This window comes from Salipiger aestuarii (genome assembly GCF_003259905.1).
In the GTDB taxonomy this organism is placed as follows: Bacteria; Pseudomonadota; Alphaproteobacteria; order Rhodobacterales; family Rhodobacteraceae; genus Salipiger; species Salipiger aestuarii.
In genome coordinates this window covers 53,843-109,301 of sequence record NZ_QLMG01000001.1, presented here as the reverse complement: position 1 = coordinate 109,301, position 55,459 = coordinate 53,843, and the positions used below count along the sequence as shown (strand labels likewise).

The 55,459-nt window shown below is 66.5% G+C and carries 58 protein-coding genes (2 of these 58 cut by a window edge); 26 read left to right on the top strand and 32 right to left on the bottom strand.

What is annotated here, in order from left to right; genetic code table 11:
• Positions 1-246, bottom strand: the 5' portion of a protein-coding gene (locus tag ATI53_RS00595) for a lytic murein transglycosylase (RefSeq protein ID WP_009506295.1). 933 nt of this gene lie to the left of the window's left edge; only the first 246 of its 1,179 coding nucleotides appear in the window; its start codon is at positions 244-246; its stop codon lies off the left edge, out of view.
• Between the two features lie 179 nt (positions 247-425).
• On the opposite strand from ATI53_RS00595, the gene ATI53_RS00590 reads away from it, so the two are divergent.
• The gene (locus ATI53_RS00590) at positions 426-791 is read left to right on the top strand and encodes a response regulator transcription factor (RefSeq protein ID WP_009506296.1); all 366 of its coding nucleotides are present in this window, start codon (positions 426-428) and stop codon (positions 789-791) included.
• Between the two features lie 2 nt (positions 792-793).
• Here ATI53_RS00590 and ATI53_RS00585 read toward each other — a convergent pair whose 3' ends face one another.
• From ATI53_RS00585 to betI, 7 genes are all read right to left on the bottom strand, one after another.
• Complete coding sequence (locus tag ATI53_RS00585; protein WP_009506297.1) at positions 794-1,780, bottom strand: glutathione S-transferase family protein; 987 nt, start codon at positions 1,778-1,780, stop codon at positions 794-796.
• Positions 1,781-1,881: 101 nt separating this feature from the next.
• Complete coding sequence (locus ATI53_RS00580) at positions 1,882-2,511, bottom strand: response regulator transcription factor (protein WP_009506298.1); 630 nt, start codon at positions 2,509-2,511, stop codon at positions 1,882-1,884.
• A gap of 81 nt (positions 2,512-2,592) precedes the next feature.
• Entirely contained in the window at positions 2,593-4,920 is a 2,328-nt protein-coding gene (locus ATI53_RS00575; RefSeq protein WP_034453278.1) for a cache domain-containing protein, read from the bottom strand.
• Between the two features lie 86 nt (positions 4,921-5,006).
• Positions 5,007-6,665, bottom strand: a complete 1,659-nt coding sequence (betA, locus tag ATI53_RS00570) for a choline dehydrogenase (RefSeq protein WP_111549455.1) — start codon at positions 6,663-6,665, stop codon at positions 5,007-5,009.
• Entirely contained in the window at positions 6,665-8,119 is a 1,455-nt protein-coding gene (betB, locus tag ATI53_RS00565; protein ID WP_009506301.1) for a betaine-aldehyde dehydrogenase, read from the bottom strand. Before betB ends, betA begins: the two co-directional genes overlap by 1 nt.
• Before the next feature lie 11 nt (positions 8,120-8,130).
• Positions 8,131-9,636 (bottom strand): choline-sulfatase, encoded by a 1,506-nt coding sequence (betC, locus tag ATI53_RS00560; protein ID WP_009506302.1) that lies wholly within the window; start codon positions 9,634-9,636, stop codon positions 8,131-8,133.
• Positions 9,633-10,205 carry a transcriptional regulator BetI gene (betI, locus tag ATI53_RS00555; RefSeq protein ID WP_009506303.1) on the bottom strand — a complete coding sequence of 191 codons (573 nt, stop codon included), beginning with the start codon at positions 10,203-10,205 and terminating at the stop codon, positions 9,633-9,635. The genes betC and betI overlap by 4 nt, the downstream gene beginning before the upstream one ends.
• Before the next feature lie 104 nt (positions 10,206-10,309).
• On the opposite strand from betI, the gene choX reads away from it, so the two are divergent.
• From choX to choV, 3 genes are all read left to right on the top strand, one after another.
• Entirely contained in the window at positions 10,310-11,221 is a 912-nt protein-coding gene (gene choX / locus ATI53_RS00550; protein WP_009506304.1) for a choline ABC transporter substrate-binding protein, read from the top strand.
• A gap of 127 nt (positions 11,222-11,348) precedes the next feature.
• Positions 11,349-12,185, top strand: a complete 837-nt coding sequence (gene choW, locus ATI53_RS00545) for a choline ABC transporter permease subunit (protein ID WP_009506305.1) — start codon at positions 11,349-11,351, stop codon at positions 12,183-12,185.
• Entirely contained in the window at positions 12,182-13,213 is a 1,032-nt protein-coding gene (choV, locus tag ATI53_RS00540) for a choline ABC transporter ATP-binding protein (protein ID WP_009506307.1), read from the top strand. Before choW ends, choV begins: the two co-directional genes overlap by 4 nt.
• 234 nt (positions 13,214-13,447) lie before the next feature.
• On the opposite strand, the gene ATI53_RS00535 is transcribed toward choV, so the two are convergent.
• Positions 13,448-13,816 carry a response regulator gene (locus ATI53_RS00535; RefSeq protein ID WP_009506308.1) on the bottom strand — a complete coding sequence of 123 codons (369 nt, stop codon included), beginning with the start codon at positions 13,814-13,816 and terminating at the stop codon, positions 13,448-13,450.
• Between the two features lie 138 nt (positions 13,817-13,954).
• Here ATI53_RS00535 and ATI53_RS00530 point away from each other — a divergent pair, with 138 nt between their 5' ends.
• On the top strand, positions 13,955-16,303 hold the full coding sequence (locus ATI53_RS00530; protein ID WP_170134503.1) for a hybrid sensor histidine kinase/response regulator: 2,349 nt from the start codon (positions 13,955-13,957) through the stop codon (positions 16,301-16,303).
• Here ATI53_RS00530 and ATI53_RS00525 read toward each other — a convergent pair.
• The 7 genes from ATI53_RS00525 to ATI53_RS00495 are packed head-to-tail and all read right to left on the bottom strand — an operon-like array spanning position 16,300 to position 23,848.
• Positions 16,300-17,331 (bottom strand): glycosyltransferase family 4 protein, encoded by a 1,032-nt coding sequence (locus ATI53_RS00525; RefSeq protein WP_111549453.1) that lies wholly within the window; start codon positions 17,329-17,331, stop codon positions 16,300-16,302. The genes ATI53_RS00530 and ATI53_RS00525 overlap by 4 nt on opposite strands.
• Positions 17,328-18,869, bottom strand: a complete 1,542-nt coding sequence (locus tag ATI53_RS00520; protein ID WP_111549557.1) for an ABC transporter permease — start codon at positions 18,867-18,869, stop codon at positions 17,328-17,330. Before ATI53_RS00520 ends, ATI53_RS00525 begins: the two co-directional genes overlap by 4 nt.
• Positions 18,866-19,615, bottom strand: a complete 750-nt coding sequence (locus ATI53_RS00515) for an ABC transporter ATP-binding protein (protein ID WP_111549452.1) — start codon at positions 19,613-19,615, stop codon at positions 18,866-18,868. The genes ATI53_RS00520 and ATI53_RS00515 overlap by 4 nt, the downstream gene beginning before the upstream one ends.
• Positions 19,612-20,619, bottom strand: a complete 1,008-nt coding sequence (locus ATI53_RS00510; RefSeq protein WP_009506315.1) for an ABC transporter substrate-binding protein — start codon at positions 20,617-20,619, stop codon at positions 19,612-19,614. Before ATI53_RS00510 ends, ATI53_RS00515 begins: the two co-directional genes overlap by 4 nt.
• A 33-nt stretch (positions 20,620-20,652) precedes the next feature.
• Positions 20,653-21,525: a lysylphosphatidylglycerol synthase transmembrane domain-containing protein gene (locus ATI53_RS00505; RefSeq protein WP_009506316.1), complete on the bottom strand. Its 873-nt coding sequence runs from the start codon at positions 21,523-21,525 to the stop codon at positions 20,653-20,655.
• A complete protein-coding gene (locus tag ATI53_RS23130; protein ID WP_170134501.1) occupies positions 21,522-23,129 on the bottom strand; it encodes an alkaline phosphatase family protein in 1,608 nt (535 codons plus the stop codon). The genes ATI53_RS00505 and ATI53_RS23130 overlap by 4 nt, the downstream gene beginning before the upstream one ends.
• Positions 23,126-23,848: a CDP-alcohol phosphatidyltransferase family protein gene (locus tag ATI53_RS00495; RefSeq protein ID WP_009506318.1), complete on the bottom strand. Its 723-nt coding sequence runs from the start codon at positions 23,846-23,848 to the stop codon at positions 23,126-23,128. Before ATI53_RS00495 ends, ATI53_RS23130 begins: the two co-directional genes overlap by 4 nt.
• Before the next feature lie 100 nt (positions 23,849-23,948).
• Here ATI53_RS00495 and ATI53_RS00490 point away from each other — a divergent pair, with 100 nt between their 5' ends.
• The gene (locus ATI53_RS00490) at positions 23,949-24,488 is read left to right on the top strand and encodes a cytochrome b (protein WP_009506319.1); all 540 of its coding nucleotides are present in this window, start codon (positions 23,949-23,951) and stop codon (positions 24,486-24,488) included.
• On the opposite strand, the gene ATI53_RS00485 is transcribed toward ATI53_RS00490, so the two are convergent.
• Positions 24,463-25,194 (bottom strand): endonuclease/exonuclease/phosphatase family protein, encoded by a 732-nt coding sequence (locus tag ATI53_RS00485; protein ID WP_034453307.1) that lies wholly within the window; start codon positions 25,192-25,194, stop codon positions 24,463-24,465. The two genes, ATI53_RS00490 and ATI53_RS00485, sit on opposite strands and share 26 nt — an antisense overlap.
• Positions 25,195-25,483: 289 nt before the next feature.
• Between ATI53_RS00485 and ATI53_RS00480 the strand changes: the two genes are divergently transcribed.
• The gene (locus ATI53_RS00480; protein WP_111549451.1) at positions 25,484-28,939 is read left to right on the top strand and encodes a calcium-binding protein; all 3,456 of its coding nucleotides are present in this window, start codon (positions 25,484-25,486) and stop codon (positions 28,937-28,939) included.
• A gap of 57 nt (positions 28,940-28,996) precedes the next feature.
• On the opposite strand, the gene ATI53_RS00475 is transcribed toward ATI53_RS00480, so the two are convergent.
• The gene (locus ATI53_RS00475; protein ID WP_009506323.1) at positions 28,997-29,464 is read right to left on the bottom strand and encodes a CYTH domain-containing protein; all 468 of its coding nucleotides are present in this window, start codon (positions 29,462-29,464) and stop codon (positions 28,997-28,999) included.
• 9 nt (positions 29,465-29,473) lie between these two features.
• Positions 29,474-30,172 carry a fumarylacetoacetate hydrolase family protein gene (locus tag ATI53_RS00470; protein WP_009506324.1) on the bottom strand — a complete coding sequence of 233 codons (699 nt, stop codon included), beginning with the start codon at positions 30,170-30,172 and terminating at the stop codon, positions 29,474-29,476.
• Positions 30,173-30,368: 196 nt separating this feature from the next.
• Between ATI53_RS00470 and ATI53_RS00465 the strand changes: the two genes are divergently transcribed.
• The 4 genes from ATI53_RS00465 (at position 30,369) to ATI53_RS00450 (ending at position 34,551) form a co-directional block, all read left to right on the top strand.
• Entirely contained in the window at positions 30,369-31,610 is a 1,242-nt protein-coding gene (locus ATI53_RS00465; protein WP_034453311.1) for an NAD(P)/FAD-dependent oxidoreductase, read from the top strand.
• Between the two features lie 47 nt (positions 31,611-31,657).
• Entirely contained in the window at positions 31,658-32,629 is a 972-nt protein-coding gene (locus ATI53_RS00460; protein WP_009506326.1) for a TRAP transporter substrate-binding protein, read from the top strand.
• 88 nt (positions 32,630-32,717) lie between these two features.
• Positions 32,718-33,239, top strand: a complete 522-nt coding sequence (locus ATI53_RS00455) for a TRAP transporter small permease (protein WP_034453288.1) — start codon at positions 32,718-32,720, stop codon at positions 33,237-33,239.
• 1 nt (position 33,240) lies between these two features.
• Positions 33,241-34,551 (top strand): TRAP transporter large permease, encoded by a 1,311-nt coding sequence (locus ATI53_RS00450; RefSeq protein WP_009506328.1) that lies wholly within the window; start codon positions 33,241-33,243, stop codon positions 34,549-34,551.
• Positions 34,552-34,626: 75 nt separating this feature from the next.
• Here the strand turns inward: ATI53_RS00450 and ATI53_RS23765 are convergent, their stop codons facing one another.
• On the bottom strand, positions 34,627-34,803 hold the full coding sequence (locus ATI53_RS23765; protein WP_223865873.1) for a type 2 periplasmic-binding domain-containing protein: 177 nt from the start codon (positions 34,801-34,803) through the stop codon (positions 34,627-34,629).
• 764 nt (positions 34,804-35,567) lie between these two features.
• Between ATI53_RS23765 and ATI53_RS23125 the strand changes: the two genes are divergently transcribed.
• From ATI53_RS23125 to ATI53_RS00400, 10 genes are all read left to right on the top strand, one after another.
• Complete coding sequence (locus tag ATI53_RS23125) at positions 35,568-35,717, top strand: hypothetical protein (RefSeq protein WP_009506331.1); 150 nt, start codon at positions 35,568-35,570, stop codon at positions 35,715-35,717.
• A 17-nt stretch (positions 35,718-35,734) separates the two neighbouring features.
• Positions 35,735-35,938 (top strand): hypothetical protein, encoded by a 204-nt coding sequence (locus tag ATI53_RS00445; RefSeq protein WP_111549450.1) that lies wholly within the window; start codon positions 35,735-35,737, stop codon positions 35,936-35,938.
• Between the two features lie 462 nt (positions 35,939-36,400).
• On the top strand, positions 36,401-36,907 hold the full coding sequence (locus tag ATI53_RS24620) for a hypothetical protein (RefSeq protein ID WP_511223358.1): 507 nt from the start codon (positions 36,401-36,403) through the stop codon (positions 36,905-36,907).
• Positions 36,904-37,605 (top strand): ribulose-phosphate 3-epimerase, encoded by a 702-nt coding sequence (rpe, locus tag ATI53_RS00430; protein ID WP_009506335.1) that lies wholly within the window; start codon positions 36,904-36,906, stop codon positions 37,603-37,605. Before ATI53_RS24620 ends, rpe begins: the two co-directional genes overlap by 4 nt.
• A gap of 3 nt (positions 37,606-37,608) precedes the next feature.
• Positions 37,609-38,163, top strand: coding sequence for a thioredoxin family protein (locus ATI53_RS00425; RefSeq protein ID WP_009506336.1), 555 nt, complete (start codon positions 37,609-37,611; stop codon positions 38,161-38,163).
• A gap of 24 nt (positions 38,164-38,187) precedes the next feature.
• The gene (gph, locus tag ATI53_RS00420; protein WP_009506337.1) at positions 38,188-38,853 is read left to right on the top strand and encodes a phosphoglycolate phosphatase; all 666 of its coding nucleotides are present in this window, start codon (positions 38,188-38,190) and stop codon (positions 38,851-38,853) included.
• Positions 38,854-38,975: 122 nt separating this feature from the next.
• Entirely contained in the window at positions 38,976-39,305 is a 330-nt protein-coding gene (locus ATI53_RS00415; protein ID WP_146609861.1) for a hypothetical protein, read from the top strand.
• Between the two features lie 152 nt (positions 39,306-39,457).
• Positions 39,458-40,660: an ABC transporter substrate-binding protein gene (locus ATI53_RS00410; protein ID WP_009506340.1), complete on the top strand. Its 1,203-nt coding sequence runs from the start codon at positions 39,458-39,460 to the stop codon at positions 40,658-40,660.
• Between the two features lie 4 nt (positions 40,661-40,664).
• Positions 40,665-42,347 carry an ABC transporter permease gene (locus tag ATI53_RS00405; protein WP_111549448.1) on the top strand — a complete coding sequence of 561 codons (1,683 nt, stop codon included), beginning with the start codon at positions 40,665-40,667 and terminating at the stop codon, positions 42,345-42,347.
• Positions 42,340-42,978: an ATP-binding cassette domain-containing protein gene (locus ATI53_RS00400; protein WP_009504393.1), complete on the top strand. Its 639-nt coding sequence runs from the start codon at positions 42,340-42,342 to the stop codon at positions 42,976-42,978. The genes ATI53_RS00405 and ATI53_RS00400 overlap by 8 nt, the downstream gene beginning before the upstream one ends.
• Before the next feature lie 16 nt (positions 42,979-42,994).
• On the opposite strand, the gene ATI53_RS00395 is transcribed toward ATI53_RS00400, so the two are convergent.
• Entirely contained in the window at positions 42,995-43,465 is a 471-nt protein-coding gene (locus tag ATI53_RS00395) for an SRPBCC family protein (RefSeq protein ID WP_009504394.1), read from the bottom strand.
• A 62-nt stretch (positions 43,466-43,527) separates the two neighbouring features.
• Positions 43,528-44,493, bottom strand: coding sequence for an NAD(+) diphosphatase (gene nudC, locus ATI53_RS00390; RefSeq protein WP_111549447.1), 966 nt, complete (start codon positions 44,491-44,493; stop codon positions 43,528-43,530).
• A gap of 211 nt (positions 44,494-44,704) precedes the next feature.
• Here nudC and ATI53_RS00385 point away from each other — a divergent pair, with 211 nt between their 5' ends.
• The 4 genes from ATI53_RS00385 (at position 44,705) to ATI53_RS00370 (ending at position 48,669) form a co-directional block, all read left to right on the top strand.
• On the top strand, positions 44,705-46,681 hold the full coding sequence (locus tag ATI53_RS00385) for a bifunctional 2',3'-cyclic-nucleotide 2'-phosphodiesterase/3'-nucleotidase (RefSeq protein WP_111549446.1): 1,977 nt from the start codon (positions 44,705-44,707) through the stop codon (positions 46,679-46,681).
• Positions 46,682-46,768: 87 nt separating this feature from the next.
• Positions 46,769-47,839, top strand: coding sequence for a phenylalanine--tRNA ligase subunit alpha (pheS, locus tag ATI53_RS00380; RefSeq protein ID WP_111549445.1), 1,071 nt, complete (start codon positions 46,769-46,771; stop codon positions 47,837-47,839).
• 60 nt (positions 47,840-47,899) lie between these two features.
• Positions 47,900-48,391: a hypothetical protein gene (locus ATI53_RS22870; RefSeq protein WP_146609860.1), complete on the top strand. Its 492-nt coding sequence runs from the start codon at positions 47,900-47,902 to the stop codon at positions 48,389-48,391.
• Positions 48,388-48,669, top strand: a complete 282-nt coding sequence (locus tag ATI53_RS00370) for a YrhK family protein (protein WP_111549443.1) — start codon at positions 48,388-48,390, stop codon at positions 48,667-48,669. The genes ATI53_RS22870 and ATI53_RS00370 overlap by 4 nt, the downstream gene beginning before the upstream one ends.
• Here ATI53_RS00370 and ruvB read toward each other — a convergent pair.
• Genes ruvB through ruvC form a run of 4 tightly spaced genes read right to left on the bottom strand, consistent with a single transcriptional unit; the run spans position 48,666 to position 51,764 of the window.
• Complete coding sequence (gene ruvB, locus ATI53_RS00365) at positions 48,666-49,691, bottom strand: Holliday junction branch migration DNA helicase RuvB (protein ID WP_009504400.1); 1,026 nt, start codon at positions 49,689-49,691, stop codon at positions 48,666-48,668. The two genes, ATI53_RS00370 and ruvB, sit on opposite strands and share 4 nt — an antisense overlap.
• A gap of 1 nt (position 49,692) precedes the next feature.
• Positions 49,693-50,574, bottom strand: a complete 882-nt coding sequence (locus tag ATI53_RS00360; protein WP_009504401.1) for a GIY-YIG nuclease family protein — start codon at positions 50,572-50,574, stop codon at positions 49,693-49,695.
• Between the two features lie 4 nt (positions 50,575-50,578).
• On the bottom strand, positions 50,579-51,250 hold the full coding sequence (gene ruvA / locus ATI53_RS00355) for a Holliday junction branch migration protein RuvA (RefSeq protein WP_009504402.1): 672 nt from the start codon (positions 51,248-51,250) through the stop codon (positions 50,579-50,581).
• 22 nt (positions 51,251-51,272) lie between these two features.
• Positions 51,273-51,764 (bottom strand): crossover junction endodeoxyribonuclease RuvC, encoded by a 492-nt coding sequence (ruvC, locus tag ATI53_RS00350; protein ID WP_034452385.1) that lies wholly within the window; start codon positions 51,762-51,764, stop codon positions 51,273-51,275.
• 331 nt (positions 51,765-52,095) lie between these two features.
• On the opposite strand from ruvC, the gene ATI53_RS00345 reads away from it, so the two are divergent.
• The gene (locus ATI53_RS00345) at positions 52,096-52,386 is read left to right on the top strand and encodes a DUF1127 domain-containing protein (RefSeq protein WP_009504404.1); all 291 of its coding nucleotides are present in this window, start codon (positions 52,096-52,098) and stop codon (positions 52,384-52,386) included.
• Between the two features lie 120 nt (positions 52,387-52,506).
• Here ATI53_RS00345 and ATI53_RS00340 read toward each other — a convergent pair whose 3' ends face one another.
• The 6 genes from ATI53_RS00340 to pyk form a co-directional block, all read right to left on the bottom strand.
• Positions 52,507-52,851 carry a hypothetical protein gene (locus tag ATI53_RS00340; protein ID WP_009504405.1) on the bottom strand — a complete coding sequence of 115 codons (345 nt, stop codon included), beginning with the start codon at positions 52,849-52,851 and terminating at the stop codon, positions 52,507-52,509.
• 86 nt (positions 52,852-52,937) lie between these two features.
• On the bottom strand, positions 52,938-53,834 hold the full coding sequence (locus ATI53_RS00335) for a 50S ribosomal protein L11 methyltransferase (protein ID WP_111549442.1): 897 nt from the start codon (positions 53,832-53,834) through the stop codon (positions 52,938-52,940).
• A 186-nt stretch (positions 53,835-54,020) separates the two neighbouring features.
• The gene (gene rplT, locus ATI53_RS00330; RefSeq protein ID WP_009504407.1) at positions 54,021-54,386 is read right to left on the bottom strand and encodes a 50S ribosomal protein L20; all 366 of its coding nucleotides are present in this window, start codon (positions 54,384-54,386) and stop codon (positions 54,021-54,023) included.
• An 18-nt stretch (positions 54,387-54,404) separates the two neighbouring features.
• Entirely contained in the window at positions 54,405-54,605 is a 201-nt protein-coding gene (rpmI, locus tag ATI53_RS00325; protein WP_009504408.1) for a 50S ribosomal protein L35, read from the bottom strand.
• 128 nt (positions 54,606-54,733) lie between these two features.
• Positions 54,734-54,958 carry a hypothetical protein gene (locus tag ATI53_RS00320; protein ID WP_009504409.1) on the bottom strand — a complete coding sequence of 75 codons (225 nt, stop codon included), beginning with the start codon at positions 54,956-54,958 and terminating at the stop codon, positions 54,734-54,736.
• A gap of 171 nt (positions 54,959-55,129) precedes the next feature.
• Positions 55,130-55,459, bottom strand: partial view of a pyruvate kinase gene (gene pyk / locus ATI53_RS00315; RefSeq protein ID WP_009504410.1) — the final stretch only. Its footprint extends 1,116 nt past the window's final position; only the last 330 of its 1,446 coding nucleotides appear in the window; the start codon falls outside the window, past its right edge; it ends in the stop codon at positions 55,130-55,132.

Below are 55,459 nucleotides of genomic sequence, written 5' to 3'. Positions count from 1 at the left end.
CTTGCGCGAAAATTCGATGAACGGGGTTTGAAAGATCCCTTGCCCCCGGTCCCGCCGCAGCACCGCCGGATCCTGACGCGCGCCCGACAGGAACTGGCGCACCACTGCCGCATCATGCCCCGACGTGATGGCCTCGTCGCGCAGACCCGCGACAAACGCCTCGAAACTGCCGCCACAGGTTGCCTGCTGCGCGGACGCTGGAAGCGCGCCACAGACCAGCGCAACCGATAGAAGAACTTCCCGCATTTCATCCTCGTTTCCGGCCTTGGTGCGACACTAGCAACCATCCCGGCGAACGCAACCGGCGGGTCCCCGCTCACGTTTTCGTTTTGTTCACTTTTGCTACCCAGTTATTAAAGATTTGTTTAGAACTGAGGCAGAATAACGATGCATCACGGGTGAGCGTCGAGAAGGAGTTGTCAAAAGTGCGGATTCTGATCGTGGAAAGCAGCGAAGAACTGTCGAACATCTGGCGCTTGCACCTCAAGCGCGCGGGCGCCGAGGTTCATGTGGCGCACACCCAGGATCAAGCCACCGATCTGCTGCTCAGACTCGACCCGCAGGTGATCGTTCTGGACCTCGTGCTCGAAGAGGGCAGCGCGCTTGCAGTGGCGGATTTCGCAAGCTATCGGCGCCCCGACGCGCGGGTCATTTTCGTGACCAACACGTCATTCTTTTCGGACGGTTCGATCTTTCGCCATTGCGCCAATGCCTGCGCCTACCTGCCCGCCGCGACCAAACCTTCGGACCTTGCGGCGATGGTCGAACACTACGGACAGGCGGCGGTCTAGGGTCAGGCCACGGGCAGCGCATCGCGCCCATGTGGCGCGGCCAGATCCAGATCCGGCCCCACGGGAATGATCCGGCTGGGGTTTATCATGTCGTGACTGTAGTAATAATGGCGGCAGATGTGGTCGAAATCGACCGTTTCCGCCACGCCGGGCCACTGGTACAATTCGCGCGTATAGGCCCACAGCTGCGGGTAGTCGACGATGCGGCGACGGTTGCATTTGAAGTGGCACTCGTAAACCTTGTCAAACCGGATCAGCGTGGTGAACAGCCGCCAATCCGCTTCGGTGATGCGCGCGCCGACAAGATAACGCTGCCGCGACAAGCGGTCCTCGATCCAGTCGAACGTGTCGAACAGCGGACCGACCGCCGCGTCATAGGCGTCTTGCGAGGTGGCGAACCCGGCCTTGTAGACGCCGTTGTTGACGGTGTCATAGATGCGGGCGTTGACGGTTTCGATCTGCGCGCGCAACGCTTCGGGGGCGTAGTCATCGGTGTTGCCGGTGATCCCGTCAAAGGCGGAATTGAACATGCGGATGATCTCGGCGCTTTCGTTCGACACGATGGTCTGTTCTTTGGTATCCCACAGCACGGGCACCGTCACCCGACCGGACATTCCGGGATCGACCCGCAGATACACGTCGCGCAGATGCGCCTGCCCGGCAACACGGTCGCCGGTGGCGCCGGGAAAACCGGTGCCAAAGCTCCAGCCTTCGGCCAGCATCTCGGGATGCACGACGCTGACGCCGACGATGTCCTTCAACCCCTTGAGCGCGCGAAAGATCAGTGCGCGATGCGCCCAGGGACAGGCGTAGCTGACATACAGATGATAGCGCCCCGCCTCGGCCGCAAAACCCCTGTCGCCGCCTGGCCCCGTGCTGCCGTCCGGCGTGATCCAGTTGCGAAACCCGGTGGTCCAGCGATCGAAACTGCCGTCTTTCCGGGTGTAGTCCCAGCGGTCGCACCACTGGCCGTCCCTGAGATAGCCCATAATGGCCTCCATGCATTTGCACACAAACTAGGCGACGCGCGGCGCGAGGCAATTCCCGCCCCGCGCGCAGACACCCCGCATGGGCGCACAGCGCGCCGCGCTCAGTCCCGGCCGGCCTTCAGCTTTGACACAAGATCGACAAGTTCGACCAGCGAGCGAATTTTAAGCTTTTCCAGAATGCGGGCCCGGTGGTGATCCACGGTGCGCGGGCTGATGCCCAGCGCATTGCCGATTTCCTTGCTGGACACCTCGGCGGGGTTGTCGACCATGCGTTCGACGATCTCTTCCTCGCGCGCGGTGAGGCGCGAGAACCGCGCGCCAAGATCGCGCCGCCGCAGCAGCGCCGCCTGTTTTTCCAGCGCGATCTGCTGCGCCATTTCGATCCGGGCAACCAGCGCCGACTGGCGAAACGGCTTTTCAAGGAAATCGACGGCCCCCGCGCGGATCGCCTGTACCGACTCCGGCACACCGCCGTGCCCGGTGACGAAAACCACCGCAAGCGGGCGATCCTGCCGGTTCAGCACGGCCTGCAATTCCAGCCCGTTCATCCCCGGCATGCCGTAATCGAGCACAAGGCAGGCTGCCGTTTCACCGTCATACGCATCCAGAAAGGCCTGCGCCGAGGCATAGGCGCTGACGGAAAACCCGCGCTGCCCCAGCGCGCGGGTCAACGACGTGCGTATGTCCTGGTCGTCATCCACGATGAAGACCGCAGGCGAGCCCTGTGCCATGTGCTGAAAATCGCTACCTGTCCCCACGGCGCGGACCTTACACGCCAAGCCCCGCGAATGTCACCGAAAAACTGAATGTTGTCAGACAGTATGGTCCGGTTTGGCGGGGCTGGCCTGAAGCGTGAAGCAAAACATCGCCCCGTTCGGCGTGCGGCGCTGGTGCCACAGACGCCCGCCATTGGCCTGACAGATCGACCGGCAGATCGACAGGCCAAGCCCCATTCCGGCGGCCTTCGTGGTTTCGAATTCCGTAAAGAGGTTGACGCCTTGCGCCACCCCCGGCCCGGTGTCGGACACCGCGACACAGACCTGCGCACCCTCGCGCCGGGCCTCGACGATCACCCGGCGATCGGCACCACCGCCCTCCGCCACCGCCTCGATGGCGTTGCGCATCAGGTTCACCAGCACCTGCGCGATTTGCAGGCGGTTGGCGTTGACGGTTGGCAAATCGCCAAGATCGGCGACCACCTCGACCCCGGCGGCGCGCGATTCCGCGCTGAGCAGCCGGCTGGTCTGGGCGACAAGCTCGGACAGGTCGAAATCGGTCTGGATGCCCTCGTCGCGGCGGATGAAACTGCGCAGCGCCTTGATGATCTCGCCCGCGCGCAGGGCCTGTTCGGCGATCTCGTCCAGCGTTTCGCGCAAGCCGTGATCGGCGCCCGGCATCTGTTCCACCGCAAACAGCGCGCTGTCGGCGTTCTGGGCGATGGCGGTCAGCGGCTGGTTCAGTTCGTGCGCAAGCCCTGCCGCCACCTGCCCCATCGTGTTGTCGCGCGACAGGTTCGACAGATCCTTGCTGAGTTCGGCCACCTGGTCTTCGGTGTGGCGGGCCTGGGTGATGTCTTCCATGGCCAGCACGACGTGCATCGGCTTGCCTTCCTGGTTGAAGATCAGGATGGCGTTCACCAGGACCCAGATCCCCTCGCCGTCGCGGCGCTGGCAGCGCATTTCCTGATTCACTTCACGCGGGGCGCCGCTCTGGTCCGCATCGAACAGGAACACCGGCGGTTCCTTGGGGTCGCCCAGTTCGGCAAAGGACATGCGGGCCAGTTCGGCCGCGGTGTATCCGGTGATCTCGCAGAATTTCTCGTTGACGCGCAGAAAGCGCCCCGTCGTGGCGTCGATCTGCGCCATCCCGCGTGAGGTCAGCTGAAACGTGCGCCCGTATTCCAGTTCGGTTTCACGACGCGCGGCGATCTGCTGCATCAGCGCCCGGTTGGCGTTTTCAAGTTCCTGATAGGTGGCGGGCAGCGGTTCGGACGGATCAAGTTCGCCCTGCGCCACCAGCGCCGAGCGCACGGCAAAGGCCCGCACAGGTTTGTGGATGAAATTGGCCAGCGCCAGCCCGCACAACCCGGTGATTGCCGCCACCAGTGCGGCGATCCAGATGTTGGTCTGGCGGTTCTGCTTGATCGCCGCGGTGAAATCGCTTTCGGGTGCGTAGGCGGCGATGGTCCAGGGCAGCTTGTCGCTGATCGGCGGCATGACCACGGCCACATAGGTTTCGCCACCGTAATTGAACTGCGACAGGGTTTCGGTCTGCACGGGGATGCGCCCGTCGGCCATCAGCTGGGCAAAGGCGGCCCGTGCAATGGGGTCGTCGATATGTTCGATGTCGACAAAGCGCAGCGTACCGTCGGCGCCTTCGGTCTTGAACAGGTCCTGATCGGGATGCGCGATCACGTCGCCGTTGGAGTGGATAATCAGCGCATGCCCGGTCGACCCGATGCGCAGGTTGGCGAGGAAATCCGAAATATCGCTGATCTCGATATCCACGCCGACGATACCGCGCACCCCGTCCGACCCCTCCAGCACCGGCGAGGCCAGCGTGATCCCCGGCTGGCGCGACGAGAAAAAGATATAGGGGTCGGTCCAGATCGTCGTCAGCTCGCGGCGCGCGCGGATGTACCATGGGCGGTCGCGCGGCTCGTAGGTGTCGGCCCGGTCGAACCGCCGTTCGACGACGTCGAAATCGTTGTTGCGCCAGATCAGTTCGGTGCTGCGGCTGTCGCCGTCCCGCCGGATGATCTTGGTCCGGAACGGCCCCGGCCCGTCCGAGCGCATGACATAGACGAATTCGCCGTCCTCGCTGCCGTAATAGACCCCGGCAAATTGCGGCGCCAGTTGCAGCTGCTGGTAAAGCAGCTGTTCCATCAGCTCGGGCACGTCGCTGGCGATCACCCGGTCCTGGGCCAGCCGCGCGGACAGCTCCGCCGCACCGCGCGCCGGGCCCAGAAAACCGCGCGAATGGGCAATCGTGTTGGACCCCACATCGCTGAGCAATTCGCGGGCGTGATCCAGCAGCGCGCGTTCCGAGGTCACATAGGACGAGAACACCACCGCAAGCACCGCAAGAAACTGCAACCCCGCAAGGCCGACAGCCAGCATTGCCCCAAGTGATGTGCGCATTCCGCCCCCCCCCCTGCGGCGGGACGCTCGTTGTCCGCCGCAGGGCGTTTATAGCCCTATCCCCTGCCTGGGCGCAGCCCCGGATTTCACCTTTGCGACGTCTGCCAGTCGGGATTGATCCAGGGTGCACGGTTGTCGGGCGACAGCGGCGCGCGGCCAAGGATGTGATCGGCGGCCTTTTCGCCGGTCATGATCGACGGCGCGTTGAGGTTGCCGTTGGTGATGCGCGGGAAAACCGAGCTGTCGGCAAGGCGCAGGTTCCGCACCCCGATGACCCGGCATTCGGGATCGACCACCGCCGTGGGATCATCCTTGCGGCCCATGCGGGCGGTCCCGCAGGGGTGATAGGCGGATTCCACATGGTCCTTGATGAACGCGTTCAGGTCATCATCGGATTGCGCATCGATGCCCGGCTGGATTTCCTTGCGGTAATAGGGCGCGAACGCCTGCTGCCCGAAAATCTCGCGCGTGAGGCGGATGCAGCGCCGGAAATCGGCCCAGTCCTGTTCGTGGCCCATGTAGTTGAACAGGATCTTCGGCGCGTCTGCCGGGTCGCTGCTGCGCAGCGTAAGCGTGCCGCGCGAGGGGCTGCGCATCGGCCCCGTATGGGCCTGAAAACCGTGCCCTTCGGCGCTTGCCCGCCCGTCATAGCGCACCGCGATGGGCAGGAAATGATACTGGATGTCGGGATATTCGACCCCTGCCCGACTGCGGATGAACGCGGCGCTTTCGAACTGGTTCGATGCCCCCGGCCCGGTGCGATTAAGCAACCAGCGCGCCCCGACATAGGCCTTGCCCCGCAGGTTCCAGTATTTGTACAGGCTCACCGGCTGGCTTGCCGCCGCCTGGATATACAGCTCCAGATGGTCCTGAAGGTTCTTGCCGACGCCCGCGCGGTCGGCGACCACGTCGATGCCATGCTGCGCCAGTTCCGCCCCCGGCCCGATGCCCGAAAGCATCAGCAGCTTGGGCGAATTGAGCGAGGACGCCGCCAGGATCACCTCGGCCAGCGCGCCGATCACCTCGATCTTGCCTCCCCGTTCGACCTCGACGCCGGTGGCGCGGCCGTTCTCGATGATGATCCGGCGGGCAAAGGCGCGGATCAGATTGCAGTTTTCACGTTTCAGCGCCGGGCGCAGGTACGCCTTGGCGGCGGAAAACCGCGCGCCCTTCCAGACCGTCATGTCGAAGGGGCCAAAGCCCTCTTGTTGCTCGCCATTGTAATCGTCGGTAACGGGATAGCCCGCCTGACGGCCCGCCTCGACAAAGGCGCGGGTCAGCGGGTTCAGGCGCGGGCCGCGCGTCACATGCAGCGGGCCTTGCGTGCCGCGCCATGCGGCGTCGCCGCCATGCCCGCCGTCATGCCAGTTTTCCATGCGCCGATAATAGGGCAGCACGTCGGCGTAACCCCAGCCATCCGCGCCCTGATCGCGCCAGTGATCGAAATCGCGGGCATGGCCGCGCACATAGATCATCCCGTTGATCGAAGACGACCCGCCGATCACCTTGCCGCGGGGCGTCACCAACCGGCGACCGCCAAGATGCGGCTCGGGCTCGGTCTGGTAGCCCCAGTCGTAGCGTTTCATGTTCATCGGATAGGACAGGGCGCCCGGCATCTGGATGAACGGCCCCGCGTCGGACCCGCCGTGTTCGATGACCAGCACCTGTTTTCCCGCCTCGGCAAGGCGCCAGGCGATGGCGCAGCCAGCGGACCCCGCGCCGACGATGACGTATTCGGCCTGCATCAGAACGCTGCCTCGACATCGCCCATGCGGACATAGACGGATTTGAGCTGGCTCCAGTGATCCAGTGCGGCCTTGGAATTCTCGCGCCCCACGCCCGAGGCTTTGACGCCGCCGAACGGCGCCTCGACCGGCGCGTCATTGTAGGAGTTGATGAAACAGCTTCCGGCGCGCAGCTGGCCGATGACGCGGTGGCCGCGCGACAGATCGCGGGTGAACACCCCGGCGGACAGGCCGTATTCGGTGGCATTGGCGCGGGCGATGGCCTCGGCCTCGGTGTCGAAATCCAGCACCGCCATGACGGGGCCAAAGATTTCCTCGCGCGCGATGGTCATGTCATCGGTGACATCGGCAAAGACCGTGGGTTCCAGGTAAAACCCGTCGCGGTCGACGCGCCCGCCGCCGCTGACAAGCCGCGCACCCTCGGCCTTTCCCTTTTCGATGTAGCCCTGCACAATCTGCATCTGCCGGTCCGACACCATCGGGCCGAAGCTGGTCGCCTCGTCCAGCGGATCGCCGATCACGGCGTTCTTCAGGCGTTCGGCAAGGCGCGCAAGGAACGCCTCCTTGATGCCCTTTTGCACAAAGACCCGCGTGCCGTTGGAACAGACCTGCCCCGAGGAATAGAAGTTGCCGTTGATCGCCCCGCCGACCGCGTTGTCGAGATCGGCATCGTCGAAGATCACCAGCGGCGACTTGCCGCCAAGCTCCATGGTGACGTGCTTCATCTGTTCCGCCGCCGCAGCATAAACCTTGCGCCCGGTCGGCACCGATCCGGTCAGAGACACCTTGGCCACGCGCGGATCGGTGACCAGCGCCGCGCCGACCGCGCCCATGCCCTGCACCACGTTGAACAGCCCTGCGGGGGCGCCTGCCTCGGTCAGGATCTCGGCGATTTTCAGCGCGCAAAGCGGCGTGGTTTCCGACGGTTTGAACACCATCGCATTGCCGCAGGCCAGCGCGGGCGCGGCCTTCCAGCAGGCGATTTGGGTGGGGTAGTTCCAGGCGCCGATGCCGACGCACACGCCCAGCGCCTCGCGGATGGTATAGACCCAGTCATCGCCCAGCGGGATATGCTCGCCGGTCAGGCCATTCGCCACGCCGCCGAAATATTCCAGCGCATCGGCGCCGCTGGTCGCATCCGCCACCAGCGTTTCCTGCAAGGGCTTGCCGGTGTCGCGCGTTTCCAGCACCGACAGTTCGCGGTTGCGCGCGCGCATGATCTGCGCGGCGCGGGTCAGAACGCGGCCGCGTTCGCGCGGGGTCACCCTGGCCCATTGCTTTTGCGCGATCTCGGCGGCGGCGAGCGCGGCGTCGATCACGGCGGGGGTGGCGGCGTGCAGGGTCGCGATGACCTCGCCCGTGGCGGGGTAGATCACCGGGATCGGGGTGCCGGTGTTGTCTTCGACATAGGCACCGTCGATATAGTGGCTGGCGCTCGGCTGGGGGTCGTACATCGTTTTTCCAATCATTCGCCGCGCGGGAAGCGGGCGTTGTCCTCGACCACGTTCAGATCCATGTGGTTGCGCATGAAACGTTCCGACGCTTGTTGCAGGGGCTGGTAATCCCACGGGTAATAGTCCCCGTTGCGCAGGGCCTCGTAGACCACCCATCGCCTGGCCTGGCTTTTGCGGACCTCGGCGTCAAAGCGTTCCAGATCCCAGCGGGCATCGGCGGCGGCGCGCAGCTTTTCCAGCGGTTCGCCATGGGCGCTATCGCCAACCAGGTTGGTCAATTCATGCGGATCGGCTTCGAGATCGAACAGCTGTTCGGGGTCAAGCGAACAGCGGGTGTATTTGTACCTGCCGTCCCGCAGCGCGACGAGCGGCGCACAGGATGCCTCGGCCGCGTATTCCATCGCCACCATTCCACGCGTGCCGCCCCTGGCGACCGGGATCAGCGGTTCGCCAGCGGTCCAAGGCATGACCTCGGCCATGTCGATGCCGGCCAGATCGCACAGCGTCGGGCAGACGTCGATGTTGGACACCGGCGTGAGATTCACCCCCGGTTCCAGCCCCGGCGCGCAGATCATCATCGGCACCCGCGACGCGCCTTCAAGGAAGGTCATCTTGAACCACAGGCCCCGCTCGCCCAGCATGTCGCCGTGGTCGGACACAAACAGGATCGCCGCCTCTTGCCGGGTGCTTTCCAGAATATCCAGCATCTCGCCCACCTTTTCATCGAGGTAGGAAATGTTGGCGAAATAGGCCCGGCGCGAGCGTTTGATGTTGTCTTCGGTGATGTCGAAGGCGCGCCAGTCATTGGCGTCGAGAATGCGTTTGGCGTGGGGGTCGTGGTCGTTATAGGCCATCGCGGGGATGTCGGGCAGCAGATGCGCGCAATCCTCGTACATGTCCCAGAACTTGCGCCGGGCCACATAGGGGTCGTGTGGATGGGTGAAGCTGACGGTCAGGCACCACGGGCGCGTATCGTACGCGCGTGCGAGGTCGTACAGTTTCGCCTTGGCGCAATTGCCGACCTCGTCGTCGTATTCCATCTGGTTGGAAATCTCGGCGACGCCCGACCCGGTGACCGAGCCCATGTTGTGATACCACCAGTCGATGCGTTCGCCCGGTTTGCGGTAATCCGGCGTCCAGCCGAAATCGGCGGGGTAGATATCGGTGGTGAGGCGTTCCTCGAACCCGTGCAACTGGTCGGGACCGACGAAATGCATCTTGCCCGACAGGCAGGTGTGATAGCCCGCGCGGCGCAGGTGGTGGGCATAGGTCGGCAGGTCCGACGGAAATTCGGCCGCGTTGTCATAGACCCCCGTCACCGATGGCAATTGCCCCGACATAAACGACGCACGACCCGGCGCGCAGAGCGGACTTGCGGTATAACAATTGGGGAATCGCACGGATCGCGCGGCGAGTCGCTTCAGATTCGGGGCGTGCAGCCAGTCGGCAGGCCCGTCGGGAAACAACGTCCCGTTGAGCTGATCCACCATGATGACAAGGATATTCGGTTGCGTCATTTGAGGGCCCGCAGTTCATGATCGAGGGTGGCCAGCACCTGCGCGGCGGCGCTCGTGCCGGTGGTGTCGTCGGGGTTGACGGCGAAGCGCAGGTAGATGCCGTCGATCAGCCCGCCCAGCCGCGTGGCGATTCCGGGGGCGGCATCCCCGGCAAGCGCGCGCAGGTTGTAGACGAGGTTGCTTTCCAGCCGCCGGTGATAGACCGACAACAGCCGTTTCGCCTCGGGCGATTGCTGCGCCAGAACGTAGAAATTCAACCACGCCGCAATGACTTCGGCGCGAAAGTTGGTGGGGCTGAAACTGGCGCGGATGATCGCGTCTAGCCGGTCGCGCGGCCCATCCGAGGCCACCAGCGCGCCGCGCACCTCGGCGCCGTAAATCGCCAGCACATGGCGCATCGCCGCCAGAAACAGCGTGTCCTTGTCACCGAAGTAATGAAAGGCAAGCGCGGCGGACACGCCGGCCCGCTTGGCGATTCGCCCGACGGTCACATTCAGGCTGCCGGTGGCTCCGATCTCTTCGATTGCCGCTTCGACAAGCTGTTGCTTGCGTTGTGGTTGAGCCGACATGCGCGTATCCTCAAAGGTGCAAGAAAAGGGTTGCAATATGGGAGTAGCCGTGAGTTGATTGATTGGTCAATCAAAAAATGAAGACATCAAGAAAGGGAGACCCCATGAAACTTGTCACAACCGTTTCCGCCCTCGCGCTGAGCACCACCGCCGCCTTTGCCGATTGCGACAGCGTCACCATGTCCGATGTGGGCTGGACCGACATCACCACCACCACCGCGGCCGCCAAGCATGTTCTGGAGGCGCTGGGATACGACGTGGATGTCAAGGTCCTGTCGGTGCCCGTGACCTTCGCGTCGCTGGAAAGCGATGATGTGGACGTGTTCCTCGGCAACTGGATGCCGGCGCAGAACGGCGCGATCACACCCTACCTCGACAGCGGCGAGATCGAATCGATCAACACCAACCTGGAAGGCACCAAATATACCCTCGCCACCACCCAGGCGGCCTGGGACGCGGGCCTGCAAAGCTACGCCGACATCGCCAGGTTCGAAGACGAGCTTGACGGCAAGATCTACGGCATCGAGCCGGGCAACGAGGGCAACGCCTACCTCGTGTCGCTGATCGACGAGAACAAGCATGGGCTTGAGAATTTCGAAGTCGTCGAAAGCTCGGAACAGGGCATGCTTGCGCAGGCGCGCCGCCTTGTGGACGACGGCGAATTCATCGTGTTCCTGGGTTGGGAGCCGCACCCGATGAACGCCAATTTCGACCTGCAGTACCTGCCCGGCGGCGAAGATTTCTTCGGCGGCGAAGGCGTGGTCAACACCGTGACCCGCAAGGGGTTCGCCGAGGAATGCCCCAACCTGGGCAAGCTGTTCGGCCAGATGGATTTCTCGCTGCCGATGGAAAACCTTATCATGGGGCAGATCCTTGACGATGGCGCCGATCCCGAAGACGCCACGCTGGACTGGATCAGGGCCAACCCCGATGCCGTGACGGCCTGGGTCGACGGCGTGACCACGGTGGATGGCGAAGACGGCACCGCCGCTGTCAAATCCGAACTGGGCCTTTAAGGCGCATCCCCCGCCAAAGCCGCTTTGGCGGGGGTTTTCATGACAGGTCCGGGCAACTGGCCGGGCCTGTTTCAGTATCAGAACCGGCCCCGGCAAAGAGGGCCGCATACACAGGGGACCGCGACCATTGGAATGGCTGACTGATCACAAAATCCCGGTGGGCAAGGCGGCAAGCGCCGTCTTCGACTGGATCCGCGACAACGGGGAATTCTTTCTGGATGCGCTGTCGGTGCTGATGGAAACGCTGATCGACGCGATCCTCTTTGTCCTGCAGGAACCCCCCGAGCTGATCGTCATCGCGGTCTTTGTCGCGATCACCTACGCGCTTCAGCGCAGCTGGAAGGTGGCGCTTTTCGTGGCGCTCGGCTTCCTGTTCATCCTCAATCAGGACTACTGGGAAGAAACCACCGAAAGCCTGACGCTGGTGCTGTCGGCCTGCGTGGTCTGCATGGCCATCGGGGTGCCCATCGGCATCGCCACCGCGCACCGCCCCCGGCTTTACGCCTATGTCCGTCCGGTTCTGGATCTGATGCAGACGCTGCCCACGTTTGTCTATCTGATACCGGCGATCGTGTTTTTCGGCATCGGCATGGTGCCGGGCCTGATCGCCACGGTGATCTTTGTGCTGCCCGCGCCGATCCGGCTGACCTATCTGGGCGTGTCGTCCACCCCTGCCGGCCTGCTGGAAGCGGCGCGCGCCTTTGGCGCGACGCCGTCGCAGACGCTGTGGAAGGTCGAACTGCCCTATGCGGTCCCGCAGATCATGGCGGGGCTGAACCAGACCATCATGCTGTCGCTGTCCATGGTCGTTGTGGCCGCCCTTGTGGGCGCCGACGGGCTGGGCGTGCCGGTGGTGCGCGCGCTGAATTCGGTGAATACCGCCCTGGGGTTCGAATCCGGCTTTGTCATCGTGGTGGTCGCCATCATGCTCGACCGCATCCTGAACATCGGAGTCCGCAAATGAGCACCGTCGTCAAGATCGACAACGTCTCCATCGTCTTTGGGGACAAGCCGAAATCCGCCCTGCCCCTGATGGACGACGGCCGGCACCGCGCCGAAATCCAGGAAGCCACCGGCCAGGTGCTGGGCGTGCACAACTGCAACCTGACCGTCGAAGAAGGCGAAATCCTGGTATTGATGGGTCTGTCCGGGTCGGGCAAGTCGACGCTGCTGCGGGCGATCAACGGGCTGAACCCGGTGGTGCGCGGGTCGGTCAGCGTCAACGACGGCACCAGCATGGTCGATGTGACCCACGCCAACCCGGCCACCCTGCGCCGCATCCGCATGAACCATGTCGCCATGGTGTTCCAGCAATTCGGCCTGCTGCCCTGGCGCAGCGTGCGTGAGAACGTCGGGCTGGGGCTGGAACTGGCGGGGATGAAGGCGGCCGAGATGCGCGAGCGCATCGACGCGCAGCTGGATCTGGTCGGCCTTGGCGACTGGGGCGATCTGAAGGTGGGACAGCTGTCGGGCGGCATGCAGCAGCGTGTCGGCCTGGCCCGCGCCTTTGCCACCGAAGCGCCGATCCTGTTGATGGATGAACCGTTCTCCGCGCTTGATCCGCTGATCCGCACCAAGCTTCAGGATGAATTGCTGGAACTGCAACAGCGGCTCAAGCGCACCATCGTCTTTGTCAGCCACGATCTGGACGAGGCCTTCAAGCTGGGCAACCACATTTCGATCATGGAAGGCGGCCGCGTCGTGCAGACCGGCGCCCCTCAGGACATCTTTCGCGATCCGCGCAACGATTATGTCGCGGAATTTGTGCAGCATATGAACCCGCTGGGCGTGCTGCGCCCGCGCGATCTGATGCAGCCTGTCACCAGCGCGCCGACGATGACGGTGGACGCCGACAGCCTGATGCGCGACGGTTTCGACATTCTGATCGGCCATGACGGGCCGGTGGGTGTGACCGAAAACGGCCAGCTGATCGGCCAGCTTGGCAAGGATGACGTGCTGCGCGGGCTGAACCGCACGCCAGCCACCGCCTGACGCCCTCTCGGCCCAAGAAGGGCTACGCCCCTTTGGGCCGACCTTTCGAACCCATGCGTTCGCCCCCTCCCTCCCTGGGCCGAGGTGCCATAGGTTTGCCCCGCGCGCCGCTTACCACCATAGTGCAGTTCATTTCGCGCGCGCGTGCGCGGCGCAATGATCTGAGCGGCACGCGTCGCGCCGCCCTGGCCCCGCATCGGTGGCCCCGGATCGCCGGTCAGCCATCTGTCGACCTCACCCGCCCCGATGCTTGCCGTCCAGCACGGCGCGCAGTTTGTCCAATGGCAGCGGCTTGGCAAGGATCAGCGCATCGCCCCCCGAAGCGGCGTCGATGCTGCCGCCAAGACCCGACAACAGCACGACCTCGACATCCGGGTGCAACGTCCGGATGTCGGCGGCAAGCGCCAAGCCGGTCGCGCCCGCGCCAAGCACCACGTCGACCAGCGCCAGCCGGATCGTGACGATCCGCGCCAGCAGGTCAAGCGCGCCCGCCCCGTCCGCAGCCAGTGCCGCAGGGTGCCCCAAGGCTGCGCAAGCCGCGCCCATGATGTCGCGCAACGCCGGATCGTCGTCCACGACAAGCACGTCCGGGTGGTGAGTCATGGCATCCTCCGGCGCAGACAAGGTTGCCGCATCCTAACAGGTTTTCTGGTGCGAGGCAGGCAGCCTGCCGCACGCCAGGCCCCCACAAGACCCCGTCGAATGGCACAATGCGAAGCGCACAATCACATGAGGACCGTCATGGCACATCCTGAGGCCAGGCTGATCGCCGCCGGCCTATTTGCCCTGATCGCGACACCGCTTGCGGCACAGCAGCTTCGGGCGCCCTGGACGCCCATGCCCGGCCTGAACGACATGGCCTCAATCGGGACGCACGGCACCGAACCCGACGGCTCTTTCGCCGACCTGTCCCCCGCCGTCGCGCAGGAAGCCGGGCTTGATCTGCGGCTCGCGCGCCGGGCCCGGCTTGAAAAGCTGCCGGCAAGCTGGAACACGGGGCGCCCCACGCCGTTTCCGGATGTGCTGACCGTGTGCATCGGGGATGCCCCGCCCGATCATTTCGTCGATGAGTCCCGGACCGCCACAGGCTACGGCGTCGATGCGCTGCGCGACCTTGCGCGGCGGGCGCGGCCGGATCTGGAATTCCGCCTGGTCAGCACCACCGAATGGGCGCAAGCAGTACAGGGCGATTGCCGAAGCGAAATGGTAAAAGCCATGCGCGCCCTGCCGGAACAGCAGGAAGCGACCGGCAGGCTCGACGAGGCGCCGGTGCCGTTCCTTGTCAACGAACGGGCCAGGCCCCTGCGTGCCGGGCTTGGCGCCGTCCGCGAAAGGCTGGATGCGATCATTCCGGGCTATTTCAGCTTGGACGCGTATCAGGCGCTGCACGCACGCTGGTTCGCCCCTGCGGGCTTCTGGACTCCGGCGCGACAGACATGGCTGTCGGTGGCGGCAGCAGCGGCGATCATGGGGGTCATCACCAGCTTCCTGTGGCAAACCCGCCGCGCCCGGCGGCGCGCCGAAAACATCACCGCGGACCTGCGGGCGGTGAATGACCGGCTTCGGGTCGTGCTCGACACCGCCCGAAGCGCGATTTTCGGGCTGACCCGCGACGGACGCATCGCCTTTGCCAACGCCGGCGCGCGGCGGTTGCTGGGGCTTGCCGACAGCCCCGCCCCGCAGAATTGGCCCGACGACGCGCGGTTCGTCGATCCCGACAGCCGCAAGCCGCTGGCGCCCGCCCATAGCCCGCTGCGCCGTCCCGCAGTACCGGGCAGCGGCGCCCCATGGCACAGCGACATCCTGGCCCTGCAGCGGCCCGACGACACCGAGCCGCGCTTTGTCACCCTGTCAAGCGCGCCGCTGCCCGACGGGCGGGCCGACGGCATCGCGTCGGTCATCGTCATGGATGACGTGACCGATCAGGAACGCGCCCGCCAGCGCGAGGAACGCTCCAGCCGGCTGGACGCGCTTGGCCAGCTGACCGGCGGAGTGGCGCATGATTTCAACAACATCCTTGCCACCATCGACTACGCCGTGCAGCTTGCCCTGCCCCATGCCGACGACGCCGGGCGCCGGTATCTGGACACCGCCGCCCAGTCGGTGCGGCGCGGCGCCGATCTTACGGCGCGGCTGCTGGCCTTTGCCAAGCGCCAGTCCGGCGCGCCGGGGTCGCATCGCGTGACCGATGTTCTGGCCGAATTCCGCGACCTTGCGGTGCCTGCCATCGAAGAGCGGATCGAACTGCTGTTTTCCGCCCCGCCCGAGGGCCTGCATGTTCATTGCGACCTGCCGCAGCTTGAAAACGCGCTGCTGAATCTGGTCCTGAACAGCCGCGATGCCATTCGGTCGTCTGGGCCCGAATCCGGCGGGCGGATCACGCTGTCGGTGCGCGAGGTGCACGACCTGATCGACCCGGACATCGCATCGCACGGCGATCCGGTGCCGCGCCGGGTGGAATTTACCATCGCCGACAACGGCCCCGGCATGACCGACGACGTGCGCAAGCGCGCCACCGATCCGTTTTTCACCACCAAGCCCGAAGGCACGGGCAGCGGTCTGGGTCTTGCCATGGTGTATGGCTTTGCGGAAACCTCCGGTGGGACGCTGGCGCTTTACTCCGTGCCCGGCGCGGGCACGACCGTCCGGCTGACACTGCCCGCCGGCACGCCCGAGGGCAACGTGGTCGCACCCGAGCATCGCACGCCCGTCACCGTGGCGGGACATGAACGCATCCTGCTGGTCGAAGACGAACCCGCGCTGGTCGACCTTGTCGCCGAAACGCTGCGCGCGCTTGGCTTTGACGTGGTGACGGCGCGCTCCGGCGACATCGCGCTGGACATCCTGCAAGCGGACAAGACGGTGGATCTGCTGCTGTCCGATGTGGTGATGCCGGGGCGGCTGGATGGCGTTGCGCTGGCGCGGGCGGCGCGTCGGCTTTATCCGACCCTGCCCGTGGTGTTCATGTCCGGCTACACCGGGGCGGTGCGCGCCGAGGATCTGGCCGAGCTTGGGGTGATCCTGCAAAAGCCCTGCGCCCGGTCAGAGCTGGCCCGCACCCTGCGCAGCCAGCTTGACCGCGCGCGTTAAAGCCGGTCCAGCACCCGCCCCACAAGGCGCGCCGTATCTGCCCATCCCGGCAGATCGCGCCCCAGCGCCCGGCTGGCGGCGGCCAGTGCCGCGCGGGCCGCATCGTCGGTCAGAAGCGCGCGCAGATGCGCGGCAAAGGCGCTGGCATCGTCCGGCGGGGCCAGCCGGGCGCCGCCGCCCACCGTCTCCGGGACCGCCCCCGCCGCGCAGGTGACGATGGGCAGCCCGTAACGCAGCGCCTCGGCCAGCGCCATGCCGTAGCCCTCGTGCCGGGTGGCCAGCGCAAAGATCCGCGCCCGGCTGTAGGCTTCGGCCAGCGCGGCATCGCTCAGTTCTCCGGCAAGGCGCAGGCGCGGGCCAAGGCCGGTATCGGCGATCTGCGCTTGCAGCGCGCCGGCGATCGCCGGATCATGGGTCTTGCCCACGATCAGGGCAGTCCAATCCAGATCCGCGATACGGGCCAGCGCGTCGATCAGCACATCGTGCCCCTTGCGCCGGGCGAGCAACCCCACCGACAGGATATTCGGCCCGGCCTCAGGACGCGGCTGCGGAAGCGGCCCGTCAAATCCGGGCAGCGCCACCGTCAGGCGCTCGGGGTCCGCGCCCATCGCGACATAGGTTCGCGCGGTGTGCGGGCTGGTCACGACCACATGTGCAGCCTGCCTCAGATTGGCCGTTTCCCGCGCCATAAGCCGGCGCGCAAGCGCAGCCGGTAGCCCGTGTTCCAACCCCATCGGGTGGTGCAGCATCGCCACCACCGGCGCCTTGATCCGGGCAAGGTCGCGCGTGTGCATCGCCCCGAACACCAGCCCGTCAAGGATCAGCGGCACGTCACGGGGCAGCGGGTCGAGCGCGGCGCGCCACGCGGCGCGGGTGGCCGCATCGGGGGTTGCGCCGCCATCGGCCAGCCGCAGGTGATGTACGCTGCGCCCGGCGGATTGCAGCTCTTCAAGCAGGCGGCGTTCGTAGATGAACCCGCCGGTCCTGCGCGCGTGATCGCCGGGAATGGCAAAGACGCACTCGGTCATCCGGCAAGCTGCTCGGGGCTGGTGCGGCGCAGCACCGCGCGTTCCAGCGCGGCGACGCCCGCGTGGGTGGCCAGCGCGGCCAGGCCGATCACGGCGATGGCGCTCCAGAGCATGGCGTAATCCGACGTGGACGCAACGGTTGCCATCAGCGCGCCGATGCCGCGCCCGGTGGCCAGCCATTCCGCCGTGGTCACCGCCAGGATCGCCGCGGGCACCGCCATCCGGGCCGACGCGAAAAAAGCGGGCAACATCGCGGGCAGTTGCACGCCCCACAGACGGCGCAGCGGCCCCGCGTCATAGCTGTCGAAGAGATCCATCAGCGGGCGCGGCGCACGGGCCAGCCCGTGCAGGCAGGCAACCAATGTTGGGAAAAAGATCATCACGGCGACCACCGTGATCGACCCCGCAGCCCCCCGCCCCAGCGCCCAGACGATCAGCGGCGCTGTGGCGATGATCGGGATCGACCGCAGCGCCACCGACACCGGCAGCACCAGCGCCGCAAGAGGCGGTGCCAGCGTCAGCAGCGCGGCAAGCCCCGCCCCCAGCAGCAGCCCCGCGCCGTATCCCGGCAGCGCGACCGTCAACGTTTCGCCAAGTGCCGCCAGCAGGTTCGCCCGATGCGCCCCGGCCTCTGGCGCGGTCACGAGATAGTCCCAGACATCGCCCGGTCGCCGCGCAAAGAACCTTGGCAAATCGAAGGCATCCATCGCCCCCTGCCAGACCGCAAGTGCCACGGCGACGGCGGCGATGCCCTGGATCGACGCGCCAGCGCGGCCCCGCGCGTCATCGGGCGCCGCCAGCAGGATCTCGGGCGGGGCCAGCGAAAGCCTGCGCCCCAGCGCGCCGATCCCGGCAAACGCGGCCATCGACAGCGCGGCCGCCAGCAGCGCGACGGCCCATGTGGCGGGCAGATCAAGCCCGCGCAGCGCCCGCACTGTCAGCACCCCCAATCCGCGTTCCGCGCCGGTGAATTCGCCCACCATGGCGCCCAGAAACGCCGCAGGCGCCGCGATTTGCAAACCCGCCACCAGATAGGGCAGTGCTGCCGGCAACCGCACCAGCGCCAGCAGCGTGACAGGTCCGCGCCCATAGCTGCGCGCCAGATCCAGCCAGCTTTGCGGCACCGCGCGCAGCCCCACCAGCACGGACAGGAATGTGGTATAGACCACCGACAGGGCGGCCAGCGTCACCTGCGGCCCCTGCCCCGGCCCATAGAGCACCCGCAGGATCGGCCCGGTCGCCACCAGCGGCAGGCAAAAAGCCAACAATGCCAGCGTCAGCAGCCCGCGTTCGGCGCGTGGTATCAACACCGCCGCCAGCGCAAGCATCACCCCCGCAAGATTGCCCCAGACGAACCCTTGCAGCGCCACCCAGCCGGTGACCCCCGTGGCGCGCCACAGCAGGCCCGTGTTGCGCCAAACGTACTGCGCGATTTCGGTCGGGGCGGCGATGACGAACCCGTCGGCGGTCAGCCGCGCGAACACCTCCCACCCCAGCAGCAGCGCCGCCCAGACAACGACCCTTGGCATCCGGATCATCCGCGCAGCGCGGCGCGCACCGCCTCGCACAGATCGGCAAGGGCGGCAGAGCTATGCCTTGGGCGCGCCAGCGGCACGGCAATATCGGCGACCACCCGCGCCGGACGCGGGCTGAACACCAGCACGCGGTCCGACAGGCGCACGGCCTCGATCACGGAATGGGTGACGAGCAGCGTGGTGGTGCCGCGCGCATCCCACAGCGGGGCAAGCTCGGCGTTCAGCCGTTCGCGGGTCAGTTCGTCCACCGCGCCGAAGGGTTCGTCCAGCAGCAGCAGGTCGGGGTCGCCGGCCAGAGCGCGCGCGATGGCGGCGCGCTGGCGCATGCCTCCCGACAGTTCCGCGGGACGGCGGCGTTCGAATCCCGCAAGCCCCACCAGCCGGATCAGCGCGTCATCCGCGGCGGCATCGGGCACCCGGCGCGCCAGCTTGCGCCCAAGCGCGACGTTGCCGCGCAGCCGCAACCACGGCAGCAGCGCCGCATCCTGAAAGGCCATCGCCAGCCCGGCGCGGCGGCGCAGCGTGTCCGGAGTTTCGCCCCCGAACAGGATGCCCCCGTCGGTTGGCGCCTCAAGCCCCGCGATCATGCGCAGCAGCGTGGACTTGCCGCATCCCGACGGGCCCACCAGCGCAGTCGTCGTGCCCCGCGCGATCGCCACGTCGCAGGGCGCAACCGCCTGTATCGCGCCCGCACCGTCGCCAAAGCGTTTCGCGACCCCCTCCAGCCGCAGCGCGCGCGGGTCCGTCATCCCGCGCCGTAGACCTCTTCGAGGATCGAGCGGTCCCACAGGTCGGCGCTGACCGGCTTGCCCAGCAGGGCGAGCGTTTCGATGTTCGCCGCCACCGTGTCATCGGTGAACCACCCAAAGCCCTGCGCGTCGGTCAGATCCGAGAACATCAACGGCACCTGCCGTTCGGCCTGTAGCTTTTGCGTTTCAAGGTCCAGCCCCGCATCGGGGAACATCTGCACCGTCAGATTGGCTGCGGCCTCTGGGCCAGCGTGGTAATCGCCCCAGCCCCGGATTTCGCCTTTCATCAGCGCCACCAGATCTGCACGGCGGTTGGCAAGGCTGTCCTGCGTGGCGATATAGGTCTGCGAATGCACCGCATAGCCGTGATCGGCCAGCAGCATGACGGTGCTGTCGATGCCCTGCATCCGCATCGCGACCGGCAGGTCGGTGGCCCAGCACAGCAGGCAATCGACCTGACCTTGCACCAGCGGCGCGGCGTCGTATTGCGTCGGCACCACCTCGATCCCGGCGATGTCGACATCGTTGAGGGCGCACAGTGCCTCAAGCACCGGCATGTTGGCCAACGCCATACCGATGCGCCTGCCGATCAGATCGCGCGGGTCCGCCACCGGGTTGGCGGCAAGCGAGGCGATGGCGAACGGGTTCTTCTGCATCGCCACGCCGATGATGCGGAACGGCGCGCCCTGGTTGACCGCCGCCGCCGTGTAATCCGCTGCCGAGATCCCAACCAGTGCCGTGCCCGCCACCACCGGCGGCTCTACCGGCGCGTTCGGTCCGCCCGGCAACAGCGTGACATCCAGCCCCGCGTCCCCCCAGTACCCGCGGCTTTGCGCGATGTAGCTGCCGGCGAATTGCACCGAATGCAGCCATGACAGTTGCAGGGTGGCGGGGGTCGCGGCGCGGGCCAAGCGCGGCGTCAGCAGCGCGGCGGCGCCAAGGACAAGCGCCTCGCGGCGGGTCGGGGTTAGCGCCTCGCGGCGGATCGGGGTGGTCGGGGTCATGGCGCGCTCCTGGCTCTGAAACCGGATGATAGGCTATTTCGGCGGGTCGGCAATGGTACGCGCGCCCTGAGGGCGGCGCAGGAAAAACGCCCCCGGAAGCGCGGCGGCCAACGTTCCAAGCCCAAAGGCGATGCTGGCGGCAAGACCGGCCTCGGGGGCAAGGCCCGCCAGCGGAAACAGCGCCGAGGCCGCGCCTTCGCGCCAGCCCCAGCCCCCGACGGAGGCCGGTAGCAGCATCGCGGTCAGGATCAGCGGCCCCAGCAGCGCCGTTTCAGGCAGCGTCAGAGTGGTGCCCGTGGCGCGGGCGGCGGCGGCAAAACCCGCAACGGTCAGCGCGGCGATCACCAGCGACAGCCCGGCCTGGGGGCCAGACTGGCGCAGCAGCGTCGCGCGGATGGCCGCTGGCCAACTGCCGCTGCGGCGCGCGCCGATCAGCGCAAGCGCGAAGGCCAGCGCGGCCAGCACCACAAGCGCCGTCCAGGCAAGGCGCGGCAGCGGCACATCCGACAGCCCAAGGCCCAGCGCCAGCACCGCGCCCATACCCACCTGCCCCGACGCCCGTTCGATCACCACCGCCTGCGCCGCCGGGGCCAGCGCGCCGCCCTGACGGGACCGCTGCGCGCGGGCGGCATCGCCCAGCACGCCTCCGGGCAGGGTCTGATTGACGAACTGCGCCATGAAGTATTCGCCCAGCGCCGCACGGCGGGTCATCGGCAGACCAAGCGCGCCCGCCGTCAGCCGCCAGCGCAGCGCCGAAAGTCCGGTCACGCCCCCAAGCAGCACCACGGTCGTCCCGATCCAGCCCGGCGATGCCCCCGCCAGCCGCAAGATCACTCCGCCCGCATCCGCCAGCCACAGGCACAGCGCGATCAGCGCCAGCGGTACAAGCATGCGCAGCACGGTCATGGCGTCCCGGCCGGGCTTGTCGCGTCCAGAAACCTGTCGCGAAAGGCGTGCATGGGCCAGGGGGCCAGCGCCGGCGCGGGAACCGGCCCGTCGGTCCATCCCCAGTCGTCGAACAACGCCAGCACATCGGGCGGCGCAATCAGGTGCACGGGCACATCCATGCCTGCGCCCCGGGCCACGAAGGCCGCAGGCTGGTGGTCGCCCAGAACCACCAGCAGCGGCTGCGTCGCGCGCGGCAGTGCCGCCCAGGACAGCACGGTGCGCACCGAATAGTCCAGCGCCCGCGCGTAGTGGTCGCGCACACGGTCATGATCGGACCAAACCTCGGACGGGCTTGGCCCCGCCGTGGCCATCGCGTCGAACACACGGCCATCGCCAACGCTGTCCCACGGCACCAGAGAGGCCACCGGCGTCCATGGCGCGTGGCTGGAAATCAGCGCAATTTCGGACATGACCGGGCCGTCGGGGGCCAGCCTGTCGGCGGTGGCCAACGTGTATTGGTCTGGCATGGTTACCCAGTCGAATGGTCGGCCCGCATAGCCCAGATCGCTGGCGGCAAGCACCTCGGAAAAGCCGAAACCCGGCCCTTCGGGCCAAGGCAACACGATCGCGGGGGCGACGACGCGGGTGTGATAGCCGCTGCGTCCCGCGATGTCATACAGCGTCAGACGGTCGCTGGCGAGCATCGCGCCATAGCGGCGCTGGTCACTGATGCCGAGCCCGCTTGCCAGCGTGGCGTGGGCCAGCCAGCTGCGCCCTCCCTGCACGGGCGAGGTCAGCCAGCCGGACCTGATGCCCAGGCCCGCCGCCTCCAGCGCCACCGCCCCCTCGGCGAGGGTCGCCAGATGGCGCGGCGCATAGGCCGGGGTGTCGATCGCCGCCCGTCCATAGCTTTCGACAAAAACCACCGACACGTCGCGACCCTTCAGCGCGCTCAGCGCACCGGGCCGGTGCTGCCAGGCATCCGTCGCCGCCTCGGCCTTGAAAGCGGCCAGCGCGGCGCCCGAGCGCAGGCCATTGCGCAGCTTTTCGGCCCCGTAGCGCGCGGTAAAGGCATCGGCGGGCGGGTTCCAGCCCTGCCATCCGTTCAGCGCGCTGCGGATCTCGGCCCCGCACAGCACGGCGAACGCGGCGGCGATGCCGGCGGCGGCAGACCGGCCCCGCCCGCCGATCCGCGCCCCCGCGCGCCCCCAGGCCCGCAGTCCCAGAAACAGCCCTGCCCCCAGCAGCGCCAGAAGCCCAAGCGTCAGCGCCGCCAGCACAGACGTGCCCGCCACGCCGATGCTGGCCGACAGCAGCCTGAACGCCGCATCGACGACATTCAGGTCGGTCACCGGATCGAACCCGCGACCAAATGCCGTATGAGCCGCAAGATCCGCCAGTTTCAGTGCGACCAGCACCACGAGCAGCACGGCAACGCCCGCCGCATAGCCGCGCGCGCGTCGCCCCAGCGCCAGTGCGCCCCCCAGCAGCACGGGCAGCTCAAGCGGCATCAGGGTCAACCCGGCGGCGGTCAGCCCGCCGGGATGGCTGGGCTGGATCAGCACCAGATCAAGCAGCAGCGCCCCGCCGCCAAGGCTGGCCGTCCGTCGAAATTCGGTCATCGGCGCCGCATCAGCCAGCGGATGTCCACCGCAAAAGACCAGGTCAACAGGCCCAGCGCCGCCAGCGCCGCGTATTGCGATCCCGGAGGCACCGCGACCGGCGCGACCAGCGCCGCAAGCGTGCCGATCTGCACCACGCAAACGGTCTTGCGCCGCAGGCTGTCGGGCAGCGGCGCGGTCAGCCGGGGCCAGACCCGGCCGGACAGCACGAACAGGTAGCGCATCGCCCCCAGCGAAAGCACCCATGCCCCGGCGGCACCGCTGCGCCAGGCCAGCGCCGCCAGGATCAGGCCGAACAGCGCATCCACCTCCATGTCGAACCGGGCGCCCCATGGGCCTGCAAGCCCGCTGCGCCGGGCCAGGCTGCCATCCACGCCGTCCAGCGCCAGCGCCAACAGCGCGAGCGCGAACAGCCCCCAGCCGGTCGCCCCCTGTGTCAGTCCGGGGTCCGCCAGGGGCGCAAGGAACAGCGACACCAGCGCAAGCCGGCCAAGCGTCACCGCGTTGGCGGGGCCGACGCGCGCGGCTTTCCAGCCCTGCAGGAAGGCAACAGCCGCGATGCCCGACGCCAGCACGAATCCAAGAACCGGCGCCAGTGCCGCGGCCCCGTCCGCCAGCGCCCGTGACGCCAGCGTCACAGCGACCGCCAGCCCCCCCGCGCTGGCTCCGAACAGCAGGGCGGGGCCGGGACGGCGCGATGGGGGTTCGGCACTGTGCATGCGCCATCAGATGCGCCGACACGGAACCCTGTCAAGCACAGCGCCGTTTACCCGCGCCCCGGACTGCCCTAGCGTTATCGCATCCGCGCAAGGAGCCGCCATGGACAGCCCCCAGCCTCGTTACAAAACGCCCCAGCGCCTGCTGCACTGGCTGACCGTGCTTTTGGTGCTGACCACAATCCCGGCCGGTCTGGTGATGGTGCAGGACGGTCTGCCCCGCGCTGTGCAGAACACGCTGTTTTTCTATCACAAGAACATCGGCCCGGTGATCCTTCTGGTGGTGTTGCTGCGCATCGCGATCCGGGCCGTTCTGCCGCATCTGCCGCACCCGGACAGCCTGCCGCGTTTGCAGGCGTTCGCAGCGGAAGCCGTGCATGCGCTGCTGTATCTGGCGCTTGTGGCAATGGCCCTGTCCGGCATCGTCCGGGTCAAGGCCGGGGCTTATCCGATCGAACTGTGGGACCCGCTGTTCGACGGGCTGATCGGCCGCAACGAGGCGCTGGCAAGATCCGCAGAGGCGTTTCACGGCAAGGCCTGGATCGTCGTGGTCCTGCTTGTCACCGCCCATGCGGGGGCGGCGGCGCTGCACGGGCTGATGAAAAAGGACGGGATCTTCAGCCGGATGTGGCCTCCGGTCTGAGCGTCAGTTGCGCGACAACCGGCAAATGGTCCGACGCGTCGCGAAAACACGCCTCCCGCAGGGCGCGCAGTTCCGTGACAGCGCCGGGCACGTCGCACAGCACCCGATCCAGCGGCAGCAAGGGGCGAACGGCGGGAAAGCTGCGCACCAGCGGGCCATGCAACGCCACACCTGCCACGCGCCGCGAAAAGGGCGCGCCGTTCCACGGGCGCCATTCGTTCAGATCGCCCGTCACCACCAAGGGCATTGCCGGGCGACGGGCGTGGAACTGCCCGATGGTGCGCATCTGCACCACCCGCAGCGCCAGCGACAGCGACAGATGCACGGCGACAAGGCGCAGCCTTGGGCGGAGCAGATCCAGCACCAGCGCACCGCGCGGCCAGACTCCCGGCAGGTCGAGCGGCTGGGCATGCGTGACCCGCAGCGCGGGCGACACAAGCACGACATTGCCCTGAAACCCGTGGCTGTGCGGGCCCCATTCATGCCCCTCAAGGCGGCGCAGCCCGGTCGCGGATTCGACCCTTGCGATGTCCAGAAACCCCGCCTGACGGGGGCTTTCGTCATCCGCCTCTTGCAGGACGACGATATCAGGGCGTTCCGGCGCAAGCCCGGTTTCCAGCGCCCCGAGGATACGGCCCGGATCGACCCGCCCGTCACGGCCCTGTCCCCGGTGCAGGTTCCAGCTTGCGAGGGTTAGCGCATCCATCCCGTGCAGAATGGACCATGCGCGGCGCAAAGGAAACCCGCCGCCACCCTTCCGGACGCGAAGCCGCAGACGGGCCTTGTCGTATGGCACCGCCCGGCAAGGGACAGGATCGCAATACCGACAGTTGTCGGGGTTTCCTTAAACGTCTGAAAAGCCCGCCGAGGTAAAATCCCGGCAAACGCCAGGAGACGGCCGGTCGACACCAGTACGTCCCTGCGGACGCCGTCCGCAGGGGGCTGGCCATGTGTTGCCCGGCGCCGCACCTCGCTTCAATCGCGGGAACGGGACCTTGCCGGATTTCATCGCTCCTGAACTGGGCTTCCTTACGATCCCGAGCCGGATCGAAAGCGGCGGGCTGCTGACACTGTCGGCCGGGGCCAGCGACGACGCATCCGGCATCGCTCAGGTGGTGGTGTGGTTCAGCGGGTCGCTGTCCTACAGCTTTGCCAGCAGCCCGACCTGGTACGACAGCTATTCCCTCGTCGGCCTGTTCGGGGCGTCCGACAGCTGGTCGGACGGCGTCGTGACCGAAAGTTTCGGCATAGACCCGACTAACATACCCGGCGCGTATTCCGTCACGCGTGTGACCGTCCGGGACACCTCCGGCAACACCCGCACCTATTCCCCGACCGAACTGAAGGAAATGGGGGTCAACACCTCGGTCGTTCTTGCCGGAACCGTGGCCGATACCACCGCCCCGATGCTGACCGCGTTCCGCCTGCCAGCCAGCACCGACGTGTCGTCCGGCGCCGCGCCGATGACCATCACCGCCGCCGCGAGCGATGCCGCGTCGGACATCGACCAGGTGATCGTCACGCTTGACCAGTCGTTGACCTATGCCACCGGCACGACCGGGCACGACAGCTTTTCCATCATCGCCCTGTCCGGGGAAACCGACAGCTGGACCGATGGCACATCCAGCGAAACGCTGTCGATTTCCGACATCAACACGCCGGGGCACTACGACATCACGCGCGTGTCGGTGCGCGACAGCGCGGGCAACACGCGCGTCTATACTGCGCAAGACCTTGCCGAGCTTGGGTTTTCCACCGGATTTGACGTGCTGGCGGCGACGCCCGACCTTGTCGCGCCGGACCTGCTGTCGCTGTCGATCCCCGACCGCATCGACCTGACGGGCGGCGACGCGCTGACCTATATCGGCGCGCGCGCGCGCGATGACGACTCCGGCGTCGCCAGCCTGTCGATCATGCTTGAAACGCCGCTGGACTATGCGATTTCGGGCGACGGCACCGCGGTGCAAAGCCACGCGATCCTCGGGCTTTACGGACTGAGCGACGGATGGGACGACGGCTACAGCGGCCAGGGTTTCACCATATCGACGCTGAACGCGCCGGGCGCCTATCGCATCGCCGAGGTCCGCGTGACCGACCTTGCCGGCAACACGCGCAGCTACGACCGGGCCGCGCTGGACGCGATGGGCGCGACGACCACGATCGAGCTTGCGGGCGGCACCCTGCGGGAAACCGACCCCTACGCCGTCTTCAAGGCTGACGCGCTGCGGCTTGTCGAAGGCACGACTGCCAGCTGGCAGCTGAGCTTTCTGCAACTGTCCGACGCCGCCTTCAGCTGGAGCTGGGACATCGCCGCCGGCACCGCCGGAGCCGGGGATTTCATCGCCGCATCGGGCGCGGGCGCGCATGCGGCCTTGTCGGGGACCACGGGCCAGAACGTCTCGATCGACATGACGGCGTTGTCGGATGCCCTGTCCGAAACCAATGAAACCGCATGGCTGACCATCACGCTTCAGGGCATCACCTTCGCGGATGCGTCGCCTGTCTTGCGCATGCCGATCACCATCGTCGACAACGCCCGCCCGGTCGGACGCCCGGCGATAACCGGCAACCGCATCGAGGGGGCGACGCTGTGGGTCGACCTTGGCAACGTCAGCGACGCCGACGGTATCGCGTCTGGGGGCGTGCAATGGTATCGCGACGGGTGGGCGATACCAAACGCCACCGGACGCAGCTTGGTGCTGGGCGAAGAAGATCTGGGCCATGAGATCAGCGCAAGCTACAGCTACACCGACCGCGACGGCATCGCCGAAATGGCCACCAGCCTGCCCACCAGCGAAATCTGGCTGGGCTGGGCGGTCACACGGGCCCGGTCCTTTGATCTTGCCGACTGGAACGAGACCAGCACGTCGCTGACCCTGACCGGCAGCGACCATCTGACCGGCGCCGGCAACAGCAAGGCAAACACGCTGACCGGCAATGCCGGGAACAACCTGCTGGACGGGCGTGCGGGCGCCGACACCATCCACGGCAACAACGGCGGGGACACGATCATCGGCGGCGATGGCTGGGACCGTCTGCACGGCGACAATGGCGCCGACCGCCTGGTGGGCAATCAGGGCAGCGACTGGCTGCATGGTGGCGCCGATGACGACACGCTGCTGGGCGGCCTGGGCGACGATACCCTGCTGGGCGCGCTTGGCGACGACCAGCTTGATGGCTGGGACGGGAACGACCGGCTTGACGGATGGAACGGCAACGACTGGATCTCGGGCGGCGCGGGGGCGGACACGCTGCTGGGCGGCACGGGTGCGGATACGCTGCTGGGCGGCGCCGGCAATGACCACCTTGATGCCGCCGATGGCAACGACTCGCTGGACGGGGGCGCAGGCGATGACACGTTGCAGGGCGGCACCGGGCAGGACACCCTGCAGGGAAACGCGGGCAACGATCGCCTCGCCGACGCGGGCGGCCGCGACAGGATGTTCGGCGGCGACGGGGATGACTGGCTGGCCGGCGGCGCGGACGCCGACTTTCTGGTCGGCGGTCAGGGCAGCGATACCCTGTTTGGCGGGGGCGGCGAAGACACATTCTATGGCGGCACGCAGAACGACCGACTTGAGGGCGCGGGCGGCGCCGACCTTGTCAACGGCGGGGGGGGCGCCGACACACTGCGCGGGGGGGGCGGCGCCGACACGCTGCGCGGCGAAGCGGGCGACGACCTGCTTGAGGGCGGCGCGCAGGACGACCGGCTGGAAGGCGGCAACGGCGATGACCTGATGCGCGGGGGCGCCCAGAACGACACGCTGATCGGCGGCGCGGGCGCCGACACGCTTCAGGGGCAGGCCGGGTCCGATCTGATCGACGGCGGCAATGGCGCCGATCTGATCGACGGCGGCAGCCACGGCGACACGATCCGTGGCGGGATCGACAACGACACGGTGCGGGGTGGCGACGGGCCCGACCTGGTGTTTCTGGACGATGGCGACGATCTGTTCGAAGACAACGACCAGGGCGGCGCATCCGGCGCCGACACCGTGTACGGCGGGCGGGGCAATGACACGATCCTGGGGGGCGGCGGCAACGACCTTCTGCACGGCAACATCGGCAACGACCTGGTCGAGGGCGGCGCGGGGCGCGACACCCTGACCGGCGCGTCGGGGGCCGACACGCTGACTGGCGGGGGCGGGAACGACGTGCTGTCCGGCGGCGCCGGATGGGACCGGCTGGCGGGCGGCGCGGGCGGCGACACGCTGACCGGCGGTGGCGGTGTCGACGTGTTTGTCTTCGACACCGGGTCCGGGCGCGACCGGGTGTCGGATTTCGAACCCGGCCGGGATGTGCTGGAACTGGATGTCGACCGGACCGACATGGGCGCGCTGACGCTGCAACAGACGGTCGAGGGCCTGCGCGTCGATTGGGGGCCGGGATCGGTCATGCTTCTGGGGTTGACCACCTCCGATCTGCTGGACAGCGATGTGCTGTTCGTCTGACCCGAGCCGGCCCCACCCGATGCCCCCGCGTCTGGTCCTGCGTCTGGTCCTGCGGCGTCAGGTGCCGGGCCCGGATGCCGCAAGCGACGAATTGGCATAAGCCGGATCGCCAGTGACCTCGGTGCCGAACCAGCCGGGGGGCCGAAAGGCCCGCGCCGCCGCCTCGGAATCGAATTCGACCTCGACAAGGCGCAGCGGCCGGTCGTCGAAGACATCCAGTTCGAACAACGCCCCGCCGGGCAGGCGACCTGTCCAGCGGGTCTTTGCCAGACGGCGTCCCTGGGTGGCGGGCCAGAGCGCGTCAAAGGCCTCGGCGGAAATCGCGGTTTCATGTTCGGACCGGACCAGCAGCCCCGCCCCCTTGACCGTCAGGAAATGCCGCGCGCCCTTGCGCCGCAGCCGCACCTGTACGCTGTCGCCGGGACCCGTCAGGTAGCCCTGTCGGATCGGTTCGCACAGCGCCCCGGCCAGATCCGGCAGGCTGGCGACCAGGAACTTGCGCTCGATCTCGACCGATTGCGGCATGGCGCCCGCTCAGACCGGGCGCGGGGCGATGCGGGTCGCGATGCTGCCCAGCCCGTCGATGGACGCGGTGCACAGATCGCCCGGTTCCAGCGCCCCGACCCCGGCAGGAGTGCCGGTCATGATCAGATCGCCCGGCGCCAGCGCAACGCTTTGGGACAAGAATGCGATGACATCCGCCACCGGCCAGATCATGTCCGCCAGGTCGCCCTGCTGGCGCAACGTGCCGTTGACCGCAAGCGTGATCTTGCCGCGATCCATCGGGCCGGTTTCGGACCGGGGATGCAACGCGCCGATCACCGCCGAGTCGTCGAACCCCTTGGACAGATCCCACGGGCGGCGCATCGCCTTGGCGTCGTTCTGCATGTCGCGGCGCGTCAGGTCGTTGCCCACGGCAAAGCCCCAGACGTGGCCCATCGCCTTGTCCGCGGGAATGGCCGCCCCGCCGGTGCCGATGGCGACCACCAGTTCGGCCTCGTGGTGCAGGTTCGCGGTCTGGGTGGGGTAGGTGATCGTCGCCTCTCCGGGCACCACCGCGTCGGCGGGCTTGGTGAAAAAGAACGGCGGCTCGCGGTCGGGATCGTTGCCCATTTCGCGCGCGTGATCGGCGTAGTTGCGCCCCACGCAAAAGATGCGCCGCACCGGAAACCGCAAAGAGCCGCCCGAAACGGCGACCGACGGCGGGGCGATCGGGGGAATGACAAAGGCCATGGCAGCGTCCTTGCTGGGCCCGGCCGCGCCGGGGATTGCCTACAGCGCAATCCATATGCCGGGACACCCGGTCAAGGCCAGCCCCTTATCCGGCGCGCCCGTTCGCATGCGATTGACAGCGCACGGGAACCGGCGCTTGATCCCGGCGACAGATGACAGCGGGGCGGGCGTGATCCCGTCCGGGACAGGGGGAAAGATGACCAAGACTGTGGCGGTGATCGGCGCGGGCATCATCGGCGTATCCACCGCAATCTGGTTGCAACGCGACGGGCACAAGGTGATCCTGATCGACAGGACCGGCCCCGGAGCGGGCACCAGCCATGGCAACGGCGGCGTTCTTGCCTCGTGCTCGGTCATGCCGATAACCGGGCCGGGGCTGTGGCAAAAGGCGCCGCGGATGCTCATGGATCCGGGCCAGCCTCTTTTCATGAAATGGCGCTACCTGCCGAAGCTTGCGCCCTGGCTGGTGAAATACATGCGCCACGCCAACGCGCCGGCGGCGCGCAGGCGGGCGGCGGCGGCGACCAACATCATTGGCGACGCGCTGAACGACCACTTTGCCCTGGCGGGCGGCACCGGCGCCGAGAAATGGCTGCACCCGACCGATTACGCCTTTGTCTACAACGACCGCGCCCATTATGACTCCGACGCCTTCGGCTTTGCGGTGCGCAGGGAAAACGGCTTTGCCTGGGATGTGCTGGAAGGCCGGGCCTGGCAGGATTACGACCCCATCTTTTCGCCCCGGCTGGGCTGTGCGGCGGTGTTTGGCGGGCACGGGCGGATCTCGGACCCTGGCCAATACGTCAAGGACCTTGCCCGCCACGTTCAGGCGCAGGGCGGGCGGCTGGTTCTGGGCGAAGTCACCGACATTGCCCGTGAACAGGGCGCCGTGACCGGCGTGCGCGTCGGCGGCGAAACGCTGGCCTGCGACGCCGCCGTGCTGACCAGCGGCGTCTGGTCGACCGGCCTGGCGCGCAAGCTGGGGGTGAACCCGACGCTGGAATCCGAACGCGGCTACCATCTGGAACTTTACGAGCCCTCGGTGATGCCCCGCTCGCCCGTGATGATCGCGTCTGGCAAATTTGTCGCGACTCCGATGGACGGGCGGCTGCGGCTGGCCGGCATCGTCGAATTCGGGGGGCTGGACGCACCGCCGTCGCGTGCGCCCTACGATTTGCTGCTGCGCCAGATCCGCGCCGCGATACCGGGTCTGAGCTGGAAGAAGACCGAGGAATGGATGGGCCACCGCCCCTCGATGGCCGATTCCCTGCCGGTGATCGGGGAATCCCCTGCGGTAAAGGGTGCCTATATGGGGTTTGGCCACGACCATGTCGGTTTGACGGGCGGCCCCAAGACCGGGCGCCTGCTTTCCCAGTTGATCTCGGGCATGACGCCCAACATCAGCCTTGCGCCCTACGCCCCGGATCGGTTTCACTGAAGGCAGTGAAAAAAGACATTGGAATACGACCAACAGGGAATATCACCATGAAACTGATGAACACGCTTCTTGCGGCGACCGCTCTGGCGGGCGTCGGTGTCGCGGCCCAGGCGGAAAAGTGGGACATGCCGATGGCCTATGCCGCGACCAACTTTCATTCCGAAGTCGGCGCGGACTTTGCGTCCTGCGTCACGACAGGCACCGACGGCGCGCTGGAAATCGTCACCCATCCGTCCGGGTCGCTGTTTGGCGGCGCCGAAATCAAGCGGGCGGTGATGACCGGTCAGGCCACCATCGGCGAGCGCCTTCTGTCGGCGCACCAGAACGAAAACCCGCTGTATGGCGTGGATTCGATCCCATTTCTGGTGTCGTCTTTCGACGAGCATGAAACCCTGTGGTCGATCGCCGAACCCTATGTCGCGGACGCGCTGGCCGAAGACAACCTGCATTACGTCTATTCCGTGCCCTGGCCGCCCCAGGGACTTTACATGAACAAGGAGCTGACCGACATCGAAGGCATGAAGGGCGTCAAATTCCGGTCCTATTCCGCCGCGACCGCCAAGATGGCCGAGCTGACCGGCGCCCTGCCCGTTCAGGTCGAAGCGGCCGAACTCAGCCAGGCGCTGGCCACAGGCGTTGCGGAATCGTTCATTTCGTCCGGCGCAACGGGCTATGACCGCAAGGTCTGGGAACACCTGTCGCATTTTTACGAGGTCGACGCCTGGCTGCCGCGCAACGCGGTCTTCGTCAACCTCGATGCCTGGAACGACCTGTCGGACGAGGCAAAGGCCACCATTACTGACTGCGGCGCGACCGCAGCCGCCGACGGGCTTGCGAAATCCGAATCCTACACCCGGTTCACCCTCGAAGAGTTGAAAAAGAACGGCATGATCGTCGAACGGGCGTCGGACCACCTGATGGCGCAGCTCAAGGAAATGGGTGCCGTGATGACCGACGAATGGCTTGAACAGGCCGGCGATGGCGGCAAGGCCATCATCGACGCCTACAGGGGCGAATGACGGATCGGGCGGGCCATCGCGCCCGCCCTTCTTCGCGGCCAGATCGCCTGACTTGCGCAGGCTGCGGCAACCAGTCCGGACAGTCGCCATGACATTACTCCGCCGCGTGCTAGACACGCTTTACCTGATCGGGGGGATCATCGCCTCGGTTTTTCTGATGGCCATCCTTTCGATCATCGTGCTTCAGATGCTGGCCCGCTGGACCGGGCATGTCTTTGCCGGCGCGACGGATTACGCGGGCTATTGCATGGCGGCGGCGTCGTTCCTTGCCTTTGCCTACGCGCTGAATCACGGGGCGCATATCCGGGTGTCGCTGTTCCTGAGCGCGCTTGGGCGGCACCGCTGGTGGGGCGAGGTGTTCTGTTTCGGCATCGGCACCGCCGTCGCCACCTGGTTTGCGTGGTACGCCATTCGCGGCAACCATATCTCGTGGCGCTGGACCGAGCTGAGCCAAGGGCTGGACGCGACGCCGATGTGGATTCCGCAGCTGTCGATGTCGATCGGCGCGGTACTGCTGGCGATCGCGTTCTGGGACAATCTCGTGCGGCTGATCTTTACCGGATCGCATGGCATCACCACCGACCTTGTCGACCAGAGCCAGGGGGAATGACATGGAACAGCTCATCCCGATCGGGATTTTCCTGGCCGTCCTGTTCCTGCTTCTGGGCTCGGGGGTCTGGGTCGGCCTTGCACTGATGGGCGTGGCCTATGTGGGGATGGAACTGTTCACCGCGCGCCCTGCGGGGGATGCGATGATCACCAGGGTCTGGGCCTCGTCGTCCAGCTGGACGCTGACCGCCCTGCCCCTGTTCATCTGGATGGGAGAAATACTGTACCGGACGCGCCTGTCCGAAGACATGTTCAAGGGCCTCAGCCCGTGGATGGCCCGTCTGCCGGGCGGCCTTGTGCACACCAACATCGTCGGCTGCACGGTGTTCGCCGCCGTGTCGGGGTCGTCGGCGGCAACGCTGACGACTGTGGGCAAGATGTCGATCCCGGAACTGCGCCGGCGCAACTATCCCGAGGAAATGGTGATCGGCACGCTGGCCGGCGCGGCGACGCTGGGGCTGATGATCCCGCCGTCGCTGACGCTGATCGTCTACGGCGTAACGATCAACGAAAGCATCACCAAGCTGTTCATGGCAGGGGTCATGCCCGGTCTTGTGCTGGCGCTGATGTTCATGGGTTATGTCGCGGCAGTGTCGCGGCGCAAGGGCTTTGACCCGGTGCCGGAACCCCACATGACCCTTGTCGAAAAGCTCAGGAACTCGCGATTCCTGCTGCCGGTGATCTGCCTGATCGTGGTGGTCATAGGGTCGATGTACATGGGCATCGCGACAGCGACCGAAGCGGCGGCGTTCGGTGTGATCGGATCCCTGGTCCTGGCGGCGGCACAGGGATCGCTTGACTGGGGGACGTTCAGCGAAAGCCTGATGGGCGCGGTGCGCACCAGCGCGATGATCGCGCTGATCCTGGCGGGGGCGTCGTTCCTGTCGCTGTCGATGGGGTTCACCGGCATCCCGCGCGGACTGGCGGATCTGATCGCCAGCTGGGATCTGTCGCGGTTTCAGCTGCTCATGGCGTTGCTGGTATTCTATGTGATTCTTGGCTGTTTCCTGGACGGGATTTCGTCGGTGGTGCTGACCATGGCAGTGGTGGAACCGATGATCCGCGCAGCGGGGATCGACCTGATCTGGTTCGGGATCTTCATTGTGGTGGTGGTCGAGATGGCGCAGATCACCCCGCCCATCGGGTTCAACCTGTTCGTGCTGCAAGGCATGACGGGCCATGAGATGAATTTCATCGCCAGGTCCGCGATTCCGATGTTCCTGATCATGGTGGTGATGGTGTTCGTGCTGATCTTTTTCCCCGACCTTGCCACCTGGCTGCCCGACAACATCCGCAAGGGTCCCGGCGGCTGATCCCGGCGCATCAAGAATTTTCGTACGAAAATTCTTAACCCCAATATTTTTCGTACGAAAAATATTGGGGCCGCCTCACGCGGACCAATGCGACAGAATGGCATCCTCTTGAGCCGCAATGAAATCCCACACCGTCCGGGCCGCCCCCGACAGCGGCGTCTCGGCTGCGGGCAGAACCGACCAGTGCCGCATGATCGTCAGCCTGGGCAGATCAAGCGCCACCCGGCGGTCCGAGCGCAGCTCCTTGGCCACGGGTGTGGTTCGAAATCCGCGCGATGCCCAGCCCTGCGACAACCGCTTGCGTGATCGTCTCGCTGGTTCCGCTGTCGCCGCATCCGTAGGGGTTTGCCTCGCCCATACTGGCGAGGAACCGCGGCGCCGGATGCTGACGCATCGGCATAGTGTTGCGCGGCACGTCATCGGCGGTGACCTCGGGCACGCCGACAGGCGGATGGTCCGGGCGCGCCACCGGCACATGCCGATGATCGCCCGGCGGCGGCGCCCCGACCGCGAGTTCACGCGGCGCACGCCCCGTGATGGCCAGTGCGCGCCGATGATCTCGTCTCGATTTGGCTCTGAACCGCAAGAGCCGCCACGCCCGGCTGTTCGGCGGCGCGCGAAACAGCCCATGATTTTTCGGCGGGTTCCAGCGCGCGAGGCTGTTTCAGCGTCGGCGATGCCAGTCTGCGCCTTCGATTTCCCGAATCCAAAGTCATATACCGACAAATTCCGTGACACCTCCGACAGGCCTGATCACAGGCACCTCACCGTCGAGGCAGACGGAGGCCTTGATGGCCGACAGGGCCCATAGACCGCAGATGCCCGAGACCGGCAGGTCCGCGCCCAGCACCGATTGCGCCTGGCCGGGTTGACCGGGGCCTTGCGCGCCGCATCGAAAGATGCCCGCCGGTCGGCGGCGATCGTCAAAAGGCGCAGGGCGTCATGGCCGACGATGTCTTTGCTTCAGAACCGCGCCGCACGGGCATCCGCTGGTACGCCTTCAGGAACGGACCGAGGTGGCCTCGCTTGACCCCGAGGGCGCGCGCCCGCTTGCCAAGACCTTCGACATCGAAACCAACCTGTGCACCGGGGCGGTCTTGTCTATTCGCGAGGACAGCGAGAAAACCAGCCAGCGCCCCGGCTGCAAGCAGATCGCGGCGGACTGAATCGTCTACGGTTCGCGATGCGCGAGGCTGGTTGCCTCTGGGGATCGCGTGCAGCAATCCTGCATGGCCTCGACACCACCCGCTTGTCCCAGATCGGGCCGGGCCTGACCCATGCGCGGGAAAGCACCGAATTCGCGATCAACGCGTCGAACTATCGCGACTGGCCGCGCCCACCCATATCGACGATTGCCTTGCCGGTGCCGAATGCCCCGCGCGCGTGATTTCGACATGCGCCGGATCGCCCGCGGGTTGCGCAAACCCACCGCATTCTGCCGCGCGGCGGGCTGTTTCTCGACCCCGGCAACGACCGCCTCGACCGGCTTCCGGGGCAGCGCGACGCCGCCATGACCGAACCCGAGCCGAGGTATTTCTGCGATCACCACGACAACACGCCCCGCAACTGCCCCGGCGGGAAATCCCCAAGCGAGGTGTTCCGCGAGAAGATGATGCAGGAAATGTGCAGACGCCCCGACTCTCGAAATCCCGGGGCGTGCGCAGACCAAGCAGGGCGGCCACGATACGTCCGGCGCGCGCCTGTCGGGGGGCGCCCGAGATCGCCGCCTGCGACGCACCTGGCTGGTTCCACGCCCCGTTCGAGAACCCGGCAAGGTTCATGACGCCTGACATTCGGCGCCGTGCACGGGGGCCTGCGCGGCATCGCGGCGGGCGTGCGCGAGGACAACATGGGCACCGATTGCCGCATGACGACGGCAATGGCGGGTCAGTGCCGCCGCGATGCCGCGCAGACCCCCGACGAAGCCGATTCAGGCAGGTTCAACGACCCGGCGGTGCAAGCTCTGCGCAAGCTTCGCGCCGACGGTTCGAACGCTTTGGCACCGCCGGGCACAGCGCGCGGATCAAGCCGGTGTGGCTTGACGCGCTGGCCATCCCATAGAATTTCCCGGCCCATGCGAGACGAACGGAATTATACCTTTGACGCGGGTGGCAGCCGTGCGATGACCGAATATATCACCCATCGGCGTGCGCAGCCGCATTTCGCCAATGCGCGGCCGATCCGCACTGCGCTTGACCGGGCGCGGTTGCGGCAGACGAACCGGTTGTTCGAAACCGTGACCGGGCCACTGGACCCGGTCGCGCTCGGCACCATCACCGGGGCGGACATCCGCCCCAGCCGCGTCCTGGCCAGAGGGCTGGGCGTGGATCGCGCGACCAAGGAGACCAGCGCATGAGCTTTGACCGTTCGATCAAGATCGCCCCGTCGATCCTGTCTGCCGATTTCGCCAATTTCGGCGCCGAGATCCGCGCCATCGAGGCGCAGGGCGCCGATTGGGTGCATGTCGATGTGATGGACGGGCATTTCGTGCCGAACCTGACGTTCGGACCGCCTGGCGTCAAAGCGTTCCGTCCGCATGTAAGGACGTTCATGGATGTGCATCTGATGATCTCGCCGGTGGATCAGTACATCGAAGCCTATGCCGATGCGGGCGCCGATATGATCACCGCCCATATCGAGGCCGGTCCGCACATTCACCGCACGCTTCAGGCGATCAAGGCGCAGGGGATCAAGGCGGGCGTCGCGCTTAACCCCGGCACTCCGGCCGAGGCTTGCGCGCAGGTCCTCGACCTGTGCGACATGGTGCTGGTTATGACGGTGAACCCCGGCTTCGGCGGGCAGAAGTTCATCCATTCGGGTATCGAAAAGACCCGCAAGATCCGCCAGATGATCGGCGACCGCGAAATCCACATTCAGATCGACGGCGGCGTGACGCCCGAAACGGCGCCTTTGGTGGTTGCGGCGGGTGCCGATGTGCTGGTCGCGGGATCGGCGGTGTTCAAGGGCGGATCCGTCGACACCCCCGAAGTCTATGGCGCCAACATGCGCGCCATCCGTACAGCGGCCGATGGCGCGCGGGCGCAGGCGGCCTGAACCATGGCCGCCGTTCCCCCGGTCTGCAGGTTCGGCTGGCGCGCGCCGGGCTTTGCGCTGCCCGGCACCGATGGGCGGCGGTATCGGTTCGATGACGTCGCCGGGCCGAAGGGCACGCTGGTGATGTTCATCTGCAATCACTGCCCCTATGTTCTGGCGGTTCTGGACCGGATCATCCGGGATGCGCACGATTTGCAGGCGCTTGGCATCGGCGTGGCGGCGATCAGCGCCAACGATGCCGGAACCTACCCCCAGGACGGGTTCGCGCAGATGAAGGCGATGGCCGCGACGCGCGGCTTTCCCTTTCCCTATCTCTACGACGAAAGCCAGGGCGTGGCGCGGGCCTATGGCGCCGCCTGCACGCCGGATTTCTTCGGCTTCGACGCGGCGGGCGGGTTGCAGTATCGCGGGCGACTGGATGCCTCGCGCCGCGACGCCGGCCCGGCGGACCTGCGCCGCGATCTTTTCGAAGCGATGAAACAGGTTGCGCAAACCGGACGCGGACCGGCGGAACAGTTCCCGTCGATGGGCTGTTCGATCAAATGGAAGGCGGCCTGACGCCGCCCGGAAAGGATACCCCCAATGAAAGCCGTCATCTTCGATCTCGACGGTACGCTGATCGACAGCGCGCCCGACCTGCATATCGCCGCGAACCTCGTGCTGAAGGATGAAGGCCTGCCCGCGATCAGCTTGGAACAGACCCGTGGGTTCATCGGCAGGGGGGCGGGGGTGCTGGTGTCGCGCATGATGACGGCGGTCGGTCTGGCGGATGACCCTGCCGAACACGCCCGGCTTCTGGCAAAATTCATGACCCATTACGAAGGCGAACCCAGAAACACCGTGGTTTATCCGGGCGTGATGGACGCGTTGGCGCGCCTTCAGGCGATGGGCTGCACGATGGGCCTGTGCACCAACAAGCCCGAAGCGCCGACCCGCATCGCGCTGAAACACTTCGGGCTGGACCGCTATATGGGGGCGGTGGCAAGCGGCGACACCCTGCCCCAGCACAAACCCGACCCTGCGCCGCTGCGTCATGTGATGCGCGACATGGGCGCCGGCGCCGCCCTTTACGTCGGCGACAGCGAGGTGGATGCCGAGACTTCCCGCGCGGCGCGCATGCCTTTTGCCCTCTACACCGAAGGCTATCGCAAGACCGCGCCTGGCGACCTGCCGCATGACTACGCCTTTGACCATTGGGACAAGCTGCCCGGCCTGGTACAGCGCCATTTCGCCGAGATCCTGGCGTGACGCCATAGGCGCCGATCCTTGACGCGAACGGCACGCGTTCGAAAACCGAAGAGACGCACCATCAACGCCGTCTTCGACGCAGATCGACAGGGATGGCGCCGGCGCAGGACACCTGCCGACGCTTGCTCGGGATCACCGGCGGCAAGGAACGCATGCGCGTCCTGATGGCCGGTCACGTCGCGGCGGCGCGCGCGGCATGTCTCGGGGCCGCGCATGCGGACAAGGCCGCGGCCAGCGCGCAGAGTCTGTCGCGGGGCGGAGGGTCCGCCCGCCCGGGCACCGACGCGCTGATCGCGACCGCCAGAACCATGGGGTGCGTGTTGCGGGTGCCACGACCACCGGCCGCCCGAACGCCGGTGCGCTGCCCACTGCGCTGGAAACCACCCCAGAACGTCGCGCCCGGCTCGCGGCGCTGCCCACCCCAGAACAAGGAAACCGGTGCGGGCGCGTGAAACTTTTGCGGTGTTCGGGCCGTATATCGGAGACAGGGGCCATGTCGCCCCGCCCCGATGTCCGCGCCTCCTGTGTTCGCGTCAATGCTGGTTGACCCCGCCGATACGCGCTTGCCATAACCCGACGACCGACCATCCAGAAAGAGAGCTTCATGCGCCAGACGATCCTCGCCACAGTGCTCGCCGCGCTGCTCGCGCTGCCCGCCGCCGCCGATCCGGACCCGACCGACTGGCCCGCCGTCCTCGACGCGGCGCAGGGCCAGACCGTCTACTGGAATGCCTGGGGCGGATCCGACGCGGTGAATGGCTTTATCGACTGGGTCGGCAGCCGGGCAAAGGCGCAGGGCGTGACGCTTGAACATGTCAAACTGTCGGACACCGCCCAGGCGGTCAGCCGGGTGCTTGCCGAAAAGTCCGCCGGACAGACCGAGGGCGGCGGCATCGACCTGCTGTGGATCAACGGCGAGAATTTCGCCGCCATGAAAGACCGCGACCTGCTGTTCGGCCCCTGGGCCGAGGCGCTTCCGAACCGGGCGCTGACCGATCCCGACAACGCGGTGTTGCGCACGGACTTCACCGTCGCGACCGATGGAATGGAAAGCCCCTGGGGCCTTGCGCAGCTGGTGTTCTTTCACGACAGCGCCCGGCTGGCCGATCCGCCCCGGTCCATGCAGGCGCTGCTGGGCTGGGCACGGGAAAATCCCGGCCGGTTCGCCTTTCCCCAGCCGCCGGATTTTCTGGGGGCGACGTTCCTCAAGCAGGCGCTGATCGAACTGGCCGGCGATCCGGTCATGCTTGCCGCCCCGGTGGCCCAGGCCGATTACGACGCCGTCACCGCCCCCCTGTGGGATTACATGGATGCGCTGACCCCCCTGCTGTGGCGGCAGGGCCGGGCCTATCCGCAAAACGGCGCGCGGCTGGTGCAGCTGATGGCCGATGCCGAGATCGACATCGGTTTCGATTTCAACCCCAACGCGGCGGCCAATGCCATCGCCGCAGGGCAGCTTCCCGACAGCGTGCGCAGCCATCTGCATGACACCGGCACGCTTGGCAACGCCAGCTTTGTGGCGATCCCGTTCAACGCCACTGCCAAGGCGGGCGCCATGGTGGTCGCCGACATCCTGCTGTCTCCGCGGGCACAGGCGCGCATGGCCGACCCCGCGGTCTGGGGCTTGGGCACGGTGCTTGATCTGGACCGGCTGGACCCTGCCGATCGCGAACAGTTCAAGGCCGCCTCGTATGGGCCGGCAACGCTGACCCCGCAACAGCTGGGGGCGCCGTTGGCCGAACCGCACCCGTCGTGGATGGAAACGCTCGAACAGGACTGGACAGCGCGATACGGCACCGCGCGATGACGTCATGACCCTGCTGCGCCTTGCCCCGGCCCTGACGCTGGCTGTGATGATCGGCCCGGTCGCGGCGGGGATGGCGGGCACGCTGCTGCCCGCGCTGGGGCTGATGCCCGTTCTGGGGCAGTCCGGGCCGGGGCTGGGGCCGATCCGCGACCTGCTTGGCTGGCCGGGGCTGACGCGGTCCGCCGGGCTGAGCGTCTGGACAGGAGGAGCGGCGACAGCGATTGCCCTGGCGATCACCCTGACGATCTGCGCAGGCTGGCACGGCACCCGCGCCTTTGGATGGCTGGAACGGGCCTTGTCGCCGCTGCTGTCGCTGCCCCATGCGGCGGCGGCGTTCGGTCTGGCGTTCCTGATCGCGCCCTCGGGCTGGATCGCGCGGCTGATCGCGCCGCTGGCAGGGTGGGACCGCCCCCCAGATGTGCTGATCCTTCAGGACCCTGCGGGTCTGTCGCTGATCGCGGGGCTTGTGGTCAAGGAAGTGCCGTTTCTGCTGTTGATGTCGCTCGCCGCCATGCCCGCGCTGCGCCCGGCGCACAGCCTGACCACGGCGCGCGCCCTTGGTTACGGGCGGATGACCGGCTGGGCCAAGGCCGTTCTGCCACGCCTTTACCCGCAGATCCGCCTGCCGGTCTATGCCGTGCTGGCCTATTCCATGAGCGCGGTCGACGTGGCGATGATCCTGGGGCCCGGCACGCCGCCCCCCCTGCCGGTCCAGGTGCTGCGCTGGATGAACGACCCCGATCTGACGCTGCGCCTGCGCGCCTGCGCCGGGGCGCTGCTGCAACTCGTGCTGACGTTGGGCGCGCTGGGGCTCTGGCGGGGCGCGGAACTGGCCGTGGCGCGCGCGGCGGGCTGGTGGCTTGTGTGCGGCGGGCGGGGCGCGCGCGACGGGGCAGCGCGCGCGGCGGCGCTTGGGTTGGGCGCGCTTACCGCGGGCGGGCTGATCGCCGGGCTGGCGTTGCTGGCGGTATGGTCGGTCGCCGGGTTCTGGGGCTTTCCGGCGCTGCTGCCGGACGCCGTTACCCTGGAGGGCTGGCACCGGCAGGGCGCCACCCTTGTCGCCCCGACAGCCGACACCGCGCTCATCGCCCTGGCCGCGACCGGCGTGGCGCTGGCGCTGACGCTTGCCTGCCTTGAGGCCGAAACCCGCTACGGACTGAAGCCTGGCACACGGGCGCTGGTGCTGCTGTACCTGCCGCTGATCCTGCCGCAGATCGCCTTTTTGCCGGGGCTTCAGGTGCTGGCGCTGCAAAGCGGGGTGGACGGGACGCGCGGCGCGGTGATCGCGGCGCATGTGGTGTTCGTGCTGCCCTATGTCTTCCTGTCGCTGTCCGACCCGTGGCGCGGGTTCGACCCGCGTCAGGCGGCGGTGGCGCGGGCGCTTGGCGCGTCGCCGACGCAGGTGTTCTGGCGGGTGAGGCTGCCGATGCTGCTGCGCCCGGTGCTGACGGCGGCAGCGGTGGGCGCGGCAGTGTCGGTGGGACAGTTCCTTCCGACGCTGCTGCTGGGCGCGGGCCGGGTGACAACCCTGACGACCGAAGCGGTCGCCCTGGCCGCCGGAGGCCAGCGCCGGATCATCGGGGTCACCGCGCTGGCGCAAACCGCCGCCGCCTTTGTGCCCTTTGCCCTTGCGCTGGCGATCCCGGCGCTGGTGTTCCGCAATCGTCGGGGGATGCGCCATGGATGACGGGCTGACGCTGGAAAAGCTGGAGATTGCAAAGGACGGGCGCCGGATGATCTGCCTGACCGCGCATGTCCCGCCCGGACAGGTGCTAAGTGTGATGGGCCCCTCGGGCGCGGGCAAGTCCACGCTGCTGTCGGCGCTGATCGGCACGCTGGCGCCGGGTTTCGACCTGACGGGGCGGGTCTTGCTGAACGGGCGGGACATCACCGCCCTGCCCCCCGAACGCCGCCAGATCGGCATCCTGTTCCAGGACGAACTGCTTTTCCCGCACCTGTCGGTGGGGGGCAACCTTGGCTTTGGCCTGCCCGCAGGCATCCGGGGTCGCGCGGCGCGCAGCGCCCGGATCGAAACCGCGCTGGCCGACATCGGAATGCCGGGCTACGCGGCGCGCGACCCGCAGACCTTGTCGGGCGGGCAAAAAGCCCGTGTCGCCCTGATGCGCGTGTTGTTATCGCACCCCAGGGCGCTGCTGCTGGACGAACCGTTTTCGCGGCTCGATGCGGGGTTGCGCGCGCAGATCCGCGACCTGGTCTTTGCCCGCGCCCGCGCGGCGGGGCTACCGGTCTTGCTGGTGACCCATGACGAGGACGACGCGCGCGCCGCAGGGGGCCCGGTGATCCGGCTGCGGCGCTGACGGTCTGGCCAGATCCTCAGGCCGAACGGTTCAGCCGCGTTTCGATCTCGCTGGCGTATTCGGCGATCTTGATGCTGAACCGCTTTTCGATGTTGCCCCGCGCCAGTTTCAGCGACTGGACAAGCAGCCGGGCCGACAGCGTGCGGGGCAACACCTCGACCTTCAGCCCGACCCGCGTGCGCATCGGCGACAGGGGGACGAAGTCGATGGTGGTCACCGCGTCAAGCCCGCCCGAGGTGGCGGTGTAAACCATGGTGTTGGGCGGATCGAAGCGGGTCAGGGCGATGTCGGCCTCGCGCGCCTTGCCCCGGTAGTAAAAGCTGGCCCGCCATGACAGGCCCTGATCGGGCGTTGCGCCGTCGGGCGACACGCGCGTCACCTCGATGCCATGCCGCATCGCCTGCCGTTCGAGCCGTTCGAAACTGGTGGCCAGACCGAACACCTGATCCAGCGGCGCCTCGATATCCTCGCGTGTGGACAATTCCATCTGTGTCCTCGCCTTTGCGTCTTGTTGTTTGGCCAGATGACCCTGCGGGGCCGAATGTCCACTTAATCCAGCCGGTCCGCAAGCCAGTTGCTAAGCAGGAAATGCGCGATCGACCCCTTGCGGGCAGGAAACAACGCCGGATCCTCGCCGGCGAAGGCGCGGGTCAGATCCTCACGGGTGACCCAGCGGGCGGTTTCGATTTCGATGGGGTCGATGACGATGTCATCGGTTTCGGCCAGACCATGGCAACCCAGCATCAGCGAAGCGGGAAACGGCCAGGGCTGGCTGCAAAGATAGCGCACCGCACCGACGCGGATGCCGGATTCCTCATAGGTTTCGCGGCGCACGGCGGCCTCGATGGTTTCGCCCGGCTCGACAAACCCCGCAAGGCAGGAAAACATCCCCTCGGGCCAGCCCGGAGACCGACCGAGCAGGCAGGAATTGCCCCGCGTGACCAGCATGATGGCCACCGGGTCGGTGCGCGGGAAATGATGCGTGCCGCAGGCGGGACAGGTGCGCTGCCAGCCCGCCATCACCGGTTCGGACGCAGCCCCGCAACGGGCACAGAACCCATGGCTGTCGTGCCAGGCAAACATCGCGCGGGCGGTGGCGGCGATCTCGGCATCGCGCGGGCCAAGCTGGGTCAGCATCGCGCGCAATTCGGCGAACCGAGCGCCATCGGTGCACAGCGGGTGATGCTGCTCGCTGCGATCTGTGAACCCCTGTACCTCGGGTGTGCCGGCGTTCGGCTCCCACGCGGACAGATCGCGCGCGAATAGTGCCGCACCCGCGTCGCGGCCCAGAAAGATCTGCGGCCCGGCGGCCTCGGCCAGCAGCGGGTGATCCAGCGGCAGGCGGGCGATGGCGCGCGTGTCGCTGCCCGACACCAGCAGTTTGCCGCGCCACAGCGCGACACAGCGGCTGCGCGCGTCGCCAGCAAGCGCCGCAAGCGCGGGCACGTCCTTGCGAATCTCTGCCGCTCGATCCAGCCCGGATCCCCCAAAGGTCACCTCTTGCGCATGCCGCATGTCGCCGCTCCTCGCTATCTCTGCCTGGGCCGGACCTGACAGCATATCGCCGCGCTGCGCAATCCTGCGGCGAAAATGTTTCTCCGGTGCCACTTATGCAGCGCCATCATACCGCCTCGGTTGTATTTAATCGCTTTTTAATGCAATAATTACACGTTATTCGGGAATTTGTAGCCAGTCCTCACAGCACCGCATCGAAAGGAATGTGCTCTTGCCCTGTCATCCCCCTCGTGATCTGAGCCGCCGGTCCTTCATCGCCGGCACCGCCGCGGGGTCCACCTTGATCGCCCTCCATCCCTATTCTGCCTTTGCCGCGGTCAATCAGGCCCATCTGCGGATCATGGAAACCACCGATCTGCACGTCCACGTTTACCCGTGGGACTATTATGCCGACCAACCCCGCGACACAGTGGGCCTGTCGCGCACCGCGTCGGTCATCGACGGGATCCGAGCCGAGGCGACCAATTCGATGCTGCTGGACAACGGCGATTACCTGCAAGGCAACCCGATGGGCGATTATATCGCCTATGAACGGGGCATGAAAGAAGGCGACACCCATCCGGTCATCGACGCGATGAACGCCGTCGGCTTCGATGCGGCAACCATCGGCAATCACGAATTCAACTACGGGCTGGATTTCCTGATGAAATCCACCGCCGGGGCGAAATTTCCCATCGTGCTGGCGAATATCGCGACGCGCCAGGGGGCATCGGCGCGCGACGACAAGACGTTGTTCCGCCCCTATGTGATCCTGGATCGCCAGATGACGGACGGCGCCGGTGTGTCGCATCCGATCCGCGTCGGCATCATCGGCTTTACCCCGCCTCAGGTGATGAGCTGGGACCGCAAGCACCTGGAAGGCAGCGTCACCGCTCGCGACATCGTCGACACCGCCCGCGCCTATGTGCCCCGGATGATTGAGGAAGGCGCCGACATCATCGTCGCGCTCAGCCATTCGGGCATCGGGTCCTCCCGCCACAGCGAGGGGATGGAAAACGCCTCGGTGCCACTGGCAGGGGTGGATGGCATTGACGCCGTGATGACCGGGCACAGCCACCTTGTGTTCCCGTCCCCCGATTACGCCGGGTTCGACGGGGTCGATGTGACCGCCGGAACGATTCTGGGCAAGCCCGCCGTGATGGGCGGGTTCTGGGGGTCACACATGGGGCTGATCGACCTGCTGCTGGAACGCGATGGCAACCGCTGGAAGGTGGCGTCCGCGTCCTCGGAAGCGCGCCCCATCTTCAAGCGTGGCGAGGACCGCGTGATCACTCCGCTTGTGGGCGACGAGGCCGCCGTGCTTGCCGCCGCCAGACAGGCGCATGAGGAAACGCTGGATTATGTGCGCCGCCCCGTCGGGCGCAGCAGCGCGCCGCTGCATTCCTATTTCGCGCTGGTGGCCGATGACCCGTCGGTGCAGATCGTGGCGAACGCGCAGGCCTGGTATATGGCGCAGATGATGCGGGGCACCGCATACGAGGGCCTGCCGATCCTGTCCGCCGCCGCGCCGTTCAAATCCGGCGGGCGCGGCGGCCCTGACTACTATACCGACATGCCGGCCGGCGACCTTGCCATTCGCAACGTCGCCGACCTGTACCTGTACCCCAACACGGTGCGCGCGGTAAAAGTGACGGGGGCGCAGCTGAAGGACTGGCTGGAACGCGCCGCGGGCATGTTCAATCGCATCACGCCGGGCGCCACCGATGCGCCCCTGCTGAACCCCGATTTCCCCAGCTATAATTTCGATGTGATCGACGGCGTCGACTATCGGATCGACCTGTCCCAACCGATGAAATACGACGCGGACGGGGCTGTGGCAGCGCCGGACGCCAACCGGATCGTCGGGCTGATGCGCAACGGCGCGCCCGTCACCCCGGATGCCGAATTCATCATCGCGACCAACAACTACCGCGCCTCGGGCGGCGGCAATTTCCCCGGCACCGGCGACACCGTGGTGTTCGAAGCGCCCGATACCAATCGCGACGTCGTCGTGCGCTACATCGTCGAAAAGGGCACCATCGACCCCGAGGCCGACGGCAACTGGCGCTTTGTCCCTCTGCCCGACACCACGGTCCTGTTCCAGACCGGACCGGCCGCACGCGCCCATGCCGCCTCGATCGACGGGCTGGCGCTGGAAGAGGCTGGCGAAACCGACGACGGGTTCCTGGTGTACCGCATCGCGCTGTGACGGCAGGGCACGCCGGGCATCCGGCTTGCGCCCGCGCGCCCGTGCCGATAGGGAAATGCGCAAGATCATGACCCGAGAGTAGCGACCATGAATGACCTGCGCGACAAGTACATCGAGCTGATCGCAGCCGCCACCGGCGAGGCCGCTCTTGAAGAGCTGCGCGTGCAGGCGGTCGGCAAAAAGGGCGAAATCAGCCTCAAGATGCGCGAACTCGGCAAGATGAGCCCCGAGGAACGCCAGATCATGGGCCCCAGGCTCAACGCGCTCAAGGATGAGATCAACGCGGCCCTTGCGGCGAAAAAGGCGGGGCTGGCGGATGCCGCGCTGAACGAACGGCTCAAGGCGGAATGGCTCGACGTGACCCTGCCGGGACGTGGACGGCGCAGCGGCACCATCCATCCAGTCAGCCAGGTCTGGGAAGAATGCACCGCGATCTTTGCCGATATGGGTTTTGCCGTGGCCGAAGGGCCGCAGGTCGAAACCGACTGGTACAATTTCGACGCGCTCAACATTCCCGGCCACCACCCGGCCCGCGCCGAGATGGACACGTTCTACATGCACCGCGCCGAGGGCGACGACCGTCCGCCGCATGTGCTGCGCACCCACACCTCGCCGGTGCAGATCCGGTCGATGGAGGCAGGCGGTGCACCGACTCGCATCATCTGTCCGGGCCGCGTGTATCGCGCCGACTACGATCAGACCCATACCCCGATGTTCCATCAGGTCGAAGGTCTTGCCATCGACAAGGACATCTCGATGGCGAACCTGAAATGGGTGCTCGAAGAATTCTTTTCTGCGTATTTCGGCACGGCGGTCAAAACCCGCTTTCGCGCCTCGCACTTCCCCTTCACCGAACCCTCGGCCGAGGTCGACATCCAGTGCCAGTGGAAAGACGGCTCGGTGAAGGTCGGCGAAGGCGACGACTGGCTCGAAGTGCTGGGGTCCGGCATGGTCCACCCCAAGGTGCTGCGCGCGGGCGGGATCGACCCCGACGAATGGCAGGGCTTTGCCTTTGGCATGGGCATCGACCGCATCGCCATGCTGAAATACGGCATCCCCGATCTGCGGGCGTTCTTTGATTCTGATCTGCGCTGGCTGCGGAACTACGGGTTCGCCTCGCTGGATGTGCCGACGATCAGGGGTGGACTTAGTCGGTGATTTAGGGGCTTTCGGGAAGGCCCATCGTTGATCTGGCCCTTAGTGCGCGGTTTCTCCAGTATGCGAACATTTATCAATATTCTTATTTTGGCTGTGACAGCCCTAGCAATTGCAAGCATAGCAAGCACAGTATATCTCAATGCGACCTCAGGTGTTCCGCTGACTAATAGGCAGCTGAGCCACGATTTTGAGGACGCAATCCAAGAGGCTCAGCATTTGGCGGAGCGTGTTCAATCTCTGGAGGAAGCAATGATTGCCTTGGTTAACTCCGATGCTGAAAGTCTATCAGTAGGCGCGCTGGCCGAAGGTCAAAAGTATGACTCAGCTCGGATCGACGCCCTTGAGGAGAATTTAGATTTGCAGCCTCGGGAGTTGATTGAGGTGCTCCTGCTCAGAGAGAAGCTGAACTCTGTCGAGAGTGATTTCGAGGAAACTGTGCGCGCGATAAGGGTGGAAGTGGATCGAGTATTCACCATGGGGGTGACTCTATTGATAGCATTACTCGCAGCAGTTTTGCTATTGGGTCTGAGACGCTCGGAAAACTCTAAATGAAACTCTTCCGCCACGAAAACCGTGACCGCAACCATGACACACGCCGCGTTTATGCGATGTTTGAAATCGCCCATACGCTGGTCGACTTCGCGGCGGCGGTCTGTTTCACCATCGGATCGGTCCTGTTCTTCTGGAAGCAATACGAGACGCAGGCGATCTGGTTCTTTACCATCGGATCGCTGTGCTTCATGGCCAAACCCACGCTGAAACTGGCGCGCGAAATCAAGCTGTACCGCATGGGCAAGATCGACAGCCTCGCCAACCGCTACAAGGATTAATCGAACAGTGACGACTGGCCGGGCGGTTTGGGCGCGGCCATGCCCAGATGCGTCCAGGCCCCCTGCGTCAGCATGCGCCCGCGCGGGGTGCGCTGGATCAGGCCCTGTTGCAGCAGGAACGGCTCAATCACTTCCTCCAGCGCGTCGCGGCTTTCCGATAGCGCGGCGGACAGGGTTTCGATGCCGACCGGGCCTCCGTGGTAATGTTCCGCGATCAGGGTCAGATAGCGCCTGTCGGCCCCGTCCAGCCCGATGCTGTCGACCCCCAGTCGCGTCAGCGCACCATCGGCCAGTTCTCGCGTGACAACACCGTCACCTTCGACCACCGCGAAATCGACCACCCGGCGCAGCAACCGCCCCGCGATCCGGGGCGTGCCGCGTGATCGCTTGGCGATCTCGCGCGCGCCATCCGCATCCGCCCGCACCCCCAGCTTTTCGGCGTTGCGGGTGACGATCAGGTTCAGCTCGTCCACGGTATAAAATTGCAACCGCGTCGGAATGCCGAAACGGTCGCGCAGCGGCGTTGTCAGCAGGCCCAGCCGCGTCGTCGCCCCGACCAGCGTAAAGGGCTGCAATTCGATGCGCACGGTGCGCGCGGCCGGGCCTTCGCCGATCACGAGGTCCAGCTCGTAATCTTCCATCGCGGGGTACAGCACCTCTTCGACGGCGGGGTTCAGCCGGTGGATCTCGTCGATGAACAGCACGTCGTTGCGTTCAAGATTGGTCAGGATCGCCGCCAGATCGCCCGCCTTGGCCAGCACCGGCCCCGAGGTCATGCGGAACCCGACCCCCAGCTCGCGCGCCATGATCTGCGCCAGCGTCGTCTTGCCAAGGCCGGGGGGGCCGTGAAACAGCGTGTGGTCCATCGCCTCGGCACGCTGGCGGGCGGACTGGATGAAGACGCGCAGGTTGGCGCGCAATTCGGCCTGACCGACGAAATCGCCAAGCATCTGCGGGCGCAGGGCACGGCCCTCGTCCTCGGGCAGCGGGTCGGGGCGCAGGGTGGGATCGGGGCCTGTCATCTCAGTTTCCGTTCAGACCGTTGCGGCGGGTATCAAGGCGCAGTTTCCAGCTGTTCTCACGCGCCAGCACCTCTTCGGGCAAGGCCGTGGGCGACACCAGTTCCAGAATCGCGAACCGGAATGTGGCGGGATCTCGGTGCGCCAGTTCGCGTGTCACTCCCCGATCGCCCGCCGTGTGCTGTTGCCAGCGGCCAAGAAGATTGTCGACCCCATAGGCGGACCCGACGTAGCGTTGCCCGTCTTTCTCGTCGACGATCAGATATATGCCGCGCCAGTTGCGAAGCGTGATCGCCCAGTCGCGCGGAAGCGATTGGATTTCGCGGCGTGTCAGGGTCAGTTCCGTCCAGTCTGGCATCGGGGGCGCAACCTGCCCATGGCGCCTGATTTCGAGAACTTGCAGCGGGGTGGTTTCGGCAAGCCGCATGTAAGTTCGCCCGCCAGGATCCTGACAGACAAGACGCTTTTCAAGATCGGCAAACGCATCGTGCCGGCGCAGGTGAAACAGGGTACGCCCGCCGAGCCGCGCTGCGCGTTCTTCCGGTCGGGCGATATGGCCATCCACCCGGTCCAGCATTTCGCGGCGGCCTGGATCGTCCAGCCAGTCGTTTATAGACAGCACCGGGCCGATCTCGCGCTGAAACAGGCCGAGAAAGACCACATCGCCCCCCGGGACCGCAAGGAACGACGCGAGACAGGCGCGATTGCGCAGGGTGGTCTCGGGCGCGGGGGCATGTGTCGATTGGTAGATGTCGAACAGATCCGGGCGTTCGTCGGCCAGCATCGACAGGCTTCGTCGCGCAATCGGGTCCGAGGGTTTGTGCAGGCAAAGCGCGACCTCGGTTTGTGGCAGCCGGTGCAGACGCAACAAGTCCTGAAACAGCATCCGCTCAGGCCTTTGGTGCCAGCAGGCGCAGCGCGGTGCGGATCAGGGCCGAGGTTTCGGCGTCGGGAGTGTCCTGCGCGGCCTGAGCCACGGCCCCCGCCGCTTCGGCGGGGGCGTAACCAAGGTTGGACAGCGCCGACAGCGCCTCGGCCTGCGCCGAGGCCGAGGCGGGGGCCGGGGCTGGCGCGGTCGGTGCGCGGGGGCGCGCGACGGGGGCGTCTTCGATCACGTCAGCATCGGGCGTGGTCACCGTGCCGCTGCCCATCGCCATGACCGCCGGGGCCTTGTCCTTGAGTTCGATCACCACGCGCTGCGCCGTCTTGGGGCCGATGCCCTTGGCCGTCTTGATCGCGTTGACGTCACCCAGCGCGATGGCGCGGCTGACGCCATCGGGGCCAAGCGTGCCCAGAATGGCCAGAGACGCCTTGGCCCCGATGCCCTGCACCGAGGTCAGCAACCGGTGCCATTCCTTTTCCACCAGCGTGGGAAAGCCGAACAGCTGCAACAGATCCTCGCGCACCAGCAGGTCGGTATACAGCGCGGCCACCTCGCCGGGGCCGGGCAAGGTGGCCAGCACGCGGTCCGAACAATAGACCATATAGCCCACGCCGCGCACGTCGATCAGCACATGATCGTCGCCCTTGTATTCGATGCGTCCGGCGATGCGTCCGATCATGTCCGTACTTTCCTTGGCGGGCTCAGGCCCGGATCTTCATGGTCTGTGCGCCCACATGATGCGCGTGGCAGATGGCGATGGCCAGAGCGTCGGCCGCATCCGGGCCGGCAATCTCGACGCGCGGCAGCTGCATCCTGACCATGTGATCGATCTGTCCCTTGTCGGCATGGCCCACCCCCACCACGGTCTTTTTGACCTTGTTGGGCGCGTACTCCCCCACCGGCAGCCCGAACTGCGCGGGCACCAGCAGCGCAACGCCGCGCGCCTGGCCCAGTTTCAGCGTCCCCACCGCATCCTTGTTGACGAAGGTCTGTTCGATCGCCGCAAGCTGCGGCGCGTAGCGTTCGAACACCGCGCTGAGCTGGCGGTGCAGGGACAGCAGACGCGTGGCCAGATCATCGGCAGAATCGGATTCGCAGACACCGTTCGCCACATGGCGCAACCGGCTGCCCTGCATGTCGATGATTCCCCAGCCAAGGCGTCTTAGCCCCGGATCGATGCCCAATACCCGCATGTCGGCCCGCCTGCTCATTGTTGTTCTAAGGCTTCCTTAACCCGCGAGATAGCACGAAAGGCGAACACGCGCCAATGCCCAGGCAATGCGATTGCAACCCGGTCCGCCGTTTCTCCAAGCAGCGCGGCGCATTTGCGACAGGTTTCCGCCTGAAGGCGACTCATTGTCGCTGGAAAAATCAGCGCTTTTGCGGGGTATTAACCCAATTTTCGAGCCATTCCGAAACTGCATGGAACCCATGCAATCTCTCGTATTGCCTGTACCCATTTCTGCCACTACGTCCGCATAGAAATCAGGCAGTTTGAGAACTCATTCACAAGGACACTGACCCATGTCGGCATACGACTCTTTCCGCACCGATGGCGGCGCCGCCGGCCTGGCCGGGCGCATCGGTTCCGTCTTCGTCACCGGCTACGGCGCCGCCCCCGCCCAAGGCGCCTCGGTTTCGGTCGAGATCGCCGCGAAAACAAGCCGCTTCGTCGCGACTGTCGCGGACGCGATCATCGACTGGCACGAAGCGCGGCAGACCCGCAAGAGCCTAAGCGCACTGACCGACCGCGAGCTCGACGACATCGGTCTGACGCGCGGCGATATTGAAATGGTCGCCCGCGGCCGCTGGTAAGCCACGCGCCCGACGCAACGAACAGGCCGCGCAGTCCGGACACCGGAAAGCGCGGCCTTTTCCATGCGCGGGTGTCCCGGCACGCCGAAGCTGCGGAACAGGCCCGAAAGATGCAGCGTCTCAGCTTATGAAGGCCTGGAACTTTTCGGAAAGCCATAGGCTTGCAGGATCGGTTGCCATGATCCACGCGCCTGCTTGTTCGAAGGCAGAGCCGGTCGCAAGGTGACCGAGGCGGCTTTCATAGTCTTCGACCCCGAGATTGGCGAGAATGAAGCCTTTGAACAGCAAGAAAACGCCGAGGGCCATCAAAACGGTCCGAAGCCTGAACACGGGAACCCGCCGGATCGGTTTATGCTCGATCGTCCCGTTTCGGTTTAACGCCGTGACATAGCCGTCGGCCAGTTTGCGATGCTTTGCGGTCACCGCGCGATGGCGTTTTTCAAACTCTTCGACCACCTTGTCCATGGCGCCCTCGTCAATACATCCGGCCCCCACCGTCAAGACCAGATATGCGCATGAATTGCGGCAGGAATGGGGCAAGTGCCTTGGGTTCACCGTAGTTGGGTCAGTTCGTCAGACGTTTTACAAAGCGTTAACGTCGCCCAGTCGCCAATCACCTCGCGGTTGGTCAGATTGATGCCATTGCTTGCATAAACCTCGGCGACCTCATCCGCCTGCCGGGTCAGCAGGCCGGAGAGAATCGCGTACCCACCCGGTTGCAGATTCGCCGCCATGTCCGGAGCCAGCTCGATCAGCGGCTGCATGAGGATGTTGGCAAACACCAGATCAAAGGGTGCACGGGCGGCAATCTCGGGGTTGGCGAAACCGGCGGCGACGACGGCGCGCACCTTGTCGGCCAGCCCATTGGCCCGCAGATTGGTCTCGGCGACCTCGACGGCGACATCGTCAATGTCGGACACGATCACCGCGCCAGGCCAGATCCGCGCCGCCGCCATGCCCAGCACGGCCGTGCCGCAGCCGACGTCAGCGACGTTCCGTGCGACGACACCTTCGGCCGCCAACCGGTCAAGAGCGCGCAGGCAGCCCAGCGTGGTGCCGTGATGCCCCGTGCCAAAGGCCATTGCGGCCTCGATCAGCAGCGGCTCGGCCCCCTCCGGGATCTTGTCCGCGTCGTGGCTTCCGTAGACAAAAAAGCGCCCCGCCTCGACGGGGGTCAGTTCGCGCCGGACCTTGTCCACCCAATCCTGATCGGGAACCCTGGAGACCGCAAACGGCCCGGCCCCGAAGGCCGCGGCGAGCAGCGCAAGTTCGACATCGTCGGGGGGTTCGGTGAAATAGGCGCCGATTTCCCATATCCCGGAATCGTCCTGCGTTTCAAAGGTGCCCACACCCGTGGGTTCGGGGTCAAGCTCTTCCATGGCTTGCGCAAGCGCCTCGGCGGCGTCCTTGTCGGCAAGCGTGGCGACAGCGGTCCAGGTTCTGGGCATCTTGGATCTCCGGGTGGGTCGAGGTCCGATAACGCGTTTGCCCCCCCTTGAAAAGGGCTGCGGCGGCGGGTTGGGCCGCCCCCCGACGACAAGTCAGCGCCGCCGGTCACAGCTTGCGGCCCCGACATGAAAAAACCGCGCCCGGAAACCGGACGCGGTGTCATGATGTCGCCCATACAGCGCGGCTCAGGCGGCCAGCGCACCTTTGGCCTGATCGACGATCGCACCGAAGGCTTCGGGTTCGTGCACGGCGAGATCGGCCAGAACCTTGCGGTCGACTTCGATCCCGGCCTTGGACAGACCGTTGATGAACCTGGAATATGTCAGCGCCTCGTCATGCGCGCGAACAGCCGCGTTGATCCGCTGGATCCACAGAGCGCGGAAGTTGCGCTTGCGGTTCTTGCGGTCGCGGGTCTTGTACTGGTTTGCCTTGTCGACGGCCTGTGCCGCGACCTTGAAGGTGTTCTTCCGGCGGCCATAATAGCCTTTTGCCTGGTCGATGACCTTCTTGTGACGGGCGTGGGTGACGGTACCACCTTTGACTCGTGCCATGTGTCAGCTCTCCTAGAATCAGCGGTCGTAGGGCATGTAGCCCTTGACGATCTTGGCGTCGGGGGCCGACAGGGTGGTGGTGCCGCGGGCGTCGCGAATGAACTTCGTGGTGCGCTTGATCATGCCGTGGCGTTTGCCGGCCTGACCTGCGACGACCTTACCGGTCGCGGTCACCTTGAAGCGCTTCTTGGCGCTCGACTTGGTCTTCATCTTGGGCATTTCCGTCTCCTTGACGTATTGCGGTGAACGCGCGACTCGGCATGCCACTGATGGCCGGCCGCACGGGCAGGAGGCGCCGCTATAGAGCGCGTGGCGCCGCGATGCAAGCAAGAATCCGGCACTTTGGCCTAGCGGATCACCGCGCCGATGACGCCGTAGATCGCATCGGGAATATCCGCCAGCCGGTAGCCGCCCGGCTGCTGCGCGTTGCCGTGCAGCACTGCCGCCAGTCCGGCCACGGCCAGTACGGCACCGGCGCGCGGTGCCCGCCGGTCGGCCCAGGCCGCAATCACCGCGGGGATCGAGAGCGCCACAAGACAAAGCCCGAGAACGAGATACTGGTCCGGCTGCATGCTCTACCCATCCTGCAACGATGGCACGAGGCTAGCACGAGGGCGCATCGCGGCGAAAGCGCCCCGGCCCCCGGCCCGGCCCACGACGCGCGCCCGACCCTGCCAGCAGACCGCAAATGCGCCCGCCACTGTCCCGCCGGACGCATTCATGCCAAACGCCGCCGCGCGATTCTATTCGGGATCGGTGGTGTAGATCAGCCGCTCATTGCACGGCGCAACCCGCAGGATGTTGGTGGTGCCCGGCATGTTGAACGGCACACCGGCGGTCACCACGATGGAATCATCGGTGCCCGCATAGCCCTGCGCCCGTGCCGCGCGGGCGGCGTTGACCACTGCCTGCTTGAAGCGTTCCAGTTCGCCCGTCATCACGCAGTTCACACCCCAGGTCAGCGACAGCCGGCGCGCGGTGCCGCGCAGCGAGGTCATCGCGATGATCGGCACGCGCGGGCGTTCGCGCGCCACCTTGGCCACCGTGGTGCCCGACGAGGTGAAGCAGCAGAT

What these genes read in the sequence shown, in the direction of transcription:
- ATI53_RS24620 (WP_511223358.1), top strand. Translation starts at nt 36,401, where the DNA reads ATGGGCACCGATTGCCGCATGACGACGGCAATGGCGGGTCAGTGCCGC.
- ATI53_RS00580 (WP_009506298.1), bottom strand. Translation starts at nt 2,511, where the DNA reads ATGGCACAGGGCTCGCCTGCGGTCTTCATCGTGGATGACGACCAGGAC.
- gph (WP_009506337.1), top strand. Translation starts at nt 38,188, where the DNA reads ATGAAAGCCGTCATCTTCGATCTCGACGGTACGCTGATCGACAGCGCG.
- ATI53_RS00360 (WP_009504401.1), bottom strand. Translation starts at nt 50,574, where the DNA reads ATGCTGTTTCAGGACTTGTTGCGTCTGCACCGGCTGCCACAAACCGAG.
- ruvA (WP_009504402.1), bottom strand. Translation starts at nt 51,250, where the DNA reads ATGATCGGACGCATCGCCGGACGCATCGAATACAAGGGCGACGATCAT.
- ATI53_RS00345 (WP_009504404.1), top strand. Translation starts at nt 52,096, where the DNA reads ATGTCGGCATACGACTCTTTCCGCACCGATGGCGGCGCCGCCGGCCTG.
- ATI53_RS00405 (WP_111549448.1), top strand. Translation starts at nt 40,665, where the DNA reads ATGACCCTGCTGCGCCTTGCCCCGGCCCTGACGCTGGCTGTGATGATC.
- ATI53_RS00455 (WP_034453288.1), top strand. Translation starts at nt 32,718, where the DNA reads ATGACATTACTCCGCCGCGTGCTAGACACGCTTTACCTGATCGGGGGG.
- ATI53_RS00530 (WP_170134503.1), top strand. Translation starts at nt 13,955, where the DNA reads ATGGCACATCCTGAGGCCAGGCTGATCGCCGCCGGCCTATTTGCCCTG.
- rpe (WP_009506335.1), top strand. Translation starts at nt 36,904, where the DNA reads ATGAGCTTTGACCGTTCGATCAAGATCGCCCCGTCGATCCTGTCTGCC.
- nudC (WP_111549447.1), bottom strand. Translation starts at nt 44,493, where the DNA reads ATGCGGCATGCGCAAGAGGTGACCTTTGGGGGATCCGGGCTGGATCGA.
- ATI53_RS00525 (WP_111549453.1), bottom strand. Translation starts at nt 17,331, where the DNA reads ATGACCGAGTGCGTCTTTGCCATTCCCGGCGATCACGCGCGCAGGACC.
- ATI53_RS00495 (WP_009506318.1), bottom strand. Translation starts at nt 23,848, where the DNA reads ATGCACAGTGCCGAACCCCCATCGCGCCGTCCCGGCCCCGCCCTGCTG.
- pheS (WP_111549445.1), top strand. Translation starts at nt 46,769, where the DNA reads ATGAATGACCTGCGCGACAAGTACATCGAGCTGATCGCAGCCGCCACC.
- ATI53_RS00410 (WP_009506340.1), top strand. Translation starts at nt 39,458, where the DNA reads ATGCGCCAGACGATCCTCGCCACAGTGCTCGCCGCGCTGCTCGCGCTG.
- betI (WP_009506303.1), bottom strand. Translation starts at nt 10,205, where the DNA reads ATGTCGGCTCAACCACAACGCAAGCAACAGCTTGTCGAAGCGGCAATC.
- ATI53_RS00370 (WP_111549443.1), top strand. Translation starts at nt 48,388, where the DNA reads ATGAAACTCTTCCGCCACGAAAACCGTGACCGCAACCATGACACACGC.
- ATI53_RS00505 (WP_009506316.1), bottom strand. Translation starts at nt 21,525, where the DNA reads ATGACCGTGCTGCGCATGCTTGTACCGCTGGCGCTGATCGCGCTGTGC.
- ATI53_RS00400 (WP_009504393.1), top strand. Translation starts at nt 42,340, where the DNA reads ATGGATGACGGGCTGACGCTGGAAAAGCTGGAGATTGCAAAGGACGGG.
- ATI53_RS00460 (WP_009506326.1), top strand. Translation starts at nt 31,658, where the DNA reads ATGAAACTGATGAACACGCTTCTTGCGGCGACCGCTCTGGCGGGCGTC.
- ATI53_RS00340 (WP_009504405.1), bottom strand. Translation starts at nt 52,851, where the DNA reads ATGGACAAGGTGGTCGAAGAGTTTGAAAAACGCCATCGCGCGGTGACC.
- ATI53_RS00535 (WP_009506308.1), bottom strand. Translation starts at nt 13,816, where the DNA reads ATGACTCACCACCCGGACGTGCTTGTCGTGGACGACGATCCGGCGTTG.
- rplT (WP_009504407.1), bottom strand. Translation starts at nt 54,386, where the DNA reads ATGGCACGAGTCAAAGGTGGTACCGTCACCCACGCCCGTCACAAGAAG.
- choX (WP_009506304.1), top strand. Translation starts at nt 10,310, where the DNA reads ATGAAACTTGTCACAACCGTTTCCGCCCTCGCGCTGAGCACCACCGCC.
- ATI53_RS22870 (WP_146609860.1), top strand. Translation starts at nt 47,900, where the DNA reads ATGCGAACATTTATCAATATTCTTATTTTGGCTGTGACAGCCCTAGCA.
- ATI53_RS00575 (WP_034453278.1), bottom strand. Translation starts at nt 4,920, where the DNA reads ATGCGCACATCACTTGGGGCAATGCTGGCTGTCGGCCTTGCGGGGTTG.
- ATI53_RS00490 (WP_009506319.1), top strand. Translation starts at nt 23,949, where the DNA reads ATGGACAGCCCCCAGCCTCGTTACAAAACGCCCCAGCGCCTGCTGCAC.
- ATI53_RS00510 (WP_009506315.1), bottom strand. Translation starts at nt 20,619, where the DNA reads ATGACCCCGACCACCCCGATCCGCCGCGAGGCGCTAACCCCGACCCGC.
- ATI53_RS00445 (WP_111549450.1), top strand. Translation starts at nt 35,735, where the DNA reads ATGCGCGAGGCTGGTTGCCTCTGGGGATCGCGTGCAGCAATCCTGCAT.
- choV (WP_009506307.1), top strand. Translation starts at nt 12,182, where the DNA reads ATGAGCACCGTCGTCAAGATCGACAACGTCTCCATCGTCTTTGGGGAC.
- ruvB (WP_009504400.1), bottom strand. Translation starts at nt 49,691, where the DNA reads ATGACAGGCCCCGATCCCACCCTGCGCCCCGACCCGCTGCCCGAGGAC.
- ATI53_RS00320 (WP_009504409.1), bottom strand. Translation starts at nt 54,958, where the DNA reads ATGCAGCCGGACCAGTATCTCGTTCTCGGGCTTTGTCTTGTGGCGCTC.
- ATI53_RS00425 (WP_009506336.1), top strand. Translation starts at nt 37,609, where the DNA reads ATGGCCGCCGTTCCCCCGGTCTGCAGGTTCGGCTGGCGCGCGCCGGGC.
- betA (WP_111549455.1), bottom strand. Translation starts at nt 6,665, where the DNA reads ATGCAGGCCGAATACGTCATCGTCGGCGCGGGGTCCGCTGGCTGCGCC.
- ATI53_RS00465 (WP_034453311.1), top strand. Translation starts at nt 30,369, where the DNA reads ATGACCAAGACTGTGGCGGTGATCGGCGCGGGCATCATCGGCGTATCC.
- rpmI (WP_009504408.1), bottom strand. Translation starts at nt 54,605, where the DNA reads ATGCCCAAGATGAAGACCAAGTCGAGCGCCAAGAAGCGCTTCAAGGTG.
- ATI53_RS00585 (WP_009506297.1), bottom strand. Translation starts at nt 1,780, where the DNA reads ATGGGCTATCTCAGGGACGGCCAGTGGTGCGACCGCTGGGACTACACC.
- ATI53_RS00335 (WP_111549442.1), bottom strand. Translation starts at nt 53,834, where the DNA reads ATGCCCAGAACCTGGACCGCTGTCGCCACGCTTGCCGACAAGGACGCC.
- ATI53_RS00470 (WP_009506324.1), bottom strand. Translation starts at nt 30,172, where the DNA reads ATGGCCTTTGTCATTCCCCCGATCGCCCCGCCGTCGGTCGCCGTTTCG.
- ATI53_RS00485 (WP_034453307.1), bottom strand. Translation starts at nt 25,194, where the DNA reads ATGGATGCGCTAACCCTCGCAAGCTGGAACCTGCACCGGGGACAGGGC.
- ATI53_RS00450 (WP_009506328.1), top strand. Translation starts at nt 33,241, where the DNA reads ATGGAACAGCTCATCCCGATCGGGATTTTCCTGGCCGTCCTGTTCCTG.
- ATI53_RS00475 (WP_009506323.1), bottom strand. Translation starts at nt 29,464, where the DNA reads ATGCCGCAATCGGTCGAGATCGAGCGCAAGTTCCTGGTCGCCAGCCTG.
- ruvC (WP_034452385.1), bottom strand. Translation starts at nt 51,764, where the DNA reads ATGCGGGTATTGGGCATCGATCCGGGGCTAAGACGCCTTGGCTGGGGA.
- ATI53_RS00520 (WP_111549557.1), bottom strand. Translation starts at nt 18,869, where the DNA reads ATGATCCGGATGCCAAGGGTCGTTGTCTGGGCGGCGCTGCTGCTGGGG.
- betC (WP_009506302.1), bottom strand. Translation starts at nt 9,636, where the DNA reads ATGACGCAACCGAATATCCTTGTCATCATGGTGGATCAGCTCAACGGG.
- betB (WP_009506301.1), bottom strand. Translation starts at nt 8,119, where the DNA reads ATGTACGACCCCCAGCCGAGCGCCAGCCACTATATCGACGGTGCCTAT.
- ATI53_RS00515 (WP_111549452.1), bottom strand. Translation starts at nt 19,615, where the DNA reads ATGACGGACCCGCGCGCGCTGCGGCTGGAGGGGGTCGCGAAACGCTTT.
- ATI53_RS00395 (WP_009504394.1), bottom strand. Translation starts at nt 43,465, where the DNA reads ATGGAATTGTCCACACGCGAGGATATCGAGGCGCCGCTGGATCAGGTG.
- ATI53_RS23130 (WP_170134501.1), bottom strand. Translation starts at nt 23,129, where the DNA reads ATGACCGAATTTCGACGGACGGCCAGCCTTGGCGGCGGGGCGCTGCTG.